This is a genomic window from Lactobacillus sp. X-49 (assembly GCF_057063645.1).
The window spans coordinates 1-57,671 of record NZ_JBXSQM010000012.1; the positions used below are offsets into that span (position 1 = coordinate 1).

Annotated in this window: 57 protein-coding genes, 1 tRNA gene and 1 pseudogene (1 of these 59 running past the window's edge); 14 read left to right on the plus strand and 45 right to left on the minus strand. The window is 33.9% G+C overall.

The features are described from left to right. Positions 1–160 precede the first annotated feature (160 nt). The 5 genes from ACYIAQ_RS06530 to ACYIAQ_RS06550 form a co-directional block, all read right to left on the minus strand. Positions 161–526 carry a hypothetical protein gene (locus tag ACYIAQ_RS06530; RefSeq protein WP_483563084.1) on the minus strand — a complete coding sequence of 122 codons (366 nt, stop codon included), beginning with the start codon at positions 524–526 and terminating at the stop codon, positions 161–163. 203 nt (positions 527–729) lie between these two features. Then, on the minus strand, positions 730–1,326 hold the full coding sequence (locus ACYIAQ_RS06535; protein ID WP_483563085.1) for an NAD(P)H-dependent oxidoreductase: 597 nt from the start codon (positions 1,324–1,326) through the stop codon (positions 730–732). A 664-nt stretch (positions 1,327–1,990) separates the two neighbouring features. Then, positions 1,991–3,076, minus strand: a complete 1,086-nt coding sequence (locus tag ACYIAQ_RS06540) for an ATP-binding cassette domain-containing protein (RefSeq protein WP_483563086.1) — start codon at positions 3,074–3,076, stop codon at positions 1,991–1,993. Between the two features lie 8 nt (positions 3,077–3,084). Continuing rightward, entirely contained in the window at positions 3,085–3,573 is a 489-nt protein-coding gene (locus ACYIAQ_RS06545; protein WP_483563087.1) for a hypothetical protein, read from the minus strand. 192 nt (positions 3,574–3,765) lie between these two features. Then, complete coding sequence (locus ACYIAQ_RS06550) at positions 3,766–3,915, minus strand: hypothetical protein (protein ID WP_483563089.1); 150 nt, start codon at positions 3,913–3,915, stop codon at positions 3,766–3,768. Positions 3,916–4,289: 374 nt separating this feature from the next. Between ACYIAQ_RS06550 and ACYIAQ_RS06555 the strand changes: the two genes are divergently transcribed. Further along, the gene (locus tag ACYIAQ_RS06555; RefSeq protein WP_483563090.1) at positions 4,290–4,586 is read left to right on the plus strand and encodes a ClpP family protease; all 297 of its coding nucleotides are present in this window, start codon (positions 4,290–4,292) and stop codon (positions 4,584–4,586) included. A gap of 289 nt (positions 4,587–4,875) precedes the next feature. Here the strand turns inward: ACYIAQ_RS06555 and ACYIAQ_RS06560 are convergent, their stop codons facing one another. From ACYIAQ_RS06560 to yjbM, 5 genes and pseudogenes are all read right to left on the minus strand, one after another. Beyond that, complete coding sequence (locus tag ACYIAQ_RS06560) at positions 4,876–5,175, minus strand: nucleoside triphosphate pyrophosphohydrolase family protein (RefSeq protein WP_122017941.1); 300 nt, start codon at positions 5,173–5,175, stop codon at positions 4,876–4,878. A 41-nt stretch (positions 5,176–5,216) separates the two neighbouring features. Then, positions 5,217–5,366, minus strand: a pseudogene (locus tag ACYIAQ_RS06565) (ATP-binding cassette domain-containing protein); the annotation flags it as partial. A 78-nt stretch (positions 5,367–5,444) separates the two neighbouring features. Then, positions 5,445–6,359 carry an RluA family pseudouridine synthase gene (locus tag ACYIAQ_RS06570; RefSeq protein ID WP_483563091.1) on the minus strand — a complete coding sequence of 305 codons (915 nt, stop codon included), beginning with the start codon at positions 6,357–6,359 and terminating at the stop codon, positions 5,445–5,447. Continuing rightward, positions 6,343–7,149 carry an NAD kinase gene (locus ACYIAQ_RS06575; RefSeq protein WP_483563092.1) on the minus strand — a complete coding sequence of 269 codons (807 nt, stop codon included), beginning with the start codon at positions 7,147–7,149 and terminating at the stop codon, positions 6,343–6,345. The genes ACYIAQ_RS06570 and ACYIAQ_RS06575 overlap by 17 nt, the downstream gene beginning before the upstream one ends. Continuing rightward, a complete protein-coding gene (yjbM, locus tag ACYIAQ_RS06580) occupies positions 7,149–7,778 on the minus strand; it encodes a GTP diphosphokinase (RefSeq protein ID WP_483563093.1) in 630 nt (209 codons plus the stop codon). Before yjbM ends, ACYIAQ_RS06575 begins: the two co-directional genes overlap by 1 nt. A gap of 251 nt (positions 7,779–8,029) precedes the next feature. Here yjbM and ACYIAQ_RS06585 point away from each other — a divergent pair, with 251 nt between their 5' ends. Both ACYIAQ_RS06585 and ACYIAQ_RS06590 read left to right on the plus strand, forming a co-directional pair. Continuing rightward, a complete protein-coding gene (locus tag ACYIAQ_RS06585) occupies positions 8,030–8,656 on the plus strand; it encodes a CYTH domain-containing protein (protein ID WP_122017936.1) in 627 nt (208 codons plus the stop codon). A gap of 267 nt (positions 8,657–8,923) precedes the next feature. Further along, positions 8,924–9,349 (plus strand): DsbA family protein, encoded by a 426-nt coding sequence (locus tag ACYIAQ_RS06590; RefSeq protein ID WP_483564044.1) that lies wholly within the window; start codon positions 8,924–8,926, stop codon positions 9,347–9,349. Here the strand turns inward: ACYIAQ_RS06590 and ACYIAQ_RS06595 are convergent. The 6 genes from ACYIAQ_RS06595 to ACYIAQ_RS06620 form a co-directional block, all read right to left on the minus strand. Continuing rightward, positions 9,324–10,055 (minus strand): competence protein CoiA family protein, encoded by a 732-nt coding sequence (locus tag ACYIAQ_RS06595; protein ID WP_483563095.1) that lies wholly within the window; start codon positions 10,053–10,055, stop codon positions 9,324–9,326. The genes ACYIAQ_RS06590 and ACYIAQ_RS06595 overlap by 26 nt on opposite strands. A gap of 199 nt (positions 10,056–10,254) precedes the next feature. Further along, positions 10,255–10,959, minus strand: coding sequence for an adaptor protein MecA (locus ACYIAQ_RS06600; protein WP_483563096.1), 705 nt, complete (start codon positions 10,957–10,959; stop codon positions 10,255–10,257). 102 nt (positions 10,960–11,061) lie between these two features. Then, on the minus strand, positions 11,062–11,460 hold the full coding sequence (gene spxA / locus ACYIAQ_RS06605) for a transcriptional regulator SpxA (RefSeq protein WP_122017932.1): 399 nt from the start codon (positions 11,458–11,460) through the stop codon (positions 11,062–11,064). A gap of 192 nt (positions 11,461–11,652) precedes the next feature. After that, the gene (gene ptsP, locus ACYIAQ_RS06610; RefSeq protein WP_483563097.1) at positions 11,653–13,386 is read right to left on the minus strand and encodes a phosphoenolpyruvate--protein phosphotransferase; all 1,734 of its coding nucleotides are present in this window, start codon (positions 13,384–13,386) and stop codon (positions 11,653–11,655) included. Then, complete coding sequence (locus tag ACYIAQ_RS06615) at positions 13,386–13,652, minus strand: phosphocarrier protein HPr (protein ID WP_046306433.1); 267 nt, start codon at positions 13,650–13,652, stop codon at positions 13,386–13,388. Before ACYIAQ_RS06615 ends, ptsP begins: the two co-directional genes overlap by 1 nt. 114 nt (positions 13,653–13,766) lie before the next feature. Continuing rightward, positions 13,767–13,949, minus strand: a complete 183-nt coding sequence (locus ACYIAQ_RS06620; RefSeq protein WP_483563098.1) for a hypothetical protein — start codon at positions 13,947–13,949, stop codon at positions 13,767–13,769. A 189-nt stretch (positions 13,950–14,138) separates the two neighbouring features. Here ACYIAQ_RS06620 and ACYIAQ_RS06625 point away from each other — a divergent pair, with 189 nt between their 5' ends. After that, positions 14,139–16,304, plus strand: a complete 2,166-nt coding sequence (locus ACYIAQ_RS06625) for an ATP-dependent Clp protease ATP-binding subunit (protein WP_483563099.1) — start codon at positions 14,139–14,141, stop codon at positions 16,302–16,304. A 113-nt stretch (positions 16,305–16,417) separates the two neighbouring features. Continuing rightward, positions 16,418–16,699, plus strand: coding sequence for a DUF1827 family protein (locus ACYIAQ_RS06630; protein WP_122018168.1), 282 nt, complete (start codon positions 16,418–16,420; stop codon positions 16,697–16,699). A gap of 359 nt (positions 16,700–17,058) precedes the next feature. On the opposite strand, the gene ACYIAQ_RS06635 is transcribed toward ACYIAQ_RS06630, so the two are convergent. Both ACYIAQ_RS06635 and ACYIAQ_RS06640 read right to left on the minus strand, forming a co-directional pair. Then, positions 17,059–18,630: a peptide chain release factor 3 gene (locus ACYIAQ_RS06635; protein ID WP_483563100.1), complete on the minus strand. Its 1,572-nt coding sequence runs from the start codon at positions 18,628–18,630 to the stop codon at positions 17,059–17,061. Next, positions 18,630–19,499: a hemolysin family protein gene (locus ACYIAQ_RS06640; protein WP_483563101.1), complete on the minus strand. Its 870-nt coding sequence runs from the start codon at positions 19,497–19,499 to the stop codon at positions 18,630–18,632. The genes ACYIAQ_RS06635 and ACYIAQ_RS06640 overlap by 1 nt, the downstream gene beginning before the upstream one ends. 100 nt (positions 19,500–19,599) lie before the next feature. On the opposite strand from ACYIAQ_RS06640, the gene ACYIAQ_RS06645 reads away from it, so the two are divergent. Further along, a complete protein-coding gene (locus ACYIAQ_RS06645) occupies positions 19,600–20,061 on the plus strand; it encodes a hypothetical protein (RefSeq protein WP_483563102.1) in 462 nt (153 codons plus the stop codon). 3 nt (positions 20,062–20,064) lie between these two features. Here the strand turns inward: ACYIAQ_RS06645 and ACYIAQ_RS06650 are convergent, their stop codons facing one another. Together ACYIAQ_RS06650 and recX are read right to left on the minus strand one after the other, a co-directional pair. Continuing rightward, positions 20,065–20,544, minus strand: a complete 480-nt coding sequence (locus tag ACYIAQ_RS06650; protein WP_483563103.1) for a hypothetical protein — start codon at positions 20,542–20,544, stop codon at positions 20,065–20,067. An 8-nt stretch (positions 20,545–20,552) separates the two neighbouring features. Beyond that, on the minus strand, positions 20,553–21,368 hold the full coding sequence (recX, locus tag ACYIAQ_RS06655; RefSeq protein ID WP_483563104.1) for a recombination regulator RecX: 816 nt from the start codon (positions 21,366–21,368) through the stop codon (positions 20,553–20,555). A 123-nt stretch (positions 21,369–21,491) separates the two neighbouring features. On the opposite strand from recX, the gene rlmD (ACYIAQ_RS06660) reads away from it, so the two are divergent. Then, positions 21,492–22,868, plus strand: a complete 1,377-nt coding sequence (rlmD, locus tag ACYIAQ_RS06660; protein ID WP_483563105.1) for a 23S rRNA (uracil(1939)-C(5))-methyltransferase RlmD — start codon at positions 21,492–21,494, stop codon at positions 22,866–22,868. Between the two features lie 184 nt (positions 22,869–23,052). Here the strand turns inward: rlmD (ACYIAQ_RS06660) and ACYIAQ_RS06665 are convergent, their stop codons facing one another. Beyond that, a complete protein-coding gene (locus ACYIAQ_RS06665) occupies positions 23,053–24,051 on the minus strand; it encodes an alpha/beta hydrolase (protein WP_483563106.1) in 999 nt (332 codons plus the stop codon). Positions 24,052–24,077: 26 nt separating this feature from the next. Here ACYIAQ_RS06665 and ACYIAQ_RS06670 point away from each other — a divergent pair, with 26 nt between their 5' ends. Beyond that, positions 24,078–24,362, plus strand: a complete 285-nt coding sequence (locus tag ACYIAQ_RS06670) for a hypothetical protein (RefSeq protein WP_122023456.1) — start codon at positions 24,078–24,080, stop codon at positions 24,360–24,362. A 25-nt stretch (positions 24,363–24,387) separates the two neighbouring features. Here the strand turns inward: ACYIAQ_RS06670 and ACYIAQ_RS06675 are convergent, their stop codons facing one another. From ACYIAQ_RS06675 to map, 6 genes are all read right to left on the minus strand, one after another. After that, on the minus strand, positions 24,388–25,551 hold the full coding sequence (locus ACYIAQ_RS06675; protein ID WP_483563107.1) for a hydroxymethylglutaryl-CoA synthase: 1,164 nt from the start codon (positions 25,549–25,551) through the stop codon (positions 24,388–24,390). Further along, the gene (locus ACYIAQ_RS06680) at positions 25,551–26,762 is read right to left on the minus strand and encodes a hydroxymethylglutaryl-CoA reductase, degradative (protein ID WP_483563108.1); all 1,212 of its coding nucleotides are present in this window, start codon (positions 26,760–26,762) and stop codon (positions 25,551–25,553) included. The genes ACYIAQ_RS06675 and ACYIAQ_RS06680 overlap by 1 nt, the downstream gene beginning before the upstream one ends. Continuing rightward, on the minus strand, positions 26,763–27,914 hold the full coding sequence (locus tag ACYIAQ_RS06685) for a thiolase family protein (protein ID WP_483563109.1): 1,152 nt from the start codon (positions 27,912–27,914) through the stop codon (positions 26,763–26,765). Positions 27,915–28,053: 139 nt separating this feature from the next. Then, positions 28,054–28,953, minus strand: a complete 900-nt coding sequence (galU, locus tag ACYIAQ_RS06690) for a UTP--glucose-1-phosphate uridylyltransferase GalU (protein WP_122017920.1) — start codon at positions 28,951–28,953, stop codon at positions 28,054–28,056. Positions 28,954–29,019: 66 nt separating this feature from the next. After that, entirely contained in the window at positions 29,020–29,937 is a 918-nt protein-coding gene (locus ACYIAQ_RS06695; protein WP_483563110.1) for a YihY/virulence factor BrkB family protein, read from the minus strand. A gap of 5 nt (positions 29,938–29,942) precedes the next feature. Further along, positions 29,943–30,770: a type I methionyl aminopeptidase gene (gene map / locus ACYIAQ_RS06700; RefSeq protein WP_483563111.1), complete on the minus strand. Its 828-nt coding sequence runs from the start codon at positions 30,768–30,770 to the stop codon at positions 29,943–29,945. Positions 30,771–30,915: 145 nt separating this feature from the next. On the opposite strand from map, the gene ACYIAQ_RS06705 reads away from it, so the two are divergent. Together ACYIAQ_RS06705 and ACYIAQ_RS06710 are read left to right on the plus strand one after the other, a co-directional pair. Beyond that, positions 30,916–31,362: a flavodoxin gene (locus tag ACYIAQ_RS06705; protein WP_483563112.1), complete on the plus strand. Its 447-nt coding sequence runs from the start codon at positions 30,916–30,918 to the stop codon at positions 31,360–31,362. Next, complete coding sequence (locus ACYIAQ_RS06710; RefSeq protein ID WP_122017916.1) at positions 31,355–31,882, plus strand: GtrA family protein; 528 nt, start codon at positions 31,355–31,357, stop codon at positions 31,880–31,882. Before ACYIAQ_RS06705 ends, ACYIAQ_RS06710 begins: the two co-directional genes overlap by 8 nt. A gap of 77 nt (positions 31,883–31,959) precedes the next feature. Here the strand turns inward: ACYIAQ_RS06710 and wecB are convergent, their stop codons facing one another. Beyond that, positions 31,960–33,102 carry a non-hydrolyzing UDP-N-acetylglucosamine 2-epimerase gene (gene wecB, locus ACYIAQ_RS06715; RefSeq protein ID WP_483563113.1) on the minus strand — a complete coding sequence of 381 codons (1,143 nt, stop codon included), beginning with the start codon at positions 33,100–33,102 and terminating at the stop codon, positions 31,960–31,962. Between the two features lie 349 nt (positions 33,103–33,451). Between wecB and ACYIAQ_RS06720 the strand changes: the two genes are divergently transcribed. Then, a complete protein-coding gene (locus ACYIAQ_RS06720; RefSeq protein WP_233551575.1) occupies positions 33,452–33,688 on the plus strand; it encodes a DUF2188 domain-containing protein in 237 nt (78 codons plus the stop codon). Between the two features lie 77 nt (positions 33,689–33,765). On the opposite strand, the gene ACYIAQ_RS06725 is transcribed toward ACYIAQ_RS06720, so the two are convergent. After that, positions 33,766–35,097, minus strand: coding sequence for a PTS sugar transporter subunit IIC (locus tag ACYIAQ_RS06725; protein ID WP_483563114.1), 1,332 nt, complete (start codon positions 35,095–35,097; stop codon positions 33,766–33,768). Next, complete coding sequence (locus ACYIAQ_RS06730) at positions 35,087–36,472, minus strand: glycoside hydrolase family 1 protein (RefSeq protein ID WP_483563115.1); 1,386 nt, start codon at positions 36,470–36,472, stop codon at positions 35,087–35,089. Before ACYIAQ_RS06730 ends, ACYIAQ_RS06725 begins: the two co-directional genes overlap by 11 nt. 128 nt (positions 36,473–36,600) lie before the next feature. On the opposite strand from ACYIAQ_RS06730, the gene ACYIAQ_RS06735 reads away from it, so the two are divergent. Next, entirely contained in the window at positions 36,601–37,314 is a 714-nt protein-coding gene (locus ACYIAQ_RS06735; protein ID WP_483563116.1) for a GntR family transcriptional regulator, read from the plus strand. 210 nt (positions 37,315–37,524) lie between these two features. On the opposite strand, the gene ACYIAQ_RS06740 is transcribed toward ACYIAQ_RS06735, so the two are convergent. From ACYIAQ_RS06740 to rlmD (ACYIAQ_RS06775), 8 genes are all read right to left on the minus strand, one after another. After that, positions 37,525–37,597 (minus strand) — tRNA-Arg (locus ACYIAQ_RS06740). Between the two features lie 51 nt (positions 37,598–37,648). After that, a complete protein-coding gene (locus tag ACYIAQ_RS06745) occupies positions 37,649–38,977 on the minus strand; it encodes a PTS sugar transporter subunit IIC (RefSeq protein ID WP_483563117.1) in 1,329 nt (442 codons plus the stop codon). Next, a complete protein-coding gene (locus ACYIAQ_RS06750; protein ID WP_483563118.1) occupies positions 38,974–40,203 on the minus strand; it encodes a DEAD/DEAH box helicase in 1,230 nt (409 codons plus the stop codon). The genes ACYIAQ_RS06745 and ACYIAQ_RS06750 overlap by 4 nt, the downstream gene beginning before the upstream one ends. Beyond that, positions 40,203–40,910: a GH25 family lysozyme gene (locus tag ACYIAQ_RS06755; RefSeq protein WP_122022703.1), complete on the minus strand. Its 708-nt coding sequence runs from the start codon at positions 40,908–40,910 to the stop codon at positions 40,203–40,205. Before ACYIAQ_RS06755 ends, ACYIAQ_RS06750 begins: the two co-directional genes overlap by 1 nt. A 162-nt stretch (positions 40,911–41,072) precedes the next feature. Next, positions 41,073–42,074 (minus strand): D-2-hydroxyacid dehydrogenase, encoded by a 1,002-nt coding sequence (locus tag ACYIAQ_RS06760; protein WP_483563119.1) that lies wholly within the window; start codon positions 42,072–42,074, stop codon positions 41,073–41,075. Positions 42,075–42,365: 291 nt separating this feature from the next. Continuing rightward, on the minus strand, positions 42,366–43,550 hold the full coding sequence (locus ACYIAQ_RS06765; protein ID WP_483563120.1) for a metal-dependent hydrolase family protein: 1,185 nt from the start codon (positions 43,548–43,550) through the stop codon (positions 42,366–42,368). Between the two features lie 415 nt (positions 43,551–43,965). After that, on the minus strand, positions 43,966–45,759 hold the full coding sequence (locus tag ACYIAQ_RS06770; protein WP_483563121.1) for a DUF2075 domain-containing protein: 1,794 nt from the start codon (positions 45,757–45,759) through the stop codon (positions 43,966–43,968). A 254-nt stretch (positions 45,760–46,013) separates the two neighbouring features. Continuing rightward, positions 46,014–47,360 carry a 23S rRNA (uracil(1939)-C(5))-methyltransferase RlmD gene (gene rlmD / locus ACYIAQ_RS06775; protein WP_483563122.1) on the minus strand — a complete coding sequence of 449 codons (1,347 nt, stop codon included), beginning with the start codon at positions 47,358–47,360 and terminating at the stop codon, positions 46,014–46,016. Positions 47,361–47,534: 174 nt separating this feature from the next. On the opposite strand from rlmD (ACYIAQ_RS06775), the gene ACYIAQ_RS06780 reads away from it, so the two are divergent. Together ACYIAQ_RS06780 and ACYIAQ_RS06785 are read left to right on the plus strand one after the other, a co-directional pair. After that, positions 47,535–48,245 carry a Bax inhibitor-1/YccA family protein gene (locus ACYIAQ_RS06780; RefSeq protein ID WP_483563123.1) on the plus strand — a complete coding sequence of 237 codons (711 nt, stop codon included), beginning with the start codon at positions 47,535–47,537 and terminating at the stop codon, positions 48,243–48,245. A 309-nt stretch (positions 48,246–48,554) separates the two neighbouring features. After that, positions 48,555–49,565 (plus strand): choloylglycine hydrolase family protein, encoded by a 1,011-nt coding sequence (locus tag ACYIAQ_RS06785; RefSeq protein WP_483563124.1) that lies wholly within the window; start codon positions 48,555–48,557, stop codon positions 49,563–49,565. Positions 49,566–50,069: 504 nt separating this feature from the next. Here the strand turns inward: ACYIAQ_RS06785 and ACYIAQ_RS06790 are convergent. The 7 genes from ACYIAQ_RS06790 to ligA all read right to left on the minus strand — a co-directional run. Then, the gene (locus ACYIAQ_RS06790; RefSeq protein ID WP_483563125.1) at positions 50,070–51,482 is read right to left on the minus strand and encodes a DHA2 family efflux MFS transporter permease subunit; all 1,413 of its coding nucleotides are present in this window, start codon (positions 51,480–51,482) and stop codon (positions 50,070–50,072) included. Positions 51,483–51,786: 304 nt separating this feature from the next. Continuing rightward, positions 51,787–52,707, minus strand: coding sequence for a diacylglycerol kinase family lipid kinase (locus ACYIAQ_RS06795; protein WP_483563126.1), 921 nt, complete (start codon positions 52,705–52,707; stop codon positions 51,787–51,789). A gap of 30 nt (positions 52,708–52,737) precedes the next feature. Then, positions 52,738–54,168, minus strand: a complete 1,431-nt coding sequence (gatB, locus tag ACYIAQ_RS06800) for an Asp-tRNA(Asn)/Glu-tRNA(Gln) amidotransferase subunit GatB (protein ID WP_483563127.1) — start codon at positions 54,166–54,168, stop codon at positions 52,738–52,740. A 3-nt stretch (positions 54,169–54,171) separates the two neighbouring features. Further along, positions 54,172–55,611, minus strand: coding sequence for an Asp-tRNA(Asn)/Glu-tRNA(Gln) amidotransferase subunit GatA (gatA, locus tag ACYIAQ_RS06805; protein ID WP_483563128.1), 1,440 nt, complete (start codon positions 55,609–55,611; stop codon positions 54,172–54,174). Beyond that, the gene (gatC, locus tag ACYIAQ_RS06810) at positions 55,611–55,913 is read right to left on the minus strand and encodes an Asp-tRNA(Asn)/Glu-tRNA(Gln) amidotransferase subunit GatC (RefSeq protein ID WP_122017877.1); all 303 of its coding nucleotides are present in this window, start codon (positions 55,911–55,913) and stop codon (positions 55,611–55,613) included. The genes gatA and gatC overlap by 1 nt, the downstream gene beginning before the upstream one ends. 11 nt (positions 55,914–55,924) lie before the next feature. After that, positions 55,925–57,064 (minus strand): CamS family sex pheromone protein, encoded by a 1,140-nt coding sequence (locus ACYIAQ_RS06815; protein WP_483563135.1) that lies wholly within the window; start codon positions 57,062–57,064, stop codon positions 55,925–55,927. A 13-nt stretch (positions 57,065–57,077) separates the two neighbouring features. After that, positions 57,078–57,671: the end of an NAD-dependent DNA ligase LigA gene (gene ligA, locus ACYIAQ_RS06820; protein ID WP_483563129.1), read on the minus strand. 1,419 nt of this gene lie beyond the right edge of the window; the window shows 594 of its 2,013 coding nt (coding positions 1,420–2,013); its start codon lies beyond the right edge, outside the window — the gene reads right to left on this strand; the stop codon is at positions 57,078–57,080.

The following is a 57,671-nucleotide window of genomic DNA, read 5'->3' on the forward strand; positions in this document are numbered from 1 at the left end:
GCGAGTTCATTGGTAACTTCTTTCTAGAATTGATTGGGTAATTACATTCTATCAAAGAAGTCCAATGGACTTTTTTCATTTTTTAATTAGGGCAAGTGTTCAACTTCATTTTACAATTTACCTTTTTTATATTTTAAAGAATCCCATTTGGTTGAGTTATTTAGAGGAAAAACGATATCAAAATTTTCTTTAGATAACATGCATCAAAAAAAGAAATATTAGCATCTGGCCTACAAAATACCGCAATATGTACCTTACCTATTAATTTGGGATTATTTTTAATCACTAAAGAAAGTGCATTAACCCTATCAACAATTGGTAATAACTTCTTTTTCTGAATAGAATCATTACACATGCTCAAAAAATCATTAGTATCCTTATCAAGATAAACAATGGGATTACAAATATTATTGTTTGGCAATATTAAAACAAAAACTTGACTCCATTCTTTGAGAATTGTTTCAAGAAAATTAACATGTCCAATAGACACAAAATTGAAACTGCCATAAGTAACTGCCAACTTCAAAATTTTACATCTGCTGAATATTGAACCTAAAAACATTTAGCAACTATTGCTACTATATCAGATAAAGATTGTCTTTCACCAATGAGTTTATTATATATACGGAACAAATTTTCTTGTATGAGGAAAGGTGAGCCGCTTTCCAAGTCGAAGTAACATTATCACCTAAGGGCTTAATTATTCCAAACCAGTTATAACTACTCTATTCAATTATTTTTCACTACCCATTCACTTACGTAGTTAGCTATTTTTCCCAAATATTCATTTCTTTTATTCATACTACTATGATCAACATTACCAAAATTTTTCCATACTCGATTTTTAAATTTAAGCTGCTTAAGTGTACTATTAATAAAAACATCTTTAATAGCATTGCCACAAAACATCTTCAAATAAAATGTCGGGGAAGTCGAGGTTGTAAGAACTAACGTCTTTTTTATATTTTTAAGATTTCCTATTAATCCAGTACTGCCTACATTGTAAGCAAAGTCCTTCTTCATTACCTTATCTATGAAGCCTTTTATAATAGCTGGAGTATCATTCCACCATATTGGGAAAATAAATATAACTTTATCTGTATTTTTAATAATCTTCTGGTACTTACTAACTAAAGGATCAATTGTTTTTCCAACACTAAATAAAGATAACTCTTTAGCAGAATATGTTGGATCAAATTTATCATTATATAGGTCTATAACTACATACTCTTCTTTGTTATCTCTCATCGCTTTTATAACTTTATTAAGTATTGCATGGTTAAAGCTTTTTGTGTAAGGATGTGCGTATATTATTGTTGTTGTCATTACTTTATCTCTCTTGTCCTAAATTTATTGATAATATGATAATATGTAAAATATCTTTTATTTTTTCAGTATGCATACTAGAGACAAAAAATATAATTCTTGCCTCGCTTTCTTTTACTGCCAGATATATCAAAGTAATTATACATCGGCTCCATAAGGAGGATGTTTTATATTACAACGCATAAAAATAGTCATGTTCAAAAACTTTGAAAAGGTAAAAATTCTTTTAGCCGCCAGTATGGACATTTCGTCTAATAGGACTAGTAAGTGCTATTAAAAAACTTCACATTTGGAACCTGTGGAGCTTTTTGGTAAAGTAAAGATATAATTTTTATCGTACATGCGTTTGGCAAGGGGCAAAAAAATGAATAAAGAGTTTGATCAAATTGCAGACAATTTTTTAGAACCTATCAAGATCTTTAAAGGCAATCTGTCTGACCTACTCACGCCACCCAGGACAAACAATCTAACGGCTGCCTAGAAGGAGTCAACCACAGATCAAGCAGATTTACGGCTACCGCATTTTTAGTCATTTTTGGGCTCGTATCAAGCATAAAAACTTCAAGCCGTAATCAAGCAAAGAGCCATTATAGCTATCAAATTATCATAACATTGAAAATAAAATCGCAACTTTGGTTGATTAATTTTAAGAAAAAAGAAAAAATTATTTAATTGGAGCTATATTTACAATATTTGAATAATAAGATAATTCGTCTACCCTATGTATGACACTTATAATTGTTGTGTTATCTAAGTATTTATTAATCATTAAATAGACTTTATTTATAGCTTTTTCATCTAAACTACTTGTAAATTCATCAAGTAATAAAATATCCGGCTTAGTAATAATCGCTCGCAAAAATAAAATTTTTTGGACTTCACCGCCGGAGATTTTATTTTTAAAATCTCCTGGTGTCTTATTATTTAAATCATCTTTAGTTTGAATTAAAGTATCTAAACCGATTTCTTTAACTAGGTTCAAAACTGTTTCAATGTTAGGTTTTAAACTAGGATAACAAATATTTTTATAAATTGATCTGTTAAATAAAGGAGCATCTTGTGCGATATACATTAATTTTGGTGCATTCTGAAATGGGAAAATTATTTCACCTTTACTCGGTGTGAAAAACCCACTTAAAAGTTTCAAAAGTGTACTTTTCCCAGAGCCATTTTCTCCTGTTAATGCATTCATTTTATTTTTTTTAAATGTTAAGTTTAGATTATGAAAAATTACTTGATCATTTTTATATGAGTAGTCAATATCTCTTATTATTACTTCGTCCGTGTTATCATCAAACTTAATCATATTTGTTTTTTGCTCAGATGACACATCATATTCGAGTTCAGACAAGCCTGCTCGAATGCGATTTAATAATTCCTCTATAGCTAAATATTGTGGACCAAATCCAGATAAATTCAAAATAGAATATAATAAAATTAGAATGACTGTTAGTGATTGAATTTTATTACTTCCAAATATATGTTGTCCAACTAATGCAATTATACAAGCTAAAATAACTATTATTAATTGTTGCACTATTGCAGCCTGATTTGTAATACTCTGAACATATTGATATGATTTTTGCTCATTAGAAAGAATACTGTTCATGTAATTACTTTCATATTCTTCAGAATTACTAGATGATATTGTTTCAATATTTCGATAGTAGTCAATCATATACTCGTTTACAACGGATGCACTTTTTAATGAATTAGATATGTTTTTCCTATTACGCTTTGCCATCCACACAGAGATTGCTAAATAACCAGAGAAGAAAACCAAGTATAATAAACCAAGTAATATATTTTGATGCCAATCATGATGGTATATAGTACTATCATTACAGCCATTTGAATTATAATTTTTAAACTACTTTGTTCCAACTGGCGACAGGCAAAAGAGACGTCCTTAATATAGCTTTGGACTTTACCTACAGAATGTTTTGAAAAATAGCTGAAAGGTTTATTTGTAACCTCTTCCCATAGTTCTTGTTTAGAATATTTTCTAACTGCCTGAATAAATGTATTGTTGAAATAATCAATAAACGGTATTGTCATAAGTGAAACTGACAGAGCTATTAAATTAACTAATCTGTTACTTTCATTTTTATTTGTTGAAAACAAATTAGTGATGAAATAAGGTTGCGAAAAATAAAATATATATCCCAAAAGCACAAACATAGAAAAATATGCAATTTTGCTTATACCAATTTTTTTGATTACTCGTTTTAAGTATTTCCAAATCATTTTTCTTTATCCAAATTAGACTTGCCCATGCTTTGCTTTTCAAGCTCAACAAATTCTTGCAGGTTATGACCCAGACTAGATAATGCACGTTTCAATAAAAGACTCCAGGTTTGAAAATCAGAATTGTTCCATCCACTACTTGTCTTTAAATAATCAATAATCTCTCTAAAATCTTCTTGATTGATGTCTTCACTATACCTTTTCAATTAATTGAGTTAAAGCTGCACCACTTGTAAAAGGATTAACTTCATTCACATATTTGTTAAACTGCTTTAATATGGCTGTTGATGGTAGTGACGCCATTCTATTCATTTTAAAACTAATAGTTACGTATTTAGACATTCCATTTTCCCTATTAACTTAATTGGAAATGCATAGAATATTTCTATATTCGTAACTTTTAAATGAATAGCAAATGTAAATATATTTGATCCTATTTTCTTTACATCAATTTTACTCTTAGGTGATATTTTAGAAGGATCTGCTGTAAATTGTTCTTATTCCCGAAAGTTTGGATTATAACATTCCTTTTAATTATATAATGTCAGCATTTTATTGCAAGCGATTTCGTAAAATAAAAAATGAAAAGTAACATAAAACAAGAGGTGATATAACATATGAATCTTCCACACTAACGGTTACTCAGCTTTTATATTTGGACGCTGAAGATGATGCCCCAATAAATATTTACATTAATTTCTTAGGATGAAGTGTTAATGGTGCATTTTCAATTATTGATACTAGTGGCAGGAGAGCGTAAGTTCAGAGCGCTCCTACCAAATACTCAGCTTCTTATTCATCAGCCAATAGGGTCTATGAGTAGACAACAAAGCGATATAGAAATTGGTGCAAACCAAATTAAAAAAGTAAGAACAAAAATTGCAAATTTAATTTCCAAAAATTCAAACCTTACTATTGAAGAAATAGACCGCGCTATTAAAAGAGATTGCTATATTAGTCCCAATAAGGCTGTAGAATTAGGATTGGTAGACAAAGTTTATTCTTGCCGATGAGATAGCAACAGTTATGATTGAAAAAATGGGTGCTCCGAAATACATGACCTCTAAAAATATTGAGTTTAGACGAATTACATAAAAACATAACGTTACGTGGACTTGACCAAAGAGCTTTTCCCCAATGTCCAAGTTGTTTTAAACCGCTTCCACAGTGTATCTATTAGATTAATAAGCCGCATTTTGATATGACTCAAAATTTTAGAAAAAACATGGAGTGTTAATGTGACTACATTATCATCGAAAATTTGTTCCAAGTTAAAAATCTAACTTGATTTTTGCTTTCATATTATTCTTTACTTACCTTTACTCCGTTTTTATAAATCCTGTTCTTATTTATTTCGATTTTATCAACAATATCCTTTCCTAAGTCGCTTCCCAACATTTCGGATATACCCAGCAAAAAAATACCAACATCTGCTAATTCTTCGTTTATATTGTCAGCATCTTGCTTAAGCCATCCCTTAAAAAGTTCATTTACTTCGCCATACAATAGCAGCAATTCAAACTTGATATCTGTCGTATTAAAATTATGTCTTTTTTTATTATCTATAACTTCCTTCTGAAGTTTTTTGGTATCAATTATCATTTTTATACACCTAAATTAATAACTTGGTCATATCTGGAATTTTATTGTTCATTTAATTCATGAGCTATTTCTATAAAGCCTCTATTTATGGAAAATAAATAATTTCTAACTTTGCTAGAAGTAGCCTCATCTAATAGTAAAAACTTGTCAGTTAACAATAAAGCCCTAGCTAAAGCTATTTGCTGCTTTTCACCTGAAGAAACTTATGGACTTTTTTCATTTTCTAATTAGGGCGAGTGTTCAACTTCATTTTACAATTTACCAAAACCTTACTTTACAGTAAAATCATTTAAACTTAGTTGACGCCACAATTTAAGCATATCTTTTGCTAAAGAAGCTTTTACTTTTACAAGTTTACCTTTGACAAATGGATCAGGAAAAGATAAAAAACAACAATTTAATGCTTGTCTATCAAACTGATCATTGATTCCATATAGTGGATCACCAAATAATGGATGTCCAATTGATTGCATGTGTAATCGAATTTGATGAGTACGACCAGTATAAAGACGTAACTCAACTAAGCTTGCCTGCGGGACTTGCTCAAGTACACGATAGACAGTCACTGCCTTTTTACCATGAACAAAGTCAATACTACGTTTAACTTCTTTATTTTTCCTACCAATTGGAGCCTCAATCACACCAGTTAATTCATTTTTTGCAAAGTTGCCATGCACAATTGCATGATATTTTTTTATAAAATCTTGCTTGTTAAGTTTGCTAAATCTGCCATGAGCAATTGCATTCTTGCCAACTAGTACTAAACCAGTGGTATCACGATCAAGACGCGTAATTACGTGAGGCTTAAGGCTAGACATCTGATGTTGTTCAAAATATCCCAAAACTCGGTTAACAACAGCATTATCGTTGAAACGAGATGGAATTGATAAAAGGCCAGCAGGTTTATCAATAATCAGATAATTTGACGTTTCCTTGACAATCTCAAGTCGTTCATAAGAAGGCTTTAACCAGGGATTAGAAAGCTCACTTCCCGAAACAAAGATAACCTCATCACCTTGATGCAAACGGTAATTAGTATATCTTATTTTGTGATTGACTATAAGCATACCACTCCGATTTTTGGCGTTATTGATTGCCTGTTTTGAAAACCCGTTCTTTAACAAAAAGTCTCCCAACTCCATTGTCGATTCATTTTGAACCATAATCTTATACAGGGGCATCATTATCACCAATAAAGGCACTTTGAACACGTGACCAAAAATGAGTATGTCCAAAGCGATCAAACCTAATTACTTTGTTAGAAATTCTATATATTATTTTTTTAGCATTACAAACATTAATCTGGTTACCATCGACTGTCATTACAAATTTATCTGCCTTAGGAACAATTGTTATCCATTGATCTGGTGCAATTACAATCGGTGATGATAAACTACGAAACACCCGATTATTAATTGATGCAATTTCTGCCATTTGTAAAGCTTTGAGCTGAGGATGAATTACTGCACCACCAAGCGATTTATTGTAGCCAGTTGATCCAGTTGGAGTTGAAACACACAAACCATCCCCCCGAAAATTTTCAAATAGTTGATCATCAATATAAACATTTGCTTCTAACGTATGCGAAATTTGCTTAACTGCAGATTCATTTAGTGCTAGATAACGCTTACGTTCACTCGCTTCTGTCATAAGTTCAACTTCAAGCAAAGGATATTTAACTGTTTCTGGTTCTCTTAAAAAGAGCGCATCAACCATCTTTTCGATTTCTGCTCCATGCCAATCAGTATAAAAACCTAAGTGCCCAGTATGAATTCCGATAAACCTGATAGAGCTAATCTGATTTTCATAACGATGAAAAGCGTTGATTAATGTACCATCGCCACCAACAGATATCACCACATCTGGATATTTAGCATCAAAAACATATCCGGTTTTCTTTTCTAGTGCTTGCTTTAAATGCGCAACTACTTTTAATGTTTCTGAATTATTATTATGAGCAATTGTGATTCGCATTAATTTTCCTTACCCTTATTTTTGATGAAGACTTTTTGTGCTTCCTGAACTTCATCCTTAATTAATGACATTTCTTCATCAAGTCTATATGCTGTTTCAGCAGTTGACTTTAACCTTTCAGAAATATCATCTGGATAAGATCCTTGATACTTGTAATTGAGAGTATGTTCAACCGTCGCCCAAAAATTCATTGCTAAAGTCCGAATTTGGATTTCAGCTAATAATTTTTTAGAACCTTCAGGCAAATATACAGTATAGGAAATCACCATATGATATGAGCGGTACCCTGATGGCTTAGCATTTTGAACATAATCACGTTCCTCTATAACTTCCATATCATCACGCTCATGAATTAAATCAACCACCTTATAGACATCATCAACAAATTGACATACAATCCTAATTCCCGCTATATCTTGCATATCTGTTTCAATTACATCTGGGCTAATGATTCGGCGTTTCATTTTTTCTTTAATTGAATCAACGCTTTTTACTCGTCCAATAACAAATTCAATTGGTGACAATTCTCCCTTAGTTAAAAAACTTTGCCTAAGAGAACGAAATTTCACCTTTAATTCACGAACAGCCTCTTCATAGGGCCATAAAAAATTATCCCAATCAACATCCATAGAAATAATTCCTTTCTCAAACAGCATAGTCATTTTAACATAAAATAGATGATAGCAATTTCATAATTTAAAATTTATCGTTACACACTTGCTACTTACTTAATGTTTTAACAACAAAAAACTTGATATTTTGACTATCCTAGCACAATGTTAGACAATAGTTAACACTAACAACATCTTAAAAAATCATTTTATATTATAGTAATATAAAATGTAATAATTAATCTTGTGAAGGGAAAAATAACAAATTCATGTCAGAAAACACCGAAATAGAAGCAAAAATTATTATTCCAAAGTCAATTTATCAAAAATTATGTCAAGATTTTTTTAATAAAAGTAATTTTACTCAAGAAAACTATTATTTTGATACAGATAACGGCTTGTTACAAACAAAAAGAATTAGTTGCCGAGTTCGCCTATTTAATGATCGCGCTGAACAAACTCTTAAAGTACCTAACCCTAATCCAATTCAACAAGATTTTCACGAGGCAATTGAAATTAATGATTATCTTTCTTTGCCAAAAGGTCAATCTTTAATAGCTGTGGATAAAAAAGCAACCCAATTAGTTTCTTTTGAAGGAAACGTAGGCAACTATTTAAATTCCCATTTTGGCAAAAACTGTAAATTACATGTACAAACTTACAGTAAGACACAGCGGATTCTGGCCATTGGCCCCCAAAATTGTGAATTAACCTTTGATAATAATATTTATCCCGATGGCTACCAAGATTTTGAATTAGAAATTGAAAACTCTGACTCAAAATTAATCGCAACTGTTTTGAAAGATTTAAAATCAGAATATAACATTAATGAAATTCCGCAAAATACTAATCAATCAAAAATCGGACGCGCTTTCAAACATCGTGTTAAAATATAAGAATAAAAGTATATTTTTTGTTTATTAACTAGAGATTTGTTAAAGTATTAATTAATTTAGTTAATTAAGGAGGAACTTGACAATGTTTGAGATTTTTCTCTTCATCAATCCCATCGGTATTTATTGCTATGATACGGAGATTTTAATTAAAGAAGCACTCGAAGAACTCAATATTAGTTCCTGTTTTCATTTTGTTCCAATTATTAACTCGAAAGTTATACAGGAAGATATCATTAGAAGAAAAAAAGCGGACAAAAAGTTAACAATATTTCACAATATACAATGGCTTCTTATCAAACTTTACGCAGTTATCATGCAATTAAATTTGAATATGGAAATAAAAAGGCACGTTCTTATTTGATTAATTTACAATGTGCTGTAAGTAACAATTTTAATCAATATTCAAATGAATTGGGAGAAAAAGTACTACTTGATTTAAAAATCAATTTAAATCGAATTAATGACACTCGGATTAGCAATTACATCGATGATTCAATTCGACAAGACAAAGAACTTGCTAAAAAATTTAATGTTCGTAATATTCCTACAACCATCATTTTTAATGAAAATGGCAATTATAATGGGATACTGCTTGAAGGTAATTTGGCCCACGATAAATTGATTTCACTCTTAAACAATAACGGTTGTATCAAAGAAAGTTATTGTCCTACCAATCATCTTCATTTGATGTGAGATACAATAAAGCATTATCGACAGTATTCACTCTTCGATAATTTGTAAAAACCCACTCAGGTAAATCAGTAAGCTTTAAATTGAGTTTGTACAATAATTCCGCGATACGCATTCCTTTACGACTTTTTCTCATTATTTGTAATTGTAAATAACTTTTTTGTGATATTGGGTCTATCAAATAATTTCTAAGTAGCGGTCTAAAATGCCATAACTGTTTCAAACCATTGGCATTTAAGTCAAAAACACTTGTTTGATAACAAAGTTTCTCTGTAATAGGCTCCAATAAAATATTATATTTTAAAGATAAAAATTGCTGATATGGATCAATTTCCAAATAATAGTCATGCCACAACTTATTTCTACGAAAGAAAATAAGTTGTGACTTTTTTATTTTTTCTCGTAAAAAATGACGTTTACCAACCACCCAAATATCAGTAATCCCAATTTGACAATACAAACGATGACGTTGAGTAAATTCTGCTCTGCTTAAGGGAGCACATTGAACTTCAAAGGCCAACTTTGGACTAGCCAGCACATCAGCTCGTAATTTACCGCCAGCTAAAGGAACCTCTATTTGGGCATCTAAGTTTGCATTTGCTAGTGCACATTGCAGCAGTTGCTTACTAAGGGCATGCTCAACCCTTTCTCCTTTCATATTATTTTTTTTAGGCCAATGTTTAAAATAGGGATGTTCTTTTTTTAACACCAGTTGAACTTCTTCATGACATTTAGGGCAGTAATAATGTGGCGCTTTCAATATACTGTTAGTTTTATTAATTAAAGCCGCTTGTCTACTTGCCAAAACTAATTGATCATTTAATAATGCCGTGTACAATTTAATCACCTATGATTAAATACGCAAGAAAAAAGACAAGCATACCGCTTGTCTTTTTCTTATTAATTTCTTAATGTTTGCGTTCATTAAAATAATGATGCAGTTGAATTAAGGCATCACTAGCAATTAAACACTTGCCAATTATTTTAACACGAGCCATTTCTCCTGGCTTAATTTTGATACCATATTCATTAGCAATTGCCCAAGCATCACCTGGCTCCAACTCACCCTTATTTTCATCTTTAAAGGCCAAATCAAGATAAAATTTTCCGTGTTCAAAATAAAGACTAGAAGTCATATTATTTGTCTGTAAACTATTAGCCAATTCAGTAACTTGATCTAGGTCTGTAAAGCTGTAAGCCTGCTTGTTAGCATACCTATTAGTTATCGCAGTTGAATTGTTATTTTCTTCGTTTTTGGATATTTTTTCTTCATTTGAGTCCGATTCCAAGTCAAGAAAAGATCGCCGTGGATCCATTTTATTTTTGATATTTGATTCATTATTAAATAGATGTGATAAACTTTCTCGATCTTTATCAGTCACTTTAGTGATCAACAAATCAAGCCCACCGTTATTAGGCATTACTTGAAAAGTAATAGGTGCATCCTGGCTAAAAGAGTGATCGGTATCAATTTCATCCAAAATCGAATAAAAAAAATGCTGTATTTGGTCTTTATCCCCTAGCAAATCCAAAACTTTAAGTCCGCGTCTAGCCAATTCCGCCTTATCAATTCTCACGCGAATTGTATTTTCGTCAATATGATCTACTTGCATGAGTTCTCACCTTCATCGAATACTTACATCTATTGTAACGTACTTTACAGATAAAATAAAAGCGTTAGTTTAAATACTAACGCTTTTATTAAAATTTTTCTCTTATAAATCAGCAATCTTTTGCATTTCTTCGAGTTCTAAGCGACGTACTTTTCTTGGTAAAAAGCGTCTAATTTCATCTTCATTATAGCCTACCTGCAAACGACGATCATCCATGATAATAGGTCTTCTTAATAAGCTTGGATTCTTTTCAACTAAATCTAACAATTGATCAATTGACAAATTATCAAGATTTATTTTTAACTGTTGAAATGCTCTTGAACGTGTAGAAATTATTTCCTCTGTACCATTCTCAGTCATTCTCAATATTTGGATAAGTTCCTCTTTAGTTAAAGGCTCTGAAAAAATATTTCTTTCTTTATAATCAATATTATGTTTCTTTAACCAAGCCTTAGCTTTTCGACATGAGGTACAACTTGGCGATATATATAAATTTACCATATATTTCACGCTCCTTTGAATAATACTATGCATAGTATTATTATAACACACTACTTCTTTTTAGTAAGCAGCATTATGTGAATTGGTCATGCTTTAATGATAAGCAATAAACGTGAATAATTTATGACTTTTTTTTCAAGAAAGTTTAAAGATATTAAAAAGCGCATCAATATATTGATGCGCTTTAAAACTTTATTTGTTTACTTCTTTCATTAAGTCATTGACTAACTTTTCATTTTCTTCCGCTGTTTCAGAAACATAACAAGCCTTGTTAGCTAATTCCTTAATATCTTCAGTATTGAGTTTCTTCATCAAACTCCTAATACGTAAAATGGATGTTGCACTCATTGAATATTCATCAAGTCCCATTGACAGTAAAATTGGGAACATAATGTTATCACCTGCGGCTTCACCACACATACCACACCAAATACCATTTTCATGCGCTGCATCAATTGTATGTTTGATTAAACGCAAAACTGATGGATTGGCTGGTTGATAAAGATACGAAACATTATCATTACCCCTATCAGCAGCCATTGAATACTGAATTAAATCATTTGTACCGATGGAAAAGAAATCTACTTCTTTAGCAAATTGATCAGCTAAAACAGCTGCGGCTGGAACTTCAATCATCATTCCAACTTGTAAATCAGAACCAACTTTAGTACCCTTTTGAGTTAATTTGGTCTTTTCTTCGTTTAAAATAGACTTTGCTTTACGCAATTCACCCAAAGTACCAATCATTGGAAACATGATCGCTAGTTTACCATACGCTGAAGCACGAAGAAGAGCACGTAATTGGGTCCGGAATATTTCTTCATTTTGCAATGATAAGCGAATAGCTCGAACTCCTAAGAATGGATTCATTTCTTCAGGTAAATCCCAATAGTCAAGGTGCTTATCGCCACCAATATCCATGGTTCTGATAACAACCTGCTTACCATTCATCCCTTCAATTACTTCTTTATAAGCTTCGAATTGGTCTTCCTCAGTTGGAAAATCCTTAGAATTCATATACAAGAATTCAGTCCGATATAATCCAACAGCCTCCGCACCATTTTCATTAACCCCTTGCATATCAGCTGGTGTACCAATATTTGCAGCAATAGTAAACTGTTTACCGTCTGCAGTTACTGATGGTTCATTCTTTAATTTATCCCATTCAGCTTTTTGCTTTAAAAAGGCTTCACTCTTTTGCTTATAATCAGCAATCTGTTCATCACTCGGTTTAATGACAGCATCACCATTCAAGCCGTCAACAACTAGTGTCTGACCATTTACAACATCTTTTGTAATTGATTCAGTACCGACAACCGCTGGTAATTCAAGAGATCGTGCCATAATTGCTGAGTGAGCTGTTCGTCCCCCAATATCAGTCACAAATCCCTTGACAAATTTTTTGTTTAATTGAGCAGTGTCACTTGGTGTCAAATCATGTGCAACTACAATTACTTCATGATCAATTGTTGCAGGATTAGGTAATTCCTTACCTAGCAAATGCGCCATGATCCTTTTAGAAACGTCACGTACGTCAGCAGCACGTTGTTGCATATAAGCGTTGTCCGTCATACCTTCAAAAATCGCAATAAATTTTTGAGCGGTTTCATCAAGCGCAGCTTCACTATTAATCTTTTTGTCCTTAATTTCGGTTTCAATTGCACCGGTGAATTCAGGATCATTTAAAATCATTAAGTGAGCTTCAAAAACTTGCGCTTCATCCTCACCTAAACTCTTTTTTGCACTGTCACGTATCTTTTCAACTTCGGCAGTTGATACCTTAACTGCATCTTTAAAACGAGCAAGTTCACTTTCAACATCACTGACACTCGTCTTAGAAAACGAAAGATCTGGTTCTACCAAGAGATAGGCTGGTGCTACCGCAATACCATCACTAGCAGCAATTCCCGTTAATTTCTTGGTCATTATTCAGCTAAGCCTTCTTTTTTCATTGTTTCCGAAATAGCATTAATGGCATCTTTTTCATCATCACCATCAGCACTAATCGTTACATCAGCATTTTTTCCAACTCCAAGAGACATAACTCCCATAATTGACTTCAAGTTAACGGATTTACCGTTGTATTCCAAATTGATATCTGAACCAAACTTAGAAGCTGCTTGTACTAATAAAGTGGCTGGACGGGCATGAATTCCCGTTTCAGCAATAACATGAAAATCGCGTTTTTCCATTATGATTATCTCCTTTAATTTAAAAAAATAAAATCGGTAATAATTACCTATTGTCCGTAAATAGCCTATCATTTTTTGGCAAATTAAACAACTTAAATGTAACAGTTTACATCATTAAAATTCTGTCTTTTTACAAGTATAGATTATTCCCCCACCTCTCAAGGCTTTTCCTGTTATGTTCTGTCTTTTGCCAAAAGATCTTAGCGCAGATTGAAAGGCAAAGGCTTCCTTGGGCTCTACTTTGTAGTTTTCAAGTTGTCCATCGGCTAACTGCTCAAGAATTTTTTGGTAATCCAAATATACCACCGTTTCTTTTAATTTGACATTTTCTTAGCAAATCATAATAAAGTTTACTGTACTGTTTAAAAATATTGTAGCATATTTCAAAATTCTTAGGCATAAATCTCAGTCTTTAGCACTTGATTATTAAGAGTGCTAATTATATAATTTAGAAAACGTAAATTAAAGCGAAAGGCGGTAATATATTTGCTTTGTCAGAATTGTCAAAAACGACCTGCTTCTATTCACCTTTTTGCAAAGGTTAATGGACAGAGCCGTGAAATTAATTTATGTGGCCAATGTTATCAAAAACTAGAGCAACAAGGAAACATCAATATGAATAATAATATCAATGGTTTATTCTCTGATTTTGGTGATCCATTTAATAATTTTAATAATCCTAACGGTCAAAACGCTGATGAACCAACTATGGACAAGGGAAATTCTAATAATGGCGCTGGTGGTCGTTCATTACTAGATCAATATGGTACAGATTTAACAGCACTTGCTAAGAAAGGGAAAATTGATCCCGTCATTGGACGAGATAAAGAAATTGCCCGCGTAATTGAAATATTAAATAGAAGAACTAAGAATAACCCAGTATTAATCGGCGAAGCCGGTGTCGGAAAAACAGCAGTTGTTGAAGGTTTGGCCCAACAAATAGTTGATGGCTCCGTTCCAGCTAAATTACAGGATAAACGTATTGTTTCATTGAATGTTGTTTCATTAGTTCAAGGAACTGGAATCCGCGGTCAATTTGAACAAAGAATGCAGCAGCTGATTAAAGAATTACAAAGTCATAAAGATATTATTTTGTTTATCGACGAGATACATGAAATTGTTGGAGCGGGAAATGCTGAAGGCGGAATGGATGCAGGCAACATTATTAAGCCTGCCCTTGCTCGTGGTGATTTACAATTAGTTGGTGCTACAACCTTAAAAGAATATCGTGAAATTGAGAAAGATTCCGCTCTAGCACGGCGTTTTCAACCAGTTGACGTTAAGGAACCTTCTGTTAAAGAAACTATCCGAATTCTGCAAGGAATTCAAAAACGTTATGAGGATTATCACCATGTTCATTACACTGATGATGCTATTAAAGCAGCTGCAGAATTATCCGAACGCTATATTCAAGATCGCTTTTTACCTGATAAAGCCATAGACTTGCTCGATGAAGCCGGCTCTCGAATGAATCTTACCATTCCTTATGTTGATAAAGAAAAAATGCAAGAACGTATCGCAGCAGCCCAACAATTAAAGCAAGATTCACTTAAAAATGAGGACTACGAAAAAGCTGCTTACTACCGTGATCAAATTGAAAAATACAATAAAATGAAGAATCAAAATGTTGATCCTGATAAATCTCCTATTATCACAAGCAAAATCATGAATAAAATTGTGGAAGAAAAAACTGGTATACCAGTTGGAGATTTACAAAAGCAAGAAGAAAACCAACTTCAAAATTTAGCTGCTAACTTAAAGGCTAATGTAATTGGTCAAGATCAAGCTGTCGATAAATTAGCTCGTGCTATTCGTCGAAATCGAATTGGTTTTAATAAATCTGGTCGACCAATTGGCTCATTTCTTTTCGTTGGACCAACTGGTGTAGGTAAAACCGAATTGGCTAAACAATTGGCCAAGCAAATGTTTGGTTCAGAAGACGCAATGATTCGTTTTGACATGTCGGAATATATGGAATCATATTCAGTATCTAAATTAATCGGTTCAGCTCCTGGATATGTTGGATATGAAGAAGCTGGACAATTAACCGAACGAGTTCGGCGTAATCCGTATAGTTTGATTCTCTTGGATGAAATCGAAAAAGCAGATCCTTCTGTAATGAATTTATTTTTACAGATTTTAGATGATGGTCGATTAACTGATTCGCAAGGTAGGATGGTTTCCTTTAAAGATACAATTATTATTATGACTTCAAACGCTGGACAAGGAATTAAAAACACAAGCGTGGGCTTTACGGCTGAAAATGATAGTAATAAACCCGAATCAGCTCGAAACTCAATGAGTCAATTTTTTAAACCTGAATTTCTAAACCGGTTAGACGATGTCATTGAATTTAATGAGTTATCAGTTGACAATTTAGTCAAAATCGTCAACTTAATGTTAAATGATGTTAACAGTATGGTTAAAAATCAAGGATTACAAATTACTGTTACTGATGATGCCAAAAAGAAACTGGTTGATGACGGTTACAATCCAGCTATGGGTGCTCGACCTCTGCGTCGAACCATTCAGGAAGAAATAGAAGACAAAGTAGCTGACTTTAAACTTGATCACCCTACTGCTAAAAATCTTTTAGCAAGCATTGAAAACAATAATATTGTCATTACTCATCAAAAAGAAACAGCAAAATAATCTACGATAAGTAAATTAGCTAATATTGAGATGTTTTTTATTAGAGAAAAATGTTAAAATAGGTGGTGTAATTATAGCAAAAAGAAAACTATCAGAAGAAACAGGTGAATGCCATGCACTTAATAGATGTAACCAATAGTTATCGAGAATTAGTACATAGTCAACTTAATTCTACTAATGTCAACTATGTAAAGGTTTATTCTCTAGGCAATACCTCAGTTATATATACCGAAAGCGATGATGCAATTGGGGTTGTCTTGGAAAACCACTCTCGCCGAGTACGTAAAGAAGAAACCGAATTTGTTATCAAGCGTTTAGTAAAAGAAAAACCTGTGTCATATACCTTGACTTGTGATAAAAGCCAGCGAGTAATCGAAGTTCATATTGACAAGTAAATTGTTGACATATTTTAAAATAAGCCATGAAAGTTGTTTAAACTTCATGGCTTATTTTTTGTAGACTTAAAGTATTATCGTATATTTTTAATTTGTATTACCTTTTTTTGAATAGAATAACATTTTACAATATCTCTTAGGCTCTTCAGCTTCTTTCACTTTTATACTAATAATAACTTATAATAGAGTAAATACTTATATCTTTACTAAATAATAATCATTTACTTATTTTTGTACATATACCCATTTAGAAACAGTAATATACATCAAAAATTATGTGTGATTTTATGCTTTAAAGCAAAAGCAACCAAATTTAAGATGGTTAAATTCCTATACTAAAATTTTCCAGCCTTTTTTTATTATAATTTTTCGGTCAGCTTAATATTAGGATACTTATCTTGAAAAAATCTTTCAGCAAATTGATTTTCAAATAAGAATAGTGGTTGATCATAGCGATCTTTCACAAGAAGATTTCGACTGCTTGACATTGCCGGATCCAACTGCTTGGGATCAATCCATCTCGCTACTCGATGACCGATATTTGTCATTTCAATTTCTGAATTATATTCGTTCTTCATTCTAAATTTGAATACTTCGAATTGCAATTGACCAACTGCACCCAAAATATATTCATCAGTTTGATAATTACGATAAAGCTGTACTGCACCTTCTTGGACTAATTGAGTCATTCCTTTGTGAAATGATTTTTGTTTCATAACATTTTTAGCATTAACCCGAACAAATAATTCGGGAGTGAATTCAGGAAGAGGTTGATAGACAATTTTACTTTTTCCTGCATAGATACTATCTCCAATTTGAAAATTACCAGTATCATATAAGCCGACGATATCACCTGCAACAGCGTCAGAAACTTGTACACGTTCGCTCGACATAAACTCAGTCGCATTGTTAAGACGAATTTGCTTACCAGTTCTTGCCAAAGTAACGTCTAAACCTTTTTGAAATTCACCACTACCTACTCTGATAAAAGCAATACGATCACGATGATGAGGATTCATATTCGCCTGAATCTTGAAAACAAATCCTGAAAATTCTTTATCTTCAGGCTTAAGTGTCTGACCATCATTAATTTGATGGCTTTCTGGTGCTGGCGCTAACTTAACAAAACTCTTCAAAAAAGTTTCAACACCAAAATTAGTTAATGCCGAGCCAAAGAATACGGGAGTTTGATTACCAGCCAGAATTTTATCCAAGTTAAAAACATTACCAGCTTCTTTGATCAGTTCAATCTCACCCAATGTATCCTGAAACTGAGGATTTTGCGCGAAAGCTTCACTAACTGGCAGTGTTCCGTCATTATTCAGCTTTAAGAAACGCTGTTTACCTTCTCGATGATACAGTTCAACTTGATTATTTGTAATATCGTATAATCCTTGGAGGGTTTGACCAGAACCAATTGGCCAATTCATAGCTACGCCCTCAATTCCCAATAAATCTTCTAACTCAGCAATTAGATCTAAAGGCGGGCGCCCATCTCGATCTAGTTTATTCATAAAAGTAAAGATTGGAATACCGCGCTGCTTAACGACCTTAAATAATTTTTTTGTTTGCGGTTCAATTCCCTTAGCAGAATCAATTACCATTACTGCAGAATCGACAGCCATTAATGTCCGATAAGTATCTTCAGAAAAATCTTCATGTCCTGGAGTATCAAGAATGTTTATTCTCTTTCCTTGATATTCAAATTGCATCACAGAACTAGTGACCGAGATCCCACGTTGTTTTTCAATCTCCATCCAATCACTAGTTGCATAATGACCAGTTTTTCGCGCCTTAACAGTACCGGCATTACGAATCACACCACCGAAAAGAAGCATTTGCTCAGTTATTGTTGTTTTTCCTGCATCCGGGTGAGAAATAATTGCAAATGTTCTTCTTTTTTTAACATTATCTAAAAGCTGTTCACTCATTAACTCTTTTGCTCTTCTTCCTTATTCGTTTTTTCTGGTATTGTTAATAAGACCGTCTGTAATCTTGAACGAATCATTCTTCTGGTGGTTAGAATCATACCGTTATCTAGTTTAACAGATAATTTTTCACCTTTTGCCGGAATAATGCCCAATTTAGTAATTACAAATCCCGCTACTGTATCAACATTCTCCATTTGAAGTTCAGTACCAAATTGTTCATTAAATTCATCTAGAGGCATTTTACCATATATAACATACTTGTTAGGAGCTACCTGATTAAACAACACTTCCGTATGGTCAACCTCATCATCAATGTTGCCAACTATTTCTTCAATCAAGTCTTCAATGGTTGCTAGACCCACAATTCCTCCATACTCATCCGTTAAAATAGCAAGTTGTTGCTGACTTTGTTGCATTTCAACTAACAATTCACCTAAATCGGTTGTTTCTGGTGCAAATAAGGGGGGATTCATGACATCCTCATAAGTTAATTTATCAAAGCCTTTTTCCCAGCCCTTACGTAAAACTGTTCTAATATGAATTACACCAACTATTTTATCTTTATCTTGATTATAAACCGGTATCCTTGAGTATGGCTCACGTAAAATTTCTTTCAAGTTAGTTTGAAAGCTCTCACAGCAATCTACCATAAAAGCATCGATTCGGGGTACCATTACTTCACGGACTACCCGTCCCTGAAAATCCAAAACTCCATCTAACATTGAAAATTCTGCATCACTAATTTTTTGATGATCATGTAAAATTTTTATTTCTTTTGTTAAATGTTCTTTAGTTTCTTCATCGCTTGAAGGGGAAAATTTATTCTTAAATCGTCGAAATAAATTCCCCTTAGCAGGGTCGCTTGCCATAATTGTTTCTCTCTTTCTCAAAATAACACGTTAAGTAATAACATTATATCATGTACATATCATATATGTTACAATAGCTCGTAAGAAATGAGGTTTCTCCATGAAAAAAAGTCATGTTTTACTTGTTTTTACTTTTTTATTGTTAATTCCTTATATATGCAGTCTAACAATCATCGGCATTGGTTATAATGCCTTAGTTTTGCATTCGGGTGATCTACTTCGAACCGCAATTGGGGCATTTGTCGGCGCACTGATTATGTTTGCAATTAAAGCCACAATTCAGCGTCCCGTTGACTTACTTGCTGTAGAAGTAAATGACGGTATATTTAAGCAATTGTTACGCTTTTTTAGCATTCGCCGGCGCTATTTTTTGCTCTTCGCTAATATGATTTTGGACTTTATCTTATGTTATATGGCGACATTTGTCATTCGCCACTTTCTGACTTTGGATCAAATTGTTGGCAAATCTGTTGGTATTGTATTTTTAATCATGCTTTTATCGACTTGTTTAGGTGCCTATGTAGAATACGATAACCTTTCAATTGATCCTAACCAACATTAAATTTTAATTACTGGCCTTAAGATACATCATCTGGGTCAGTTTTTTTGTAATAAGATTTAGTTCTTGAAGAAAATAGGGCGTACTACTATCTCCTGGATTTTCATAAATTGGAATTCCCTGATTACTAATCTTTTGAAAAAATAGCGGTAAAACTGAATTTAATGGTTGACTAAAGTGCGACAAATTTTGATCAGGAATTTCTTCGATTGCAACTTCAGCTTGGGGAAGAACAAACTGCATTAGTCCTTGTGGAACCTCCACTTGATTAGTAACAGTTACACCATACCAATACATAAAATTTTCAGGACCAAAAATTATTAAATTACTACGATTATTTGTTAGTTGATTTATAGCCAAAAATTCTTGAAAGACCTCATCTTGTTCCATTTCTATATTAGATTGGGTATAAGTTCGCTGCTCATCCATTAATTGATCTGCAAATGGTCGGCCAATAAAAATAATTTTTTCTTGTGATTTTTTCATTTTTTCTCCTAATATTTAGCAAGCTCAGATAGCGGAATAATTTCGCCAGCAATAAAAGATTCTATTTCATTACTGCTAAAGCCATGAGTATAAAGGTAATTGCGCATTTTAATTTCACGTTCTTTTTGCGATAAACGTCGAAAGCGTTTATAAGCTTTTATACCTTGCTTCTTTAAAGCTTCAAGTTGTTGGCACTGGTCTAGTTGTAAATTCATTTTAGAAATGATGCTGTCAGCCAATGAACTCGAAAAGCCGTGACTAAATAGTTTGGTACGCATTTTCCTTTCTAATTCACGCTGTGCTAACTTACCTACCTGATTTTTCATTGATTTAATAACCCGTGTACCAGCATCTAGCCACTGGTCATCGCTAATTTTGGCCAATTGTAACTGAACAATTTCTGAGGTAATTCCTTTTTGAAGCATCTTTTGCGAAAAACTGGCGGGACCATCGGTTCCGATACGCAAATTTTGACTCAAAGCTAGTGCAACATATTTTTGATCATCCAAAAATCCCATTTCACTGAGCTGATTAACTGCATTTTGAGCAGATTCTTCATCAATATTGTGTTTACTTAAATATTGTAAAACCTCATAAATTGTACGTGGTTCATAACTCAAATAGTTTGATGCTAAATTTGTTGCCTTAGCGTCAAGATCATATTGTTTAACTTGGTGTATTTTTTCTGGTGCTAATTCCTGCCCCTTTAGCAGTAAGAATTTTGCAACAGTCTGCTCGCTTGCAGAAAAGGCATATTGACCATCTAAAAAGATATTATATCTACCAGGCCTTTTCTGATTGCTTACTTTAGTAATAATTGCCATTACGGTTCACCTTTCTTTTTTGTTTATTTACATGCTAGCAAATTTCTCTACTTCTTGCTAAAAAGTTTTCTTAAGTAGTACAATTAATTATTAACATTACCATTTATTGTAGAAAGAATTATTATGTCTAACAAATTAAATCAAAAAGAAACAAAAGAAAAAGACGTTATTATTACAGTTAAGCGCCTTGGAATTAATGGTGAAGGAATCGGTTACTATCGCAAAAAAATAATTTTTATTCCTGGAGCACTACCTAACGAAGTGGTTGTTGCCAAAATTATTAAAGAATTTCCACACTATATTCAAGCCGAATTAGTGCGTATCAAAGAAAAGAGTCCAGATCGAGTACCATTTCCTCAAGGTGTTAATCCAGCAACAGGAGGTTTAGAATTAGCACACCTCTCTTACGCTAAACAACTTGAATTTAAACGTGATAATCTTCTCGAAGCGCTTAAAAAATTTCATCCTCGAGGATATAACAAATATAAAGTAAAACCCACCATTCCAGCTCCAGATGAATGGGGCTACCGTAACAAAGCTCAATATCAAATTGAGCAGCACCGTCATCAAATCAGTCTCGGGTTATTTACACCCAATACTCATAAACTGCAAGATTTACCATTAATGCCGACACAAAGTGAAATAACTCAGAAAACCGAGCGGCAAATTAAGCATTTAATTGAAAAACTGCATGTGCCAATCGCCGATCCTTTTCGCCATTTAGATGGTATAAAAACAGTTGTTGTCCGTCAGGCGCAATCCACCAAAGAAATTCAAGTTACTTTAATTACTATCGGTCATGTTATTAAAAATTTGCCAGCCTTAAGTAAGCAAATCATGAATCTAACCGATGTTGTTAGTGTTTATCAAAATGAAACAAATTGGCATAACCCTCAAGTCTGGGGTAATAAAACTGTTAAATTAGCGGGAAAAAATCAAATTATCGATGAAATTTTAGGCAAAAAATTTGCGCTTTCTCCGCGAGCGTTTTTTCAATTAAATCCCATTCAAACTGCTACCTTGTACTCTCATGCTTTAAAGTTTTTAGATTTATCCGCCGATGATACCTTAATTGACGCATATAGTGGGGTTGGTACGCTAGGTATTCTGGCTGCTGAGCGTGTTAAACAAGTCATTGGAATCGAATCCATTCCGGAAGCCGTTGCAGATGCTAATCACAATGTTGAACTGAACCATATTAAGAATGCTAATTATATTCAAGGAAGCGTTGAAAAAATTCTGCCAGAACTTGAACATAATGGGATTGTGGTTGATGCTTTAATTGTTGATCCACCAAGAACTGGTCTAGCTAAAAGTTTAATCAAGACTTTGCTTAAAATCAAACCCAAAACTTTTGTTTACATTTCTTGCAATTCTTCAACACTAGCACAAGATCTTGTTTTATTAAGCGATAGTTACGATGTTCGCTTAATTGAAAACATTGACATGTTACCACAAACACCACGTTGTGAATGCATCGTCAAGTTAACTTTAAGATGATTTGATCAAGTAATAATAGTCCTAGTTTAAAGACTATTATTACTAAAAAGCTTCAAGCAGAATGCTTGAAGCTTTACATTTTTAGCAAGATAAATTATAAAGATAAAAATTATTGATATCAATATTACCTTTACCACAATTCTTCATATCAATTTTAGGTGAACATTTGCAATTGTTTTAGCCTTTATTTGATATACTTATCCAAAAAAGTTTCAATATGTTTACGGTAAGCTCGTGGGTGATCAGCAAACGACTTCGCATGTTTAGCTTTAGACGTCACCCATAATTCTTTGGGCCCCTTTGTCGCTTGATAGTTAGTGTAAACCATATCTGTCGGAACAAAAGTATCGCAATTTCCATGAATAAACAACATTGGACGATAATTTTTATGCAGTTGATTGACACTAGATCCATCTTTCATAAAGTAGCCTACCTTAAGTTTATTAATGCCACTCAAAATTTCGACTAACGGAAAACGGGGAAAAGCTGGCATATGATAAAGAACTTGAGCTTCATGTTCTATTTCGTCTTTAACACTTGTATAACCACAATCTTCCACAAAGGCTCTTACCTGTTTAGGCAACTTAAGTCCACTAACCATCATTGTCGTTGCCGCCCCCGCACTCAAGCCATACACGACAATTTGTTGCTTAGAGCCCTTTTTTTTAATTAACAGATTGATCCACTTTTTGACATCATCTTTTTCTGGCCACCCATAACCAATATATTTTCCTTCACTCTTACCTTGAGAACGAGGATCTGGAGTTAAGGTGTTATAACCCATTTGATGAAAAAGTGCGTCATATTCACCCATATCTTCCTTAGTATCCATATAGCCTGGCAAAATAACTGCGGTCTTATAAGAACTATTGCTTGGGATATAATTAGCATCTAACCGATATCGATGATCGGCCGAACTTATATACCATTTTTGCTTATGAACTTTTTTAAACCAAGTTTTTTCTCGATATAGTGGATCCGATTTTTTAATGGTTTTACTAGATGAGTTCAGAAAACTTTTAGGTCCCGGAACACAAGCAAGTTTAAAAAAATAAAAACCCGCACCGATGAAAAGTAACAGTGTTACTAATACAAGACCAATTAATGAAAAACAAATTTTTCGATGCTTTAAGTGTTTCAATGATAATCCGCCTTCTAATTCAAATATCGAATAGTATAACATTTTTTTGAATTGTATAGAGTATAAATATGAGACTAACTGAATTATTACAATTAACCAATGATTTAAATCCACAAACAACCATTTATTTGACAGCTCAAGGCCATCCCCAACCACTAGCAAAGTTGAAAATTTCTCAAAGCGAATGCCTACTTTATTCCGGTAACAAGCCAATGACTAAGAAAAAATTAAATAATTTAATCCAACATTTGCATGACCATGAACTTCCTATATATTTTTTAAATAATCAAATAAAGATCCCTATATATGGGATCCGAATTTTGCCTGAAAGCAACTCAATCATATTAATGTAAAATTGCAGATATTCTAAATGCAACTTTATTTTTGTTTATATTGACGGATATGATGATTTGTACCCGCAAAATACCAGTAGCCATTTTCTTCATCGCTATCTAAGCAGTGATTATCTTGGGGCAGTACTAACGATTGATTAAAGATTTGTTCATATTCGGTAATGCTTATTTTTTTTCTGCGCGCAAGCATTTGCTTATTAGTATTTGGAGTAAGCATTTTTTCATAACCAGACACAATTTTGCCTGAATAAAATTCTCCCATTGCTCCTGAGCCATAAGAGAAAAAACCAATTAAAGAATCTGAATTAAGTTTACCTTGCTCCAATAAGCTAAGCAAACTTAAATATAGTGAAGCAGTATAAATATTCCCCACATTACGACTATAATAAGAAGATAAACCAAAATTTTGCTCTAATCTTTTTTGAACAATCTCATTTTGATTTGCTATAGCTAATTTATTGGCTTTATATCCCATTTTGACAAATGGTAAGTGATAAACAAGAGCTGCAAAATCACTAACTTGATAATTCATTTGTCGTTGATAAGCAGCAAATGTTCGAGTAAAAAAGTCAAGATATACTTCTTTAGAATACTTGCCATCAACGAGTGCAATAGGTGAATTATTCGGTCGCCAAAAATCATTAACGTCAGCGCTATAAGCACTATAGCCAGAATTAATACTTAAAATACGCGGCTTGGCTTTTAATAAGACACTGACACTTCCTGCACCTTGAGTAACTTCTCCCGCACTACCCACGCCATATTTTGCAATATCACTGCCAATCACAATTGCACTACGATCAGGATGTGCCCGAATATAATCACATGCTGTCATAATGCCTGCAGTCATCCCGAAACAAGCTTCCTTAATTTCAAATGTACGTACTTCTGGCCTCAATTTCAAGGCACTTTTGACAAACAAAGATGCAGATTTTGATTGATCGACCCCACTTTCAGTTCCCATTAAGAGCAATCCAACCTGATCACAATCAACTTGATCAATATAGCTTAATGTAGCATTAATTCCCATTGATACTGCATCTTGAGATGAATCAGCTACACTCATTCTTTTTTGACCAATTCCAATAAGATACTTATTAGGATCTTCCCCGCGCGCAGTAGCTAAGTCTACCATATCAACATATTTGTTAGGTGTATAAAAGCCAATCTGATCAATTCCTACTTGCATTATTTTCCCTCTCTAATTTTGTTCAGTAACTTAAGCGCCTCAGTTTGCGAATATTGTTGTAATTGCACCATTTGTTGCAAAACAATCTTTTTTTCATCCTCGGTTGCATTTAGTTCAGCAACAATATTTCTTGCCTGCAATTTCATGTGTCCTTGTTGAATGCCTGTTGTCGCAATAGCTAAAAGTGCTGCTAAGTTGTTAGCTAATCCCGTTGCTGCAATTACTTCAGCCAACTCCGCACTAGTAATTTCCTTACCTAAAATGCGGTAATTCTGACGAATATCATTTCTAACTTTAATTGAGCCACCAACTGTTCCTATAGCTAAAGGTACAGTAAGCTCTCCTATTAAGTTATCATCTTTAATTTGCCACTGACTTAGACTTGTGTAAGCCCCATTCTGACTTGCCCAAACACCACAAGCAGCTTCAACTGCCCTAGTATCATTTCCAGTCGCCAATAATACCCCATCAATTCCATTCATAATTCCCTTATTATTTGTCACGGCACGAAAAACATCGGTTTGCCCTATTTGACTTAATAAGGCAATTCGCTTAGCAATTGCCATACCTCCAATTTGGTCAACCCCAAGTTTGACTTTTGCTGTTGTCAGTTGACTTGGATAATTCGAAAGAATTGCAAATAATTTTTGCTGAATCGTTGAAAATTTGACTAGTTCGATTGCCATAAATTCTAATATTGTATTTGCACGGTTAGCTCCCATTGCTTCAGCAGGATCAATTAAGACTTTTAGATAAAGTAATTCTTGCTGGTGTTTGGCAACAATTTTTCTTACTCCTCCACCATGATTAACTAAATTCAGAAAATGCTGATTAGTTTTTTCAATTATTTCAGACAAGTTAGCAGTTAATTGATGAAGATGAAAGTCTGGTGTAACTTGCATCACAATTTGACCATAAATCCCATCACGATAACTCTTTGCTCTAACACCATCACTTTGAGCAAAGAGGCTTGCTCCATGATTGGCAGCAGCCACCACTGAAGGCTCTTCTGTTGCTAACGGGACAATATAACGATGATCATTAACTATTAAATTTTTAATCAGTCCAACAGGTAGACGCAGTTGACCAACAACATTTTCACTTAATTGATTAAGACTAGATAAAACTTCGGAATCAATCCAATCAAGTTTAATTCCCTGGTTTTCAAGCCACAATCGTCTTTTTTGAGGCGATAATTCGTAAAACTTCATTTAAAAATCTCTAATTAATTCACAAGCAATTGCTTGGCCACCGCCAATACACAAAGTAACTAGTGCTCTATATCCATTAACATATTTCATTGCTGTAATTGCTGAAGAAACTAACCGCGTACCCGTAGCTGCCAAAGGATGGCCTAAAGCAATTGCACCGCCCAAAATATTAAGCTTATCAGTTGGAATTGCCAAATCCCTTGCCAAAGCAACGCTTGGTGCTGCAAAAGCCTCATTAACTTCAATTACATCATAATCATTAACTTGTCTATCATTTTGCTTAAGTAACTTTTGAACAGCATAATATGGAGCATAACCCATATAAGATGGATCGTTACCAGATTCTGCATATGCACCTAAATGCGCTAAAGGCTGTAAATTTAACTCTTTTACCTTATCAGCAGTTGCTAAAATTACCATACTTGCTCCATCACTTAAAGGTGAAGAATTACCTGCTGTTATCATGCCATTTTCTTTAAATGCGGGCTTTAATTTACTTAAAGCGGCTAAGTTGGTATTTTCACGAATATTTTCATCATGGGTAATAATTTGTTTACCACGTTTTATCGGAATAATTTCATCATTAAATAAGCCTTGGTGCATTGCAGATGCAGCTTTTTGATGTGAACTAACGCTATATTCATCCATTTGTTTTCGCGAAACATGATATTTATGCGCGACTTGTTCGGCTGTCAAGCCCATATGCATTTTTGAAAAAGCGTCCGTTAGTCCATTGGCAATCATTTCACTTTGAATATTTTGACCATTTTTATCCGAAGAAAAATATGCTGCATTAGTCATACTTTCTGCTCCCCCAACTGCAACTAGCTCAAAGTCTCCTAATTCCATTTGACCCTGAGCAAGCCTTAAAGCTTTCAAACTGGAACCACAAACTTCATTGATCGTAAAGCTGCTGCTCGTTTTTCTCATTCCTACGCCTAGAGCAACCTGCCTTGCCATATTTTGCCCCAAAGTTACTCCTAATACATTTCCCATTACTAATGCATCAAGCTCATTAGCATTTAATTCAATACTTTTTAGTGTTTCAGTCAGCGCCAACTGACCCAGTTCAATAGCATTTTGACTAGACCAAATGCCATTATATCGTCCAAATGGTGTTCGTTTAGCCGCAACGACAAAGATATCTTTCATTAAATTTTCTCCTAGCAAAATAATTTAACTGCATCTTACCGAATTTCAATCTCTGATAATAGTAATTAAACCGAGATTTAGAAAAATTTACACAAAAAAAGAAATCACTTCTTATGATTTCCTTGCATCGAATATCAAATTAACTATTCTTATGCTTATCAGACTGTAATTTCTTTCCTAACTCAATAATGTATTTACGCAATGCATCACGTGTTTCGGGATGTTTCAACCCATATTCAATTGATGTTTCTAGATAACTTTCCTTATTACCAACATCATGACGTGTCCCCTCAAAAACATGAGCAAAAACACGCTGTGTTTTGTTCATAGTGTCAATTGCATCAGTTAATTGAATCTCGCCACCCTTGTCAGGTTTTTGATTGGCCAAAATCCCAAAAATCTCTGGAGTTAATAAATATCTTCCAATAATCGCATAATCACTTGGAGCTTTATCAATATCCGGTTTTTCTACAAATGATTTTACATTAATTAAGCCCGACATAATTTCACTTGCTGGTTCAATTACTCCATACTTCGACACTTCATCGTGAGGCACTTTCATAACCGCAATTGTTGAAGCATGAGTTTTATTATAGCGATTAATCAGCTGCTTTGTTAGTGGAACTTCATCCATCATTAAGTCATCACCGAGCATCACAACAAATGGCTCATCACCAACAAAACTTCGACCACGGGCTATCGCATCACCTAGCCCCGCAGGATAAGGCTGCCTAGTATAATAAATATTAATGCCTAAATGGGTGATTTCCCGTGACATTTTCAACAACCCCGTCTTGCCCTTTTCCTGCAAATTTTGCTCCAGTTCAGGATTTGAATCAAAATGATCTTCAATTGGGCGCTTATTTTTTCCAGTTATAATTAAAATATCTTCAATTCCCGATTTTTTAGCTTCCTCAACAATAAACTGAATTGTTGGTTTATCAACAATCGGCAACATTTCTTTGGGCATTGCCTTAGTAACCGGCATAAATCTTGTACCAAGCCCGGCAGCCGGAATAATGGCTTTCCTTACTTTCATACTTTATACACTTTCTTTTATACTTTTATTCTTTAATATACAAAATTTATTTATCTGGTTCCAGTACTAAGTTCTGCGTTTTTTTTGAATATATTCAGCTAAATGACCAACTGAATACTGAACTTCACCATAATTAAGTGTTACGATAGCCGCATTAACACATGTTCCAATTAAAAATAAAATCGAAGAGATATTTAACCATAACATAAAGATAATAAAGGTACCAATAATGCCATAATTTTCCCAACTAATATGAAAATGATGAAGATAAAATCCAAAAAGCCATGATAATAACAGCCACCCAATTAATGTAGTAAAAACTCCTGGCCAGATTACCCTTTTCTTCAACTTAATATTTGGCAAAAAATAGTTCAAATAATATAAAGCACCAAGCATAGTAATAATTACTACCGGATAACGATAATTAAATACTTTTTCTAAATCACCAATTGAAATCGAAAAAATCGGACGTAAAAATTCCAAAGTCTGTTGACCAAAAATGAAGGTTAAACTAAGCAAAGTAAAACTAATAATCATTAGATTGGTCAAAATAATGGTAATTGAGCGCGTCCAAACAGTAATTAGTAACTTTTGTTGTAATTCAACCATCCGAACACCATAAATTCGATTCATCCCTATTCGAATTGCATTAACTAATGAAGAAACTGACCAGAGTGCTAAAACAATACCAAATGAAATATAACCCGTAGATTTGTTTTTTAGTAGTGAATTAATAATTGGCATGATAAATTTAGCAATTCTATCAGGAAAAATCAGCTTTAGGTAACTTGCGATTGGTCCTGTATCAATATGAAATAATGGCAAAATATTTCCAATAATAATAATTAAAGGAAATATTGAAAACAAAACATAGTAAGCAATTGCAATTGCACTTGTTAGAACTTCTCCTTGAGAAAATTTCTGTGAAACCGTTTTGTAAAATAAAACTATTCTTGACTTAGCTGACCCAGCTTTTTTAACCATTCACTTTAGTCATCCATTTCATCAAAATGCGGTAAATATTTTTCATAACCATCATATGGTTTTTGTAAAGTCAAAATTTTAGGACCATCCTTTGTAATTGCAAATGTATGCTCAAATTGGGCCGATTTAGAACCATCTGGTGTGGCATAAAATACCCAATCATCATTTGGATCATTCACACTTTTTTGCTCAATTCGCCAATCCCCGCCAGCTTCAACCATTGGTTCACAGGTAATAGTCATTCCTTCACGAAGACGTAACCCATGACCAGCTTTACCCCAATGAGGCACTTCTGGGTCTTCATGAATACTTGGTTGAATTCCATGACCAACTAATTCCTTAACATCACCATAATGATGCACTTGTTCAACGTAATGTTGAATTGCAGCTCCAATATCTCCTATTCTGTTGCCTAAAACTGCCTGATCGATCCCAAGATACATCGCTTTTTTTGTCGTTTCCATTAGATCACGATCTTCATCAGAAATGTCACCCACCGCATATGTTGTACACGAATCCGTTTCAAAACCATTTAAATTACAGGTGACGTCAACTTTTACCAAATCACCTTCATTTAAAATAGTATCCTTGCGTGGCGTAGCATGGGCAATCTGATCATTAACTGAAATACAAGTACCATATTTGTATCCTTCAAATCCTTGTTCGGATAATCGCCCACCTCGGCTTTTAACGAATTCTTGACAAAATTCTTCAATTTCCCAAGTGGTTATTTTCGGCTTAATTACATCACGAAGTCCTTCAAACATTGATGCTAAAAGTCGTCCCGAAGCTTGCATTCCTTTAAGTTCCCGAACAGATTTAATTGTAATCAAATTTAACTTCTCCTCTTGTAAAATATTTTTTTCTTAATTATATCTTTTTTATTGCTTTTTTTAAAAGTTTACCAAAAAATTTTATCAACCTTATGAATTTATGTATAATATTATGATAAACCAATATGTGAAAGGTATGGATAGTATGAATGCGAGAATTGTCTACGCAAGCATGACAGGCAATGATGCAGATATAGCAGAAATCTTAGAAGAAGATCTGCAAGATTATGGCTTTGACGTTGAAACAAGTGAAGCAGAATTTACTGATGCCAGTGATTATTTAGCAAGTGATTTGTGTGTATTTGTCACTTATACATATGGTGAGGGCAATATGACCGATGATCTATTGGACTTTTATGATCAATTAAAGGATTTGGACTTAACTGGGAAATATTTTGCAGTTATGGGTAGTGGTGATAAAGTTTATGCGGATCATTTTTGTGAAAATGTCTTTGATTTTGAAAAAATATTTAAACAGATAGGCGCTAAAGAAATTACCAAACCGGTTACAATTGAGAATGCACCCGATGATGATGCTATTACCATGCTTGACCACGCTGCTAAAGAAATGGCTGAACAATTAAATGATTAAAAACAAAAACGATTTCAACCAATTTGACTCAACCTCTGATCCTAAAATTCATCACTTAGCTCAAAACTTGGTTAAGCGTCACAGAAATTTATTTGTGTACATGATTTTTGGCTTTATTGCTGCCCTAATCAATACCGTTGTTTTTATGGTTCTACACAAATGGTGGCACAGTGTCGTTTTGGTTTCTAATACGATTGCATTTGTGACTTCAAATTTAGCATCATTTTATTTTAATCAAACTGCTGTTTTTACAAATAATGTTGATCATGAACATTCAACTTGGCAGAAGCTAATTGTTTTCTTTACATATAGAATCATCAGCTTAATTCCTGATAGTTTAATTATGTTAGTGGGACTTTCCTGGTTACATCTCAATGCTTTATGGGTAAAAATAATCGATCAACTCTTAATTGGTATTTTCAATTATTTGACTACTAGATCCGTTTTTCAAGCACAGGAAACATCAATGATTGAAAAAGCTAAAAGAAAAATTAAGTCGTATAAGAAAAATAACGATTAGTAAAAAGCCCGGAGAACTTGTTTCTCCGGGCTTTTTACGTGAACTTTTGACCATTATATTTACATCCAAACCAATTTTTAACTAAAATCAGCAGGTCTAATCATTTTATCTTTAGCAAAGTAATATGCTATATCGTCAATTATTCTGTCACAAGCGTGCCCATCTCCATAAGGATTTTTGGCATGTGACATTTGGTCATATATTTGTTTATTATCCAGTAATTCAAGCATTGCTTTGCGAACTTCAGCAACCTCGGTACCAACTAATTTTAGGGTTCCAGCCTTAACGCCTTCTGGTCGTTCAGTGGTGTCTCTTAAGACTAAAACCGGTTTATTTAGTGCTGGCGCCTCTTCTTGTACACCACCGGAATCTGTCATAATAAAATAACTACGCTTAGCAAGATTATGAAAATCAACTACATCTAGAGGAGCAATTAAGTGAATCCGGGGATGGTTACTTAAAATTTCGTGCGCAACTTGTTGAACCTTAGGTGACAAATGAACTGGGTAAACAATTTCCACGTTTTCATGGCTATCAACAATCTCTTTCATAACCTTAAAAACGCGACGCATGGGTGCACCTTGATTTTCTCGTCGATGCATGGTTACCAAAATTATTCGGTTACCAGGCTGAATTAAATCCAAGACCTTATGATGATAGTTTTTTTGCACCGTCTGTTCAAGTGCATCAATTGCTGTATTACCAGTAACAAAAATATTTTTTGCTTGATGATTTTCACGCAACAAGTTTTCCTTACTAGTTTGGGTTGGAGCAAAATAAAGGTCACTAAGATCATCCGTCATTTGTCGATTCATTTCTTCAGGAAATGGTGAATATTTATTCCATGTCCTCAATCCAGCTTCAACATGCCCAATTCTGCATTGCTCATAAAAACTCGCTAAACTAGCTGCAAAACTCGTTGTCGTATCGCCATGAACTAATACAATATTCGGATTTTCTTTTTTTATTACAGTAGCCAGATCTATCATTACCTTAGCAGTAATTTCCTCAAGAGTTTGGTTTTTCTTCATAATATTAAAATCATAGTCTGGGGTAATTTTAAAAATATCAAGAACCTGATCTAACATTTCTCGATGTTGTGCACTAACAACTGTCACAGCTTCAAAACGATCATCAGACTGCAATTTCAACACTAAGGGAGACATTTTAATTGCCTCTGGCCTAGTACCAAAAACCGACATTACCTTTATTTTATTCATAAAAACCTCCAATTAGATTTTAAAGATTTACTAGTCAAAAAACAAGTCAATATGGTTTAATTTAAAGTGAAAAGCAAGGTTGGTAAGCAAATAAAAGTTAGTATTATTTTATCAGTATGTAGTGTATTAATCGTAATCAGATGTCTTTGCCTAGTTTTTAGTTTTGAACAAACAAAATCTCGGTTAGTTTTGATTGTGATTTTATAATTGATTTTATTATTAGTAATATTCTGATTTCATTTATTATGAAATATTCGTCACCATAAAATACACTATCGCGCTCAAATGTTACCGCTTTCTAAAAGATGGTTGTATAATTATCTTAAATATTACGAAAAGAGGTAACACTATGAGTGAAGAAAAAATTGGTAAAAATGTTTGGGTAGTAACCCATGGAGAACAATGGGGAGTGCGCTTAGAAGGCAATAAAAAGCCTTCAAAATTATTTGATCGCAAAGAAGATGCTTTAAAATATGCTAAAAATAGAGCCCAAGAAGAAAAAAGTGAATTGATTAGCCAAAAAAGAAATGGCCAAATTAATCTGAAAAATTCTTATGGTCATGATGATCCTAACGTTAAGGGTTAACTAATATCTAAAAAACCTGTTAATCAATATTAAACAACTTGATTAACAGGTTTTTTACGAAATATAAGCTATTTATTTTAATCTTGTGACAATTGTGCTTGTTTTATAGCTACTCTTTCCGAAATTTTAATAAAAGGTATATAAAACAGTGTACAGACTGCTAAAATAACAATTTGAACTATAACAACTTTCCAATCTCCTGCACTAGCTAAAATACCACTTAATATAGGCGGCGTTGTCCACGGTACCAAGACACTTAGCGGCTTAACAAAACCAATTACTGTTGCAAAATAACCGATCAATGAACCTATTACTGGGCTTAAAACAAATGGGATAATCATCGGAATATTAAATACAATTGGAAAACCAAAAATAATCGGTTCATTAATTTCAAAAATACCTGGAAATGCTGCCAATTTAACTACATCTCTATAAGGTTTATAATGAGATACTAATAATACAGCTAAAATTAACGAAATCGTTAGTCCGGTACCACCCATTTGAGAATACACAGTTACAAAATCAGTATTTATGATATGCATTGGTTGCTTTCCGGCTGCAACTGCTGCCATATTTTCATTCATGTTGACTAAATTTAGCGGATCGAGCAATGATCCATTTATAACGGTCTGGTGTATTCCTAAAGTATACAAGAAATTGCCAGTTGAATAGATCAATAAAAACCCTGGCAAAGACGTATTAACTGCCCGTAGAGGCTCTTGAATTAATCTTGAAATTAAAGTTACTAAATCTGTTTTAAAGTAAGCGAAAATTGCAGCTAAAATTCCAAATATGCTAAGCGTCAATAATGATGGTAGCAATGAAGAAAAGCTTTGTCCAACTGCTGGAGGGACTTGATCACCCAAATTTATTTTTAAAGCTTTAATACTCGATAACTTCATATAAATTTCTGTTGCAAGTAACCCGATAATAATTCCTGCAAACATACCGGTTGTACCCACTTGAGAATACAATACTGCTCCTGTTACGGTGACCGGCTTTTGGGAATTTAAAGGTGTTAGACTAACATTAATAGCGAGCATAATAAAAACAGCTGATAACGAGACAGCAGATGCTGAGATAGGATTTTCAAAGGATTTATTTTTAGCTAAATAATAAGCAATCATCGGTGCAATCAATATACTTGCAATGTTCAAAGTCCCATTTGTCAATGCCGTACCAAAAACTTGAAATTTCGAAAGTGTTTGACCCTTAAATATCCATGTAAAAATAACATTGTTAACTAAAACGGCAACACCCGCCAAAATAAACATTGGCATTAATGTTGCAAATGCATCCCGTAAAGAACGCAAATGAACTTGATTACCAACTTTTACAGATACTTCTGTAAACTTATCCAAAAAATGTTGCAATTTAGGATGAGATTGTGTAGTTGACTCATTGTTCATTATTATTAACCTCCTTAATTAAATCTTTACCATTAGAATGAATTACTTTTTTCAACCACTCATAACTTTTCTTAGGAACCCTTTTCATGTCTCGTAAATCATGGTTAGTACGATTAACGTATACAACTCCATAACGTTTATCCATATCCCCTTGGGAACTCATAATGTCGATTAATCCCCATCCAAGATAGCCAATTACATCAACACCATCCTCATTCATTGCTGCTTGCATTGCTAAAATATGATTTCGAAGATAATTAATTCGGTAATCATCTTCTATTTGATGTATGCCGTCCCAAGTTTCTCTAACTCCAATACCATTCTCAATTGGAAAAACCGGAAGATGATATCTTTGATAAATTTTATTGAGAACATCTCTAAATCCTGTAGGATCAATCTGCCAACCCCACTCTGTTGACTCTAAATATTGATTAGGCGTCATACCAAAATCTAAGTATTGATTAGGCGCAGTGCCTTTAGGAATTTTATCAGATGCGATTGTACTAGAAGAATAATAACTAAAACTCAAAAAATCACTATGTAAACGAGAAATTTCTTTCATTTCCTTTACAGTAATATTTATCTTAAGCTTATTATTCTGTACAAACTTCTTTACCGCCGAAGAATATTTACCATATGTAAATACATCTAACAAGTTATAATTCAAGAATTCATCTATCTGATGTGCCGCAAAGACATCTTTAGGATTTGAGGTTGCCGGATAAATTTGACTATAAGCTAGCATTCCACCAATTTTAGCATTTGTTTTATTATGTAAATAATTTGCTACTGCCGCATGACAATACATTACATTGTGGGAAATTTGATATAACTCAGTAAGTGTTTCATCACCTTTGAGATAGCCAGAAATTTTGAAAGCTTCACTGGTATGATAAATATTTTGTTCGTTAAAGGTGAGCCAATATTTAACTTTATTACCGAAATGATTAATTACAATTTTGGCATAGCGAATGAAAGCTTCACATACCTTTTTGCTGATAAATCCGTTATATTCTTGAGCTAAATGAAGCGGCATATCAAAATGATATAGGCAAACCATTGGTTCAATATTACGTGCAATTAACCCATCGACTAAATTATCATAATACTTGAAACCTTCTTCATTAATTTCTCCATCGCCATCTTTTATGATACGTGACCAAGAAATTTGAAAACGATACATATTCATTCCTAAATCATGCATATAATCTAAATCTTCTTCAAAATTATGATAATTATCATTAGCAACATGCCAATCGCTAGAATGTTTGTCTGATTTGCGAATATCATAAACGGATAAACTCTTACCTCCTTCATTCCATCCACCTTCAGTTTGCATACTTGAAGTTGAGTTTCCCCAGAAAAATTCAGTCATATTATTTCTTCTTTCTTTTATTTAAAAGCGCTTTCAAATATAATAATATTGCAATCTTTGTATTCAGTAAATATTCTTAGAAGCATAAGTAAAGATTATGCTTTACTTACCAGAAAGGTATTTCAACTATGACTATTAGACCAAAATATGTAAACATTGCTAACAACATTGAACAAGCTATCTTATTGCATAAATATCAAAGGAAATTACCTCCAATTGCTGAATTAGCCAAAACGTTCAATACTAGCAAAGTCACCATAGTAAAATCATTAAAGTTTCTGCAATATAAGAGTATTGTTAAGCCTGTGCGAGGTCATGGAACCATAATATTAGCAGAAAAAGAACGTGATATTTCAAAGAAAGATAATGCTAATGAGCATGTTGGTTTTACTGAACGTCTTAAAAATACAAAGCTACTATCTAATAAAATTATTTCCTTTGATATTCGTGAACCAACTTCAAAAGAAACTGTAATATTAAAATTAGAAAAAGGCGATTTGGTTTACGACATAATTCGTCAACGTCTTTTAAGTGATTTTCCTGTTAGATTGGAATACACGATAATGCCAACAAAAATTATTCCGGGAATTACAACTAAGGTTTTAAAGAAATCAATTTATGGTTATATCGAAAAGATTTTAAAATTAAAGATTGGTAAGGCGAACAGAACTTTTCGGGCTGATAAGTCAGACGCATATGATCAGTTATATTTGAAATGTGACATAAGCGATCCCGTTTTAGAAATAGAACAAATTTGTTTTCTAGATAATGGAATTCCATTCGAATATTCCCAAACAAGAAATCGCTATGACCAAGGTGAAGTAACATTAAGTCAAGTTTAATATCAAATGCAATTTTAAAATATAAAAACAATTATGCGTATAAACAAACATACGTTCGATAAATACTTAATAAAATTTAATTCCGTGGAAAATTATAAACAAGAGAATATCTGAATTTTAGCTACTGAAATTGATTAAAAATAAAAATAGTACCATTTTAATTAATAGTACTATTTTAAATATAGTTATAAATATAAAATTTGTCATTCATGACCCCGGTGAGATTCGAACTCACCTCTACGGTTTAGGAGACCATTGTTCTATCCAGATGAACTACAGGGTCGCATACAAAACTACTTTACCAAATTTTTATGCAAAAGCCAACCCTTTTTCATTAATACTGACGTGTAAAATAAGGGGTAGGATTAGAAGCGTCAGCAATTTTATCTGCTGCAAAAACAAATGGTGTCCAGATTGCTAGAGCAATTAACATATTAATAATCGATAAAACAATTGCACGCCAGTCATAGTTACATGCTAAGAATGGTCCAATAATTGGTGGGACAATTGCAGGAACAGCAACCTGTACTGGATTAACAAGTCCCAATATACTAATCCAATACGCAAATGCAACATTAACAAGTGGCGCAACTATAAACGGTACAAAATATACAGGATTAAGTACAACTGGTAGACCTAAAACAATCGGTTCATTAATATTAAAAATCCCTGGTGCTAAAGCAACTTTGGCGATTGTACGATAGTCACTCCGTTTAGAAAAAAGCAGAATTGCTACAACTAGCATTAGCGTACCACCCGTACCTCCAAACCAAGCAAATACGTCAAATGACCCACGTACCCATAAAAATGGTGCTTCTTTACCATTACGCACTGCTGTGACGTTAATATTCTGTGCGGTCAGCCAAATTGAATCAAGTATTGGTGCCCAAACGCTTAACCCATTGATTCCAAAAAAGCCAAAAACTTGCACCAAAAAAGTAACGAGCATTACCATTACAAATCCTTGACCAAATTTTACTAATGGAGTTTGAATTGAATGGAGAAGCCAATTTCCAAAATAAGTTCCTGTAATTGTCTGAAAAACGAAATTAATTACACCAACTAAAAAAATAGCAATAATTACTGGAATCAGTGAGTCAAATGCTTGCTGCTCGGCTTGCGGTAACGTAGCTGAAATATGTAAAGTTAAACGTGCTTTAAAACACCCTGCAAAAATTGCAACACCCAGGCTTCCAAATAAGATAGCCGTAAAAATACCAGTTGTTGAGAATTGCGAAATATTAAAAGCTTGATGAACTGGAATAACTTTACCATTTACGCTAAGTTTCGTTAAATTAGCAATACTCATTGCAAATGATGATAAAGAAACAATCGCCCCTGCAATCGGATCTACTTCTAAACTTTTAGCTAAATGATATCCTAACGACATGGCTAAAAATAAAGCAAATAATGCAAAGGTTCCTCGCCACACAACATTACAAATCAGCGAAAGTGGTTGCATTAACCAAACAAAGGTCGGCCAATTTAAATTGTTTTTAGCAACGGCAATCAAACTTTTTATTAAAACCGCAATCGAACCGGCAATTGTGATAGGCATAACCGAAATAAAAGCATCCCTTAATGCAACAATCCAGTGAGCCTGTCCCAACTTATTTGCTATTGGTAAAAGATAGTCTTCTAACCATGTTAAAATACGACTCATTCTTGCTCTCTTTTCTTCAAGTAATGTGGGTGATACCCTTTGTTTTTAGTGTGTTTTTTCTTGTTTTTCTTTTTTATCTTAGTTGTTTGCTTATTATCAATTTTAGTTGTCGTTTTTACTAATTGCCGTGGCTTTTTTATTGACAAGCTATTATGTACAAAATATGCACGTTCCAGGTTTACAGAATTACTTAATAATCTTTTCAAATCACGAAAATCATGATCATCGCCCAAACTAACTACGTAGCCGGATGCACCCATTCGACCCGTTCGACCCGCTCGGTGTAAATAAGTATTGGCTTCTCTTGAAATTTCAAAATTAATAACATAACTAACACCACTAATGTCAAGGCCACGTGCCGCTAAATCAGTCGCTAGTAATAATTTGAATTTTCCACTTTTAAAATCCCGCAGGGTTTCCTCACGTCTTTGCTTATTGAATTCATTTGCTAATAATCCAAAACGAGTTTTAGTATGTCCTAATATTCCTGCAAATCGCATCATCGTTTGATTTGAATCAAAAAACAAAATTCCTTTAAAATTATCTAAGCGCAGCAATCGTTGTAAAAAATCAATTTTATGAGTATTATCTACCTGTAAAAAATAATTTTTTACCATAGTTTTTTGTTGTGATCGAACATCAATAACCAAAAATTTTCGAGCAAATATCTCTTCTGCTTGCTTGGTAATTTCTGACTCAGTTGCTCCAAAAAGTAAAATTTGCGATTCTGGCATCATATTTTGTCCAAGTGAACTAAGTAATTCCATTTTACTGAATTCCAGAATATCGTCTGCTTCATCAATTACTAAAGTTTGAATTTGAGCTAATTTAATCCTCCCACTAGAAAAGAAATCAAAAAATCGACCTGGCGTTGCTACTACCACTTCGGGATGCTTTTTCTTTAAATTGTCTTCCTGACGCTTACGGTTACCTGCTCCAACCAGACTAACGCCTTTAAGGCCGAGAACATGAATAAATGGATTAATTGCATGACGAATTTGTACCGCCAATTCGGTAGTAGGAGCAATAATTATTAAACTATTTGCTTTTCCAATTTGAACTCGTTCTAATGATGGAATTGCGTACGCTAAAGTTTTACCAGTACCAGTTTTAGCAAGTGCAATGCAGCTCGCTCCATTTAAAATGGCCGTTCGGGTTTCTTTTTGAATTAAAGTTGGTTTTTTTAATCCTAATTTAGCTAAAGACTCTGTTATTTCTGCTTTCATTATTGTATTAATTGTCCATATTTCTGTTTATATTGCGCTACGGTACCGTTATAAGCAAACATCGTAACGCCATCTTCCAATCCATTAACTGACTGCACATGCCCATCATGGTTGTAACACCAAAAAGCATATTGCAATTTGCTAGGTTCATTAGGTACATCAGCCATAAATAATACATCACTTGCAAAATATTTGTGATATCTTACGCTCAATTTAACCATAACTTTTTTGCCACTCTGCTTTAGCAATTGAGTAAATTGGGCCATTTGCATTAAATAATGCGAATTACGCGACTTGACCGCCGGTACTATTAAAATTGGTAAAGTACCAGTATTTGAACCGACCTTTTTATTAAAATAACGCAAATGTTGTATCGGCGTAGATTCATTGCTATAAGCAATAATTGTTCCAAAAGCTAATTTTGTACCTAAAATCTGGTCACGGTAGGATAAATAATCATCATCAAAGTATGTTCTTCCCTGCGTACTCTTCAAATAAACAAAGGAAACCCCATGATCTTGAACTTCATGCAGATCAATATAACCAAATGTTTGGTCGAGTTCTAAGCCAATTACACTCGAATTAGCATCTGATGGCAGGGTTGTTTGACTACGTAAATTACTTATTCCAAGCCAGAGAAGACCTAGCGCAACCACTAACAGTGTTAAAATCGCAGGTAGCGTATATTTATGATGAAATCTTTTCAACCTTGCGCCTCTTGACTATTATAATTCATTATACCAATAGTCTAATTATACTGGATAAATGCTAATTTTGTTAATTAATACAAAAAAAGACTAACTGGTGAATTAAGATGAACGTGCTTTTACTTACATCTCACATCAGTTAGTCTTTTATAAGTCTGACTGTTATTCTTCTACAGGGTAAACTGGCTGTTGTCCGTTTAATACCCGCTTCATATCAATCATGCTTTGCTCAATCATATTTTTTACCGCCGTTTTCGTGTAATAAGCTGAATGCGGAGTAAATACTACATTTGGCATTTGAGCTAATTCCCGATAATCCTTAGGTAGTTCATCCAATTGATTAAACTTCTTCATCACAATTGCTTCCTCACCAGTCATCACATCAAGAGAAGCGCCGGCAATTTCTTTTTGCTTCAAAGCAGAAATCAAATCTTGAGTATTAACTAACGGTCCCCTAGCTGCATTGATAAGAACAGCGGTATCTTTCATTTGCTTAAATTGCTTGGCACTAATCATATCTGCCATCCCTGGTTCAAAGGGCGTATGTAACGTTAAAATATCAGCTTCTCGAATAACGGTATCAAAATCAGTGTAATCAAGAAATGCTTCATTAGCAGGATTCTCGACAATATCATAACCAAGCACTTTAGCACCTAAAGCATGAAAAATTTCGCCAACTGCGCTACCAATGCGTCCTACACCAATAATACCAACAGTTTGATTGTAAATTTCATCGCTCATTAAATCTTCTGAACGAATAAAATTAAAATCTACCCGCTCATTTTGTAAAATCTGTCCCCATTTTCTAAGCAAATACATTGCTGAAGTTAACGTGTTTTCAGCAACTGCTCGTGGCGAATAAGCAGGCGTATTTGTCACTAGTAAATGATACTGATGGACGTATTTCCAATTAATAATATTATAGCCAACTGAGCGTAAAGCGATTTGCTTAATACCATAAGAAGCTAATTTACTGTAAACTTCTTTTTCATCAATATCAAAGACTTGCAAAACACTAATCCCATCAAATCCTTTTGCTAATTCAACAGTCTCAGCATCTAATTTGTCTTTTGTAGTCATTAATTCATCTTCTGGATGATCATGGTTCCACTTGTCAACGTAAACTTGTTGCTCAGGCGTCATATTATATAATAAAACTTTCATCAATAAATACTCCTTTTAGTTAAAAACGTCTCTACTTCATTTTAACTAAATTGACAAAAAATTAAATATTTATTTTGTAAACATTTAAATTTATTTATTTATTTTTTAAAAATAAATAATTTTTTGTTTATCCTTAGCCATTATCACTTTTAAACTTTACGTATCCAAGGAAATCGTGCCTTCGCTTCATCAAGAATTATACCTTGCCCCAAAATTGACCTGTTCTATAAATATGAAACCAAGCACCAATGCTGGCAATTCACATAATTTTCTTAGAACTAATAGTAAAAATTAGTATGCTCGCTGACCTTTCTTATACACTGCCTTGTCTTTTTGAACAACCGCGGTAATTTTTTCCAACGGATTTTCTTTTAAAACCAAAAAATCTGCATATTTACCTGCAGTCAAAGTACCATATTGATCAGTGATCTTCATAAGTTTAGCAGAATTCAAACTGGTCTGTAGTGCCTCAAAATTAGTAAAGCCTTGTTCAACTAACAAAGGCAACTCTTCCGGAGTCATCTTAAAGTCATTAAATGGCGTTCCAGCATCCGTTCCCAATGTTATTGGTACGCCAGCATTTTTGGCACGTGTAATATTAGGACGTAAATCACCCCATGCTGCAGAAATTTTAGCCATTTCCCAATCTGGAACTTTTCCAGGCGCATATTCAATAAAAGCCCAAGCTCCAACAATTGTTGGGGTTAAGTATGTTCCTTTTTTAAGCATCAATTCTATTTCTTCATCGTTAACGTAGAATCCGTGCTCAATACTGTCGACGCCAGCCTTTATGGCATTCATAATTCCGGGGTTACCCTCAGCGTGGGCTGCAACGGTAAACCCTTTGTGATGTGCCTCTTCAACAGCGGCATGAATTTCACTTTCACTAAGCTGAGGATCATCCATAAAGTCATTTTCAGTCATTACACCACCGGTTGCCATTACTTTAATTGTTCTGGCACCTTTTTTAATTCCCTGACGAACAGCCTTACGCATTTCATCAGGAGAATCTACTAAATGACCAAAATTAGGCATATCACCGTGACCACCAGTCATCGAATAAGGTCTACCAGAAGGCAAAATTTCTGGTACGTTAGCTAATTCTCCCCTCTTTATTAAGTTATTAAGGGCTATATCGATATCATATGTACTTCCACATTCACGAATGTATGTCACCCCTGACTGCAACAATTCATGCAAATGTTTGATTGCTCGCACTGTTGCCTCAACAACGTTTGCTGAACTATCACCATCTGGTGTCTGGGGATCCATAATGATATGAGTATGGCAGTTAATCAAACCTGGAATTACATATTGACCATTTAGGTCAACCGTTTTATCTGCTTGCGGCGTCAAGCCTGTTCCAATTTTAGCAATTTTTCCAGTTTGATCATCGATCACAATGTAACTATCAGTAAATATTTTATTATCTTCACCGTTAAATAAATTTAAATTACTAAAAACCGTTTGTGTCATTTTACAACCCTCCTAATACAAAAAAGCACCCATCCTTAATTCAAGGACGAGTGCTTCGCGTTACCACCTTTAATTTACCCATTATTCACATAATAGGTCTTACTAGCTGTCAAGTAACAGCTTGCAAGGATAACGGATGCAGTTCCGCCACTGGCTAAAACTGTCACCAGCAGTTATCAATTAAAAGTCCATCTTCATTATCCACTACCAACTAACTTTCACCACAATGTCAGTTCTCTTTAATGGAAGTTAAAATAATTACTCTACTTTTTGGATATATATTTAATTGTTTTTTAATTTATCACTATGAAAAAGTATTGTCAAGAGGAGTTATTAAAAATAATATTACATTTTTAATAAAAGTACCAAAATATTTCAAATTATCGGTTTTAAAATTTAGACTAAAACAGTCCGCTTATACCCCAGAAAAATCATCATTTCTTTTAGCTTTTAATAAAGCTTTCTGCAAATCAGGATCTACAGCATAAATATATAATCCATGAACCCCTCTTGTCATTAAGACATTAAATTCATTTCTTAACAACTTATCTGCAAAGCTCTTTGTAGAATGCAATTTATTAATTGCTTTGCGATTTTGACTTGCACTAAAATCATGAACTATTTTTCCGTTACGAAATTTAATAGATGGGCCAAGAACTACACCTGCATAATTTAAATCAAACCCTTGAACAGTATATAAAGAACCTATTTCATTAATCGTGTAGTCTTTCTCAGCCCAAGGCAAATCACTATATTTAACATTGTTGTGGTGATTTTTTTCATATTTATCGCGCCTCTTGATTTCATAATTCCATGGCATTCTCCAATTGCCATCTGAAACTTCCCAATATTTTTGATTTTCAGGTAATTTAGCTTTACCCCCAGAATATTTCCAATCAAATGTCGCAACCATTCTACTAATACCATTGTCATTTAATTTGTTTTTCTTCGCAATTTCAGTTTGCATTTTTTTAGGATCAGTAAATATCTTTATCTCATATTTTGTATCTTTAGGAATTAATTTTATTTTATCCTTATCAATAAGTGTTCGTATCCAATTTATAGTATCATTATTTGCATCTATCCGCATTTGGTTATGCAAAGTTACAATACTCCCACCTGTTCTTTCAACTAATTTTTCTAAATAATTTAGATCAATTACTGAATCTATTGAAAGAACCTGTTGTGGATCAAACACAGCCATAACAACTTTTGCTCTTTTCAAAATATCATCAATCATTTTATCGCTGTGCCCATAATATGCTTGACTTTTCTGCGTTAACAAAAGATGGGATTCATCAACAATAACAATGTCGTCTTTTTCTTCATGACTTGTAGAATTTATAAACGTTGAAGGCTTTAAAATTCTTAAATTGGAATCTTTTGGAAATAATTTATCAGCAATTTCTTTATATACTTTTAATTGCTCATTTTGATTTACAACTATAGATATTTTAATATTGCTTTTATTTGCATATCTATTTTCATGAACGAGATCATAAAAAACATTACTTACCAAAACTGTCTTACCAGAACCAGCATTACCTTCTACTAAAATTAATTTTCCATCTTTCGAATAATTACTTTTTTGTAATGCCTGGTCAATCTTAGTAATTATTTCTGTTTTGACACGTAATTGTTCATCTGTCAGCTTGTTAAATGGTGATGCCTTAAAAATTGCCTTTACTTTTAAGGTTGATTGAACGGGAAACAATTTTGAATTTTCCATATGTAATTTTGACCAGATTTCATCAAATAATTGATCAAATTCTCCAGAATCATAGTAGCTATTTTGTTCATTAAAGCGACGATTATTTATTTTCTTGACCGAAGAAACACTACTTAAATATTGCATTAATCTATTTTCAATATCCAGAGTCATAGATTTATTAAAATGTTCTTGTCCAATTATATACATTGTTGCATTTTCAGATTGTTTAAAATCTGCAAAATCCTCTCGTGTCTTCGGATCTTCCCCCAGATGTTCAATTGTCCGCCTCTGAATATCATTTGTTTCTCCAACGTATACTACAAAATTATCATTTCTATCCATCGAAGAATTTATTATATATACGGTTGGATATTCTATAAGAAGCTTTTTAGCTTCTACATCATTTTTATAATCTATTTCAATTTTATTTGCTAATTCTTTAGCATTATTTACGTTGTACTTAGTTTTATAAATAATTGGTTTTTGAGATTTATCCATAGTTATTTCTTACATCTTATTCAAAATGCTAACCATATTAGTGATATACATAATTATCTACTTAATATAGACTTATTAAAAAAATTTATCTTTTTTATTATAACAATCTAAAGCAAAAAATTATAATGTTTTTCCTAATACTTACTAAAATTCATTAACTAGTAATACTATTTATATAAATAATAAAAAGTGTACTTTCTTCAATCTTGATAAAGTACATCTTATTTTTATGCATAACATAAATATTGCTTGTTTTATGCCCGTTCCAGCACCGTCACTGCTTCAACATGAGGTGTTTGCGGGAACATATCGACAGGATCAATCTGGTCAAAAGTATAGCCTAACTTCTGAAATTCTTGCAGATCACGCACTAGGGTTGCTGGATTGCACGAAATATAAACAATCTTCTTGGGATTAGTCTTAACGGCAGCTTTAATAAATTCTGGTGTTAAGCCTTTTCTTGGTGGGTCAACGAAAATAACATCAGTATTCATCCCCTTATTAGCCCATCTCGGCATTACTTCTTCGGCTTTACCGGTCACATATTTAGCATTTGTAATCTGATTCAATTCAGCATTATTATTTGCATCTTTAACTGCATCCTTGACACTTTCAATACCGCGAACAGATTCCACGTGTTGGGAAACAGTTAATCCGATCGTGCCGATACCAGAATAGGCATCAATAACAGCATCTTCTGGCTGAAGATTAGCCTTTTTAATTGCTAAATCATAGAGCCGCGGCGTTTGGAGTGAATTAATCTGGAAGAAACTTTCCGGTGAAATTCTAAACTTGACGTCACCAATTTTGTCGGTAATCTGCGGCTTACCAAAAATCAGGTAGTCTACTTTACCCAAAATCACATTGGTTTTTTTCGGGTTATAATTTAGAACTAAACTGGTAACGCCCTCAATTTGTTTAATTTCTGCAGCTATTTTAGGCAATTGCGGAAAATCCTTGTGTAAGCATACCAAAATGACCATTATTTCACCCGTCGCTTTACTGCGACGAACATCTAAATAACGGATTTCACCTTGATTATGGATTTCGTCATAAGCAGGAACGCGGTATTGCCGTAAAATATCGCGCACAGCAACTAAAACACGATCAATTTCGGGATCGGTCGTAAAGAAATTAGTTAGCGGAATTAATTCGTGTGAATGTCTTCTAAAAAAGCCAATTTCCAATTGTCCATTAACTTCACGCACTGGTACTTGAGCTTTGTTGCGGTAACCAGTTTCTTCTGGGCTTGGCAAAGTTGTTCCCACTTCGATGTCATCAAGATGGGCTTTTTTCAACAAATTGACCACTTGATTACGCTTAAATTCAAGTTGCTTATTATATTTAATATGCGCTAAGGATGCTAGCCCAGTTTGCACCCACTCATTGAGTTTAATTTTGACCCGATCGGGACTTTCTTTGATAATTCTTTCAATTTTAGCAAAAGCAAAGGTCTTCTTAACCTTTAAAATTTTGGCACTAATCACTTCACCAGGTAGTGCATTAGTCACAAAGACAGTCATGCCCTCATAATGAGCTACGCCCATTGCCTCATAAGATAAGTCGGTAATTTCTAAGTCGATAATTTGATTTTTTTCCATTTTTTGTCCTTTTTTACAAACATTAGTTAACTATTTTATTCTACTAAAAAATACGTCAAAAGTAATTAGTAGCGCTCTTCTTAATATTGATTTAACTTCATCAATTTATCTTCACTAATCTACTCATATGTGCTATTTTTATTACTAAATATTCCAATAGAAAGGTCGTTTTTTATGAATAATTTTGAAACTAATTCAAATCGTCATCAAATTCATACTATCTCCGAAACCAATAGTTTTCTGACCAAAATGTACGCCTTGATGGGTGGTGCTGTATTAATCTCGGCTCTTGCTGCCTATCTGACTATGACCGTTTTTCGCACAGCAGTAGCTAATATTCCTGTTGCCATGATCTGGTTTATTTTACTAGTACCTCTTGGTCTCTCCATGGGGATTAGCTTTAACGCCAATCGCCGTCCATCTACCAGCTTAGCAATGCTGATCGTGCTGGCAGCCATTTATGGCTTCGAATTTGCTTTAGTTGCTGGTTTTTATACCGGAACCCAAATTACAACCGCCTTTATCTCAGCAGCCGCTGTTTTTATTACCATGGCTATGTTTGGCACCTTTACGAAAAGAGATTTAGCCAATTGGGATTCCTATTTAAGTGCTGCCTTAATTGGCTTTTTAGTGGCTTGGATTGTTAACATGTTTTTGCATAACCCAGCCGTTACTTATATTTTTTCATTTATTGGGGTTATCATCTTCACCGGCTTGATTGCAAGTGATGCCAATAAGATGAAGATTATTTACAATAATTACGGTAACCAATTATCTCCTAATGGTTTAGCCGTTCTTGGTGCCTTACAGCTCTATCTTGATTTCGTTAATATCTTTATGTTCTTACTTGAAATTTTTGGTGGCAGCGGCAATAGTCGTAACTAATTAAATTTTTTTGCTAAGTTTCAACATAATCGGGTTTAAATCTGGTATGTTGAAACTTTTTTATTTTGAGAAATTCTAAATCGAAAATAACTGGTAATTATTATTAGATTAAAAATAATGCTTATTCAATAAATGCTCTTCCGCTATTTATTACTACCTCTTACTTATATAGCAAATAATGGCTATTATTTTTAATGAACAAATCTCACTATAATTTAATATTTAAGCTTAAAAGACTTGAATTACTGCTTAAATGCTCCTATACTTTTTATAATATAATTTATCAATAAAATAAATGGAGGTTATGACATGATCGGTTGCAGCAGTTTCACAATGGAAACTAAAGACAAAAAACACTTTTTGTCTCGGACAATGGATTTTATGATGGAAATGGCAGAGCAAGTCGTTTTTGTACCAAAAAACAAAACGTTCGCTATTTCCTATGATTCCAAACAAGAAATCACCAGCAAGCACTCATTTATCGGTATGGGCAGTATTCAACGTGATATTGATGATGCGCCTGTTACCTGCGATGGGATTAATGATGCTGGCTTAATGGGAGCCGTTTTATACTTCCCTGGATATGCTAGTTATGCTGATAAGGTTACAAACAATGCTTGGGCTGTCTCACCTGACAAAGTGATTTCTGCAGTCTTGTCACAAGCCGATTCACTAAATGATATTGAAGACCTATTTACTAAAAAAATGGTCATAGTCAATGAAGCAAGTCCCGCACTAAAAGTTATTCCACCTTTACACTATATTTTTTCAGACGAAACAGGCGCTAGTGCAATTGTTGAAACTCAAACCGATGGTATTCATGTAATAAAGGATTCTATTGGCGTTATGACAAATAGTCCTGACTATCATTGGCATGAAACCAATTTGCGCAATTACCTTTCCGTTACGACCAATCAACATAAAGATATTAATTTTTTAGGCAAAACACTGAAGCCTTTTAGTCAAGGTTCTGGTACTTTTGGCTTATCGGGTGACTTCACTCCAACATCACGTTTTATTAGAACTGCGTTTATGAAAAACAATGCTGAACAACCTAAAGATGAGCTTGCCGGAGTTAGTCTAGCGCACCATATTTTGGAATCAGTCAGCATCCCGCGTGGAATCGTGGTAACACCAGAAGACACGTTCGACTATACTTGCTATTCAGCTTATATGTGCGCCGAAACCAGAAGTTATTATTACTCAACATATGGTAATCAACGGATCAGATGTGTGAAATTAACGCCAGAGTTGGAACAAGAAACTGAATATCATGAATTTAAGGTTAACCCAACAGAAGATATTGAATACGTGAACTAAATAAAAAAAATACTTATCAATGATATGAACCCCGAAGTTAGGACAACCTCGGGTTTTTTATTACCAGTGCTAATAGTTACTGCACTACCATTATTATTTTCATATAGTAATAAGCATTATTCAGATGTGTAATTATCTTTGGTATAAGCTGTATTAGCTATTTTTAGAGCATTTTTTAATACAAAATTTAGAACTTCTAAAAGCAACTTGTTGAAAATTGTGATTTGTGTCTGTTTGACTTAATTTCCATAAAAATATGTATCTTACCAGTTGTCCCGTAATTAAGCCACGATCTGGTACTGGTCATTTTTTGAAGCTAGAAAGCAAAATTATCTGTGGTCAAATAAAACGTTAAATAAGCTAGACCAATTTTAGATATCTCTTTGAATCTAAAGATATTTTATAGTTCTAAAAATATTGCGATCTTAAACAAGGAAAAAAAGAGGATTAACCACGATATCAATTCGGGGTTAATCCTTATTTAAAAAGTTAACTGTTCTATACTTAAATTATATCAGTTGAACGCTGCTCACTTTTTAACGTAAATGCGGTAATTAAACCGATAACTGCTAAAGCCAAAGTGAAATATAATCCATAATGCACACCATTTGTGAATTGTGCTGCTTTATTAGAACCTTGATAAGCACTTTGTCCAAGACTTAGAAAACTAGTCGTAAGTGCAGTAGCCACAGCACCAATAATTTGCTGCAAAGTATTTAAGATAGTACTGCCATCCGCCGATTCAGCTCCTTGTAAAACATTTAAAGCATGCGTTTGTGACGGCGACATCGCTAAAGGACAACCAATCATCAAAATAATATGAGCAAATACAATATAAATAATCGATGAAGTATTATTGGAAAAGATGAGCATCAAAATACCTATAATAGCAATTGCAAAACCTGCTATAGCAGGTTTTTTCGCACCCATAGAGTCGTATAAACGGCCACCAAAAGCAGAAACTGCTGCGTTAATAATACCACCTGGTAACATAATAATTCCTGTTAAAGCAACTGGAAGTAATAGTCCTTTTTGCAAATATTGTGGCAACAAATACATCGCTGATAAAATAATTGCAAAGTCTAACATGACACAGATTGCACCCTGCATAAAGGCTAATTTTTTGAAAACATGGAGATTAATAATTGGCTGCTCTAAACGTAGTTGGCGATATGCATATAAAATCAAAACCACAATAGCAACAGCCAAGATTAACAAAACAGTTGGTGAAGACCAACCCAAATCCGAAGCAAAGCTAACCCCCATTACCAAACTTGCAAAACCAACAACTGACTCTAAAAGTGATAGGATATCGACTTTGGGTCTAGTGATTTTACCAGTATTAGGAAGCCCTACAATTGCACAAATTAAAGCAATTACTAAGAAGGGGATAAAGAACCAGAAAATCCAATTCCATGTCAGTTTACCTAGAATGATACCAGTAACAGTCGGTCCAATTGCTGGTGCCAGCATAATAACTAATGCACAAATACCCATAGCTGTTCCCATTTTATACGGTGGAAAAATCAGCATAGCTACCGTGAACATTAATGGCAAGATAAGCCCTGTTCCAAGCCCCTGGATCATTCTACCAATTAAAAGAATGGTAAAATTAGGCGCAATAGCCGCAACAATTGCTCCAACGATGAAGTTGAGCAGTCCAATAATTACTAATTGCCGAGTGGAAAACCATTTAGTCAACAAACTCGAAAATGGTAAAATGACTCCTATTACTAGCATGTAACCAGTAACAAGCCATTGAATGGCACCTGAATTTATGTGGAATGCCTTCATTAATTGCGGTAGTGCAATATTTAATGAAGTTTCTGATAGCATACCAACAAAAGCTCCGATCATCATACTCATCATCGCCAACCACGGACGTTTAACTTGAATCCTTGCTTGATTATTATTCATAAAAAACTCCTCTCACTTTTTGTGCCCCAAAGAGCAACTCGTTTATCTTATCAAAAATAGAAAAATTTCGTAAGTTTTTTAAAAATAGAAATTTTAAAAAGCTAACAATAATCTTAAAAGGATTGAAAAAACTGTATATTGTACTGTGAAAGATAAAGCAATATTTTATAAAGTCTAGTTAATGCTACTAGAGTGTATGGTTTTAATTAAGAGATAACTAAAAGGCCTGACCCTAAAATATTAGGGTCAGGCCTTTTAAAATAATGTTAAAATTTTAAGCTCAATGCAGAATTATTATTATATTTTATTCGCCTACAAAAAATTCTATCCGCTGCTGTAAATTTTTAAAAGTAACTGGACAGTAATCACTAATTTCACCATCAAGATTAACAGGGAGTTTTTCCCCAACACTCTTACCAATTAGTTCGATTTTTAAACTACGAGTTTTAGTGTAAATAATATCTGGATCATCAACATGCTTACCATTCATTGCTAAAGCCATTAGCCGTAACAATTTAACTGGATCAGCAGGCTTAACAATAATTAACTGAAATAGACCATCACTTAGCTTAGCATCAGGCATAATCTGTTCAAACCCACCAATTGAATTAGTCATACCTAGCAACAGCATTGATAATTTCCCTTCATAAGCGCCATCATCATAGGTAAGTCGCAGTTCATTTTCAGTTAAATGAGGTAACATTTCAGCCCCTTTAATCAAATAGGCCGTATATCCAAGCGCCGATTTAACTTCGGAAGGTACCCCATATGTTAATTCAGTTAATGATCCACAAGCTGCAATATTTACAAAATACTGTGTTTGACCAGCAAATGTTGCTTGTCCAATATCCATTTCACGAGTTTTATGCTTAAGAATTACTTTAATTGCATCCCCAACATTGTTTCGGGAAATATGTAAAGCTCTCGCATAGTCGTTTGTTGTTCCTGCCGGAATAATTGCCATCTGTGGTCGCTTTTCGAGAAAAGCAATTCCATTAACCACTTCATTAATCGTACCATCACCGCCAGCTGCCACAATTAAATCAAAACCCTCTTTTGCAGCCCTTGTGGCTTCTTTTTGTGCACTTTGTTTTTTAGGTGTGGTTCTAAAAGCACTAGCCTCATAACCATCTTGTTCCAAAACGTCCAAAATGTCGGCAACATTCTTAGGCATCTGTTCGTGACCAGATACAGGATTATAAATCAATCTTGCTTTTTTAGTCATAATTACTACCTTATTACTTAAAACTATACTTTAACGCTTTTGTAGTTCTTGATTCAGAAGTTGGTTAATTACTTTAGGATTAGCCTTGCCACGAGTCTGCTTCATGATCTGGCCAACTAAGAAACCAATCGCACGATCTTTACCATTCTTAAAGTCTTCAACTGATTGTGGATTGTTATCAACGACTTCTTTAACCATTGGCTCAAGTACGCTAGTATCTGATAACTGTACCATTCCCTGATCCTCAACATACTTCTTTGGATCAGTTCCATTAGCAACTGTTTCTGCAAAAACTTTCTTAGCAATTTTAGAAGAAATAGTACCGTCTTTAATCAATTTAATCATTGCAGCTAAATTTTTAGGTGTTAATTTTATGTCGGCAAGCGCAACGCGATTATCGTTTAAATAACCGTTAACTTGCGTATTCATCCAGTTAGCAGCTAATTGCGGATCTGCACCGGCTGCCACTGTTTCATCGTAAAAGTCTGAACTTTCCTTAGTCTGCAATAAAACTTGTGCATCATAGTCTTTCAAGCCAAATTCACCAACATATTGGTGGTAGCGTTCTTCAGCAGAACGAGGTAAAGTTGACTTAATCTCGTCAATCCATTCTTGGCTAATATGATCCGGAGCTAAATCTGGTTCTGGGAAGTAACGATAATCAGCATCGCCCTCCTTAACACGTTCCAAGACGGTTTTACCTGTTGCCTCATCAAAACGACGAGTCGATAATTGAACACGTCCACCTGAAAGAAGTACTTGAGCCTGCCTTTTTTCTTCATAAGCAAGAGATTTACGTACATGTTCAAAAGAGTTCAAATTCTTCATTTCGACTTTAGTACCGAGTTCTTTTTGACCAGCGGGACGGATGGAAATATTGGTATCAACCCTCATTGAACCCTCTTCCATCTTAACATCTGAAGCACCAGTAAATTGAACGATCTTTCGTAATTTTTCCAAATATGCATAACCCTCATCAGGATCAGAAATCTCCGGTTCAGAAACAACTTCAAGTAAAGGCACACCTTGTCGATTTAAGTCAACATAAGAAAAGCCATTAGTTCCATGCGTGTTTTTACCTGCATCCTCCTCGATATGCATTTCATGAATACCGATCCGTTTCTTCTTACCATGTGATTCAATTTCAACATAGCCATCACGTGCAAGTGGTTGGAAAAATTGGGTAATTTGATAAGCCTTAGGGCTATCTGGATAGTAATAATTTTTGCGATCAAAATGCGTATTTGGCAAAATGTGTGAATGAGTTGCCAAAGCCACCATGATACCTAAGCGATATACATCTTTATTTACGTAAGGTAACACACCCGGCATCGCCCAGTCAATTACATTTGTTTCAGTATTTGGCTTAGCACCATAACTTACTGGTGAAGGTGAAAAAATTTTACTATTAGTTTTTAATTCGAAGTGAACCTCGAACCCAATTGTTGATTTAAAATTCATCAATTAATCCTCCATTCCAGTTGGTGTTTTTTCATAAAACTTATTATTACGTTCAATAAAATCTGCTACTTGGAAAATACTACCCTCATCAAATCTCTTAGCCATGATTTGTAAACCAACTGGCATTCCTTCAACTAATCCGGCTGGTACACTGGCAGCAGGTATTCCTGCTAAGTTAGCCGAAATCGTCAAAATATCATTGTTATACATTTTAATTGGATCTGAAATTTCACTACCGATATTAAATGCAGGTGTAGTGGTCGTTGGTCCAACAATTACATCATTTTCAAGAAAAATTCGATCAAAATCGTCACAAATTAAAGTTCTAACCTTAGAAGCTTGTCTAAAGAAACGATCATAGGAACCAGCAGATAAAGCAAAAGATCCAAGCATAATTCGCCGTTTTACTTCTTCACCAAAGCCTTCAGAACGTGACTTCACGTACACATCTAGCAAGTTTTTCGTATCTTGAGCACGATAGCCATAGCGAATACCATCAAAACGCTGCAAATTTGAAGAAGCCTCACTAGATGCAATAATGTAGTAATCTGGTACAACATACTTAGTCAATGGTAATGATACTTCATTAATGATTGCGCCAGCATCTTTTAATACATCAATTTGGTTTTGAATAACTTCACGCATGTCACCATCAACGGCATCCATGTATTCTTTAACAACAGCTACACGCAAGCCTTTGACATCTTTTCCAATGAAGCTCGTAAAATCAGGAACTTCGCGAGTTGATAAAGTTGAATCATGCTCGTCACTTCCAGCGATCACACTTAAAACTTCGGCTGAGGTCTTAGCACGTTTACTCATTACTCCAATTTCATCAAGTGATGAAGCAAACGCGATTAACCCCCAACGCGATACTCGTCCATAAGTGGGCTTAATTCCAAAGATACCATTAAATGCAGCTGGCTGACGAATAGAGCCGCCAGTATCGGAGCCAAGTGCAGCTACCACTTGCCCAGACGCCACAGCAACTGCCGAACCACCGGATGACCCACCCGGAACTTTATCCAAATCCCATGGATTATGAGTAGCACCAAAATAGGAATGTTCAGTTGATGAACCCATGGCAAACTCATCCATATTTGTCTTACCTACAAAAGTTGCTTGTGCACCCTTAAGACGTTCAATTACTGTCGCATCATATACAGGAATATAATTATCTAAAATATGACTGGCAGCGGTTGTCTTAACGTCTTTAGTAATAATATTATCCTTAATAGCAATCGGAATCCCCGCTAATTTATTTTTAGTAAAATCCAAGTCTTCTTCTGCTTTAACATTGTCTTGAACAGTAATCCATGCATTAAGTTTGTTATCCGTATTTTTTATATTTGTCACAGTATCTTGCGCTAACTGATCAGCAGACAAAGTACCCTGAGCTAATTTTTGGTTTAATGAGTCAATATCTTCATTTAAGTAGTTCATTACTCGTCCTCATCCTTGTTAATAATTACCGGTACCTTAATGAAGCCATTAGCTTGTTCAGGAACATTCTTCATTAATTCAGTCCGATCTTGCCAGTGCTCCGGCTTATCTTCTCTAAACACGGTATCACGATCAACTACTTGAACTGTTTCCTCAATACCCTTAGTTTCAACTTCTGAAAGCTGATCAGCCATATTAATAATTGAACTCATTTGTTCGGTAACTTTACTGATATCTTTTTCATCAATTTCAAGCCGCGATAAAACCGCAACATGCTTAATTGTATCTTCTGTGATTTCCACACAAATACCTCCTATTCACCGCCATAAATATGGACTTGATAATCACTATCTCCCGTTTCTTTAGCAACTAATGCTTGAATATCGTTCACAGATCCGATTTTTATTTCAATTGGAACATCATTTTCCAAGTATTTTTTTGAAGTTGACAACACTAACCGGGTAAAACTTTGAATTTGTTCGTAACCATAGAACTGCGTCGTTATCGAAATATTTTCTTGAGTTAACTTGCCATTCTCATAACGCAACGTTGCCGTTACACCACTAATATTCGGAAAATAATTTTGAATTGATTCTTTAAAGCTATTAAAGCTTGATGCATCAGTACTATTGATTGCCTTTTTATTGCCAACAGTTGGCAGTACTTCAGTTTGAGTAGAAATAGTTTTCCATTTAGTTATTTTACTACTATTGGCAGCCGCTGTCCCACTCAAAAAATACGTTCCTGATACTAATGAATCTTTGCTTTCCTTAGAAAAGAGACCAATTGTAATTGGAATTTTCTTCAATGCCTTATGTTTGCGCAATCGCTGAACGAGTTGATCGGCTACCATTTTACCATATTTCTTCTGCTCAGAACGCGCAATCGTTTCCTGGTACTCTGGTCCACCTTTTGTTTTTTGATAATAGTCAATTGAATTTAACGCTAATCCGATACTAATTCCACCAATGTGATAATTGGAGCCTGAGCCAGTTAAAAAATCCTGCTCAATAATTTCTTCTAAATAATACGGATTATAATTTTTCTTCGTACCAATTGGTGGATTTAACCCAGCCGGATTAGACTTCGATTTACGAGCCAACCAATCAGTAACCATTGCAGAACTAATATATTGTCCTTCCTGAAAAACATAAGAATTAGTTGAGTAAACACCTTTGGAAATTTGAACTAATCCTCTTTCTAATTCTCGTGTATCAACAGAATTATCATTATTAGTAGCGGTTAAGCCTGAAATAGGACTGGTTACATAGTGACCATTTTTTAGTAAAACGGTATAACCATTATTACCTGTATCCGTTGTTTGATAAGTCTTGACGCTCGAGCCTGATGATGTCTTGGCATTATTAGCTAAACTTGAATTCTTTAAGTTTCCACAAGCCGTCAAGCTCAGCAGCATACCCAAAATTGCAATTATCTGCAAATATTTTTTCAATTTACCTGTTCCCCTATTCAACTTGAGCAATTGCCTCTTCTTCAGTCAATAACGTTACTCCTAATTTTTGTGCCTTAGTATATTTTGAACCGGCATCTTTGCCATAAATAACATAATCAGTTTTACCAGAAACTGACCCTGTTACTTTAGCCCCTAATGCCTGCAATTTTTCAGTAAATTGACTACGTGTATAGTGCTCCAAGGTTCCCGTTAAAACTACAGTCTTATTTTTAAAGTAATTAGCTGGGATCTCAGATACTTGTTCTTTACTTTCACCAAGATAATCCATATTGACGCCACTAGTTTGCAGATCCTTTATCAGATCCACAACCTCTTCTTGAGCAAAATATGTAGTCAATGATTCCGCAATTGTCATGCCTATTGTAGCGATTCCTGTAATATCCTGCACGTCTGCTTCCATAATCTTTGCCATATTTTTAAAATTTTGAGCAATTAATCTAGCTGCCTTTGCACCAACATGGTCAATTCCTAATCCAGTTAAAAGCAATTCAACCGAATTATTCTTGGAATTATTAATCGCAGTCAACAAATTATTAATAGATTTTTCTTTAAAATGATCTAATTTTTTTAAATCAGTAGCTTGCAA

Coding starts and splice junctions, on each gene's coding strand:
- ACYIAQ_RS06535 (WP_483563085.1), bottom strand. CDS start 1,326: ATGACAACAACAATAATATACGCACATCCTTACACAAAAAGCTTTAAC.
- ACYIAQ_RS06545 (WP_483563087.1), bottom strand. CDS start 3,573: ATGATTTGGAAATACTTAAAACGAGTAATCAAAAAAATTGGTATAAGC.
- ACYIAQ_RS06550 (WP_483563089.1), bottom strand. CDS start 3,915: ATGTCTAAATACGTAACTATTAGTTTTAAAATGAATAGAATGGCGTCA.
- ACYIAQ_RS06555 (WP_483563090.1), top strand. CDS start 4,290: ATGGTGCATTTTCAATTATTGATACTAGTGGCAGGAGAGCGTAAGTTC.
- ACYIAQ_RS06560 (WP_122017941.1), bottom strand. CDS start 5,175: ATGATAATTGATACCAAAAAACTTCAGAAGGAAGTTATAGATAATAAA.
- ACYIAQ_RS06570 (WP_483563091.1), bottom strand. CDS start 6,359: ATGATGCCCCTGTATAAGATTATGGTTCAAAATGAATCGACAATGGAG.
- ACYIAQ_RS06575 (WP_483563092.1), bottom strand. CDS start 7,149: ATGCGAATCACAATTGCTCATAATAATAATTCAGAAACATTAAAAGTA.
- yjbM (WP_483563093.1), bottom strand. CDS start 7,778: ATGGATGTTGATTGGGATAATTTTTTATGGCCCTATGAAGAGGCTGTT.
- ACYIAQ_RS06585 (WP_122017936.1), top strand. CDS start 8,030: ATGTCAGAAAACACCGAAATAGAAGCAAAAATTATTATTCCAAAGTCA.
- ACYIAQ_RS06600 (WP_483563096.1), bottom strand. CDS start 10,959: ATGCAAGTAGATCATATTGACGAAAATACAATTCGCGTGAGAATTGAT.
- spxA (WP_122017932.1), bottom strand. CDS start 11,460: ATGGTAAATTTATATATATCGCCAAGTTGTACCTCATGTCGAAAAGCT.
- ptsP (WP_483563097.1), bottom strand. CDS start 13,386: ATGACCAAGAAATTAACGGGAATTGCTGCTAGTGATGGTATTGCGGTA.
- ACYIAQ_RS06615 (WP_046306433.1), bottom strand. CDS start 13,652: ATGGAAAAACGCGATTTTCATGTTATTGCTGAAACGGGAATTCATGCC.
- ACYIAQ_RS06630 (WP_122018168.1), top strand. CDS start 16,418: ATGCACTTAATAGATGTAACCAATAGTTATCGAGAATTAGTACATAGT.
- ACYIAQ_RS06635 (WP_483563100.1), bottom strand. CDS start 18,630: ATGAGTGAACAGCTTTTAGATAATGTTAAAAAAAGAAGAACATTTGCA.
- ACYIAQ_RS06640 (WP_483563101.1), bottom strand. CDS start 19,499: ATGGCAAGCGACCCTGCTAAGGGGAATTTATTTCGACGATTTAAGAAT.
- ACYIAQ_RS06645 (WP_483563102.1), top strand. CDS start 19,600: ATGAAAAAAAGTCATGTTTTACTTGTTTTTACTTTTTTATTGTTAATT.
- ACYIAQ_RS06650 (WP_483563103.1), bottom strand. CDS start 20,544: ATGAAAAAATCACAAGAAAAAATTATTTTTATTGGCCGACCATTTGCA.
- recX (WP_483563104.1), bottom strand. CDS start 21,368: ATGGCAATTATTACTAAAGTAAGCAATCAGAAAAGGCCTGGTAGATAT.
- rlmD (WP_483563105.1), top strand. CDS start 21,492: ATGTCTAACAAATTAAATCAAAAAGAAACAAAAGAAAAAGACGTTATT.
- ACYIAQ_RS06665 (WP_483563106.1), bottom strand. CDS start 24,051: ATGTTATACTATTCGATATTTGAATTAGAAGGCGGATTATCATTGAAA.
- ACYIAQ_RS06670 (WP_122023456.1), top strand. CDS start 24,078: ATGAGACTAACTGAATTATTACAATTAACCAATGATTTAAATCCACAA.
- ACYIAQ_RS06675 (WP_483563107.1), bottom strand. CDS start 25,551: ATGCAAGTAGGAATTGATCAGATTGGCTTTTATACACCTAACAAATAT.
- ACYIAQ_RS06680 (WP_483563108.1), bottom strand. CDS start 26,762: ATGAAGTTTTACGAATTATCGCCTCAAAAAAGACGATTGTGGCTTGAA.
- ACYIAQ_RS06685 (WP_483563109.1), bottom strand. CDS start 27,914: ATGAAAGATATCTTTGTCGTTGCGGCTAAACGAACACCATTTGGACGA.
- galU (WP_122017920.1), bottom strand. CDS start 28,953: ATGAAAGTAAGGAAAGCCATTATTCCGGCTGCCGGGCTTGGTACAAGA.
- ACYIAQ_RS06695 (WP_483563110.1), bottom strand. CDS start 29,937: ATGGTTAAAAAAGCTGGGTCAGCTAAGTCAAGAATAGTTTTATTTTAC.
- ACYIAQ_RS06705 (WP_483563112.1), top strand. CDS start 30,916: ATGAATGCGAGAATTGTCTACGCAAGCATGACAGGCAATGATGCAGAT.
- ACYIAQ_RS06710 (WP_122017916.1), top strand. CDS start 31,355: ATGATTAAAAACAAAAACGATTTCAACCAATTTGACTCAACCTCTGAT.
- wecB (WP_483563113.1), bottom strand. CDS start 33,102: ATGAATAAAATAAAGGTAATGTCGGTTTTTGGTACTAGGCCAGAGGCA.
- ACYIAQ_RS06720 (WP_233551575.1), top strand. CDS start 33,452: ATGAGTGAAGAAAAAATTGGTAAAAATGTTTGGGTAGTAACCCATGGA.
- ACYIAQ_RS06725 (WP_483563114.1), bottom strand. CDS start 35,097: ATGAACAATGAGTCAACTACACAATCTCATCCTAAATTGCAACATTTT.
- ACYIAQ_RS06730 (WP_483563115.1), bottom strand. CDS start 36,472: ATGACTGAATTTTTCTGGGGAAACTCAACTTCAAGTATGCAAACTGAA.
- ACYIAQ_RS06735 (WP_483563116.1), top strand. CDS start 36,601: ATGACTATTAGACCAAAATATGTAAACATTGCTAACAACATTGAACAA.
- ACYIAQ_RS06745 (WP_483563117.1), bottom strand. CDS start 38,977: ATGAGTCGTATTTTAACATGGTTAGAAGACTATCTTTTACCAATAGCA.
- ACYIAQ_RS06750 (WP_483563118.1), bottom strand. CDS start 40,203: ATGAAAGCAGAAATAACAGAGTCTTTAGCTAAATTAGGATTAAAAAAA.
- ACYIAQ_RS06760 (WP_483563119.1), bottom strand. CDS start 42,074: ATGAAAGTTTTATTATATAATATGACGCCTGAGCAACAAGTTTACGTT.
- ACYIAQ_RS06765 (WP_483563120.1), bottom strand. CDS start 43,550: ATGACACAAACGGTTTTTAGTAATTTAAATTTATTTAACGGTGAAGAT.
- ACYIAQ_RS06770 (WP_483563121.1), bottom strand. CDS start 45,759: ATGGATAAATCTCAAAAACCAATTATTTATAAAACTAAGTACAACGTA.
- rlmD (WP_483563122.1), bottom strand. CDS start 47,360: ATGGAAAAAAATCAAATTATCGACTTAGAAATTACCGACTTATCTTAT.
- ACYIAQ_RS06780 (WP_483563123.1), top strand. CDS start 47,535: ATGAATAATTTTGAAACTAATTCAAATCGTCATCAAATTCATACTATC.
- ACYIAQ_RS06785 (WP_483563124.1), top strand. CDS start 48,555: ATGATCGGTTGCAGCAGTTTCACAATGGAAACTAAAGACAAAAAACAC.
- ACYIAQ_RS06790 (WP_483563125.1), bottom strand. CDS start 51,482: ATGAATAATAATCAAGCAAGGATTCAAGTTAAACGTCCGTGGTTGGCG.
- ACYIAQ_RS06795 (WP_483563126.1), bottom strand. CDS start 52,707: ATGACTAAAAAAGCAAGATTGATTTATAATCCTGTATCTGGTCACGAA.
- gatB (WP_483563127.1), bottom strand. CDS start 54,168: ATGAATTTTAAATCAACAATTGGGTTCGAGGTTCACTTCGAATTAAAA.
- gatA (WP_483563128.1), bottom strand. CDS start 55,611: ATGAACTACTTAAATGAAGATATTGACTCATTAAACCAAAAATTAGCT.